The organism is Pseudenemella bisphenolivorans, from assembly GCF_051133435.1.
GTDB lineage: Bacteria > Actinomycetota > Actinomycetes > Propionibacteriales > Propionibacteriaceae > JAAYAO01.
This window is the reverse complement of record NZ_JBPGNY010000004.1, coordinates 55,403-111,042: the sequence shown is the minus strand read 5'-3', so window position 1 is coordinate 111,042 and position 55,640 is coordinate 55,403. Positions and strand designations below refer to the sequence as shown.

General features: G+C 67.1%; 58 protein-coding genes and 1 tRNA gene (2 of these 59 running past the window's edge). 36 read left to right on the top strand and 23 right to left on the bottom strand.

Annotated elements, in window-relative coordinates; translation table 11 throughout:
• From ACR4XW_RS10625 to ACR4XW_RS10615, 3 genes are all read right to left on the bottom strand, one after another.
• Nucleotides 1-135, bottom strand: partial view of a multifunctional oxoglutarate decarboxylase/oxoglutarate dehydrogenase thiamine pyrophosphate-binding subunit/dihydrolipoyllysine-residue succinyltransferase subunit gene (locus ACR4XW_RS10625; RefSeq protein ID WP_434760533.1) — the start only. 3,675 nt of this gene lie to the left of the window's left edge; only the first 135 of its 3,810 coding nucleotides appear in the window; it begins with the start codon at nt 133-135; its stop codon lies beyond the left edge, outside the window.
• A gap of 72 nt (nt 136-207) precedes the next feature.
• On the bottom strand, nt 208-1,524 hold the full coding sequence (locus tag ACR4XW_RS10620) for a glycosyltransferase 87 family protein (RefSeq protein ID WP_434760532.1): 1,317 nt from the start codon (nt 1,522-1,524) through the stop codon (nt 208-210).
• Between the two features lie 48 nt (nt 1,525-1,572).
• A tRNA-Arg gene (locus ACR4XW_RS10615) sits at nt 1,573-1,647 on the bottom strand.
• A 98-nt stretch (nt 1,648-1,745) separates the two neighbouring features.
• Between ACR4XW_RS10615 and lysA the strand changes: the two genes are divergently transcribed.
• The 21 genes from lysA to ACR4XW_RS10510 all read left to right on the top strand — a co-directional run bounded on the left by lysA (nt 1,746) and on the right by ACR4XW_RS10510 (nt 20,480).
• Nucleotides 1,746-3,146 (top strand): diaminopimelate decarboxylase, encoded by a 1,401-nt coding sequence (gene lysA / locus ACR4XW_RS10610; protein ID WP_434760531.1) that lies wholly within the window; start codon nt 1,746-1,748, stop codon nt 3,144-3,146.
• Nucleotides 3,147-3,156: 10 nt separating this feature from the next.
• Entirely contained in the window at nt 3,157-4,473 is a 1,317-nt protein-coding gene (locus ACR4XW_RS10605) for a homoserine dehydrogenase (RefSeq protein WP_434760530.1), read from the top strand.
• Nucleotides 4,466-5,353, top strand: coding sequence for a homoserine kinase (gene thrB, locus ACR4XW_RS10600; RefSeq protein WP_434760529.1), 888 nt, complete (start codon nt 4,466-4,468; stop codon nt 5,351-5,353). Before ACR4XW_RS10605 ends, thrB begins: the two co-directional genes overlap by 8 nt.
• Nucleotides 5,354-5,655: 302 nt before the next feature.
• Nucleotides 5,656-7,542 (top strand): transcription termination factor Rho, encoded by a 1,887-nt coding sequence (rho, locus tag ACR4XW_RS10595; RefSeq protein ID WP_434760840.1) that lies wholly within the window; start codon nt 5,656-5,658, stop codon nt 7,540-7,542.
• A gap of 256 nt (nt 7,543-7,798) precedes the next feature.
• Entirely contained in the window at nt 7,799-8,008 is a 210-nt protein-coding gene (rpmE, locus tag ACR4XW_RS10590; RefSeq protein WP_434760528.1) for a 50S ribosomal protein L31, read from the top strand.
• A complete protein-coding gene (prfA, locus tag ACR4XW_RS10585) occupies nt 8,005-9,090 on the top strand; it encodes a peptide chain release factor 1 (RefSeq protein ID WP_434760527.1) in 1,086 nt (361 codons plus the stop codon). The genes rpmE and prfA overlap by 4 nt, the downstream gene beginning before the upstream one ends.
• A 69-nt stretch (nt 9,091-9,159) precedes the next feature.
• Nucleotides 9,160-10,050, top strand: coding sequence for a peptide chain release factor N(5)-glutamine methyltransferase (gene prmC / locus ACR4XW_RS10580; RefSeq protein ID WP_434760526.1), 891 nt, complete (start codon nt 9,160-9,162; stop codon nt 10,048-10,050).
• Entirely contained in the window at nt 10,031-10,696 is a 666-nt protein-coding gene (locus ACR4XW_RS10575; RefSeq protein ID WP_434760525.1) for an L-threonylcarbamoyladenylate synthase, read from the top strand. The genes prmC and ACR4XW_RS10575 overlap by 20 nt, the downstream gene beginning before the upstream one ends.
• 4 nt (nt 10,697-10,700) lie before the next feature.
• Nucleotides 10,701-11,819, top strand: coding sequence for a glycosyltransferase family 4 protein (locus tag ACR4XW_RS10570; protein WP_434760524.1), 1,119 nt, complete (start codon nt 10,701-10,703; stop codon nt 11,817-11,819).
• Between the two features lie 112 nt (nt 11,820-11,931).
• Complete coding sequence (locus tag ACR4XW_RS10565; protein ID WP_434760523.1) at nt 11,932-12,405, top strand: hypothetical protein; 474 nt, start codon at nt 11,932-11,934, stop codon at nt 12,403-12,405.
• Nucleotides 12,402-12,662, top strand: coding sequence for an AtpZ/AtpI family protein (locus tag ACR4XW_RS10560; protein WP_434760522.1), 261 nt, complete (start codon nt 12,402-12,404; stop codon nt 12,660-12,662). The genes ACR4XW_RS10565 and ACR4XW_RS10560 overlap by 4 nt, the downstream gene beginning before the upstream one ends.
• A 2-nt stretch (nt 12,663-12,664) precedes the next feature.
• Complete coding sequence (gene atpB / locus ACR4XW_RS10555; RefSeq protein ID WP_434760839.1) at nt 12,665-13,477, top strand: F0F1 ATP synthase subunit A; 813 nt, start codon at nt 12,665-12,667, stop codon at nt 13,475-13,477.
• Nucleotides 13,478-13,547: 70 nt separating this feature from the next.
• The gene (gene atpE / locus ACR4XW_RS10550; protein ID WP_434760838.1) at nt 13,548-13,760 is read left to right on the top strand and encodes an ATP synthase F0 subunit C; all 213 of its coding nucleotides are present in this window, start codon (nt 13,548-13,550) and stop codon (nt 13,758-13,760) included.
• A 13-nt stretch (nt 13,761-13,773) separates the two neighbouring features.
• Nucleotides 13,774-14,313, top strand: coding sequence for a F0F1 ATP synthase subunit B (locus ACR4XW_RS10545; RefSeq protein ID WP_434760521.1), 540 nt, complete (start codon nt 13,774-13,776; stop codon nt 14,311-14,313).
• Nucleotides 14,310-15,110, top strand: coding sequence for a F0F1 ATP synthase subunit delta (locus tag ACR4XW_RS10540; protein WP_434760520.1), 801 nt, complete (start codon nt 14,310-14,312; stop codon nt 15,108-15,110). The genes ACR4XW_RS10545 and ACR4XW_RS10540 overlap by 4 nt, the downstream gene beginning before the upstream one ends.
• Before the next feature lie 47 nt (nt 15,111-15,157).
• On the top strand, nt 15,158-16,795 hold the full coding sequence (gene atpA / locus ACR4XW_RS10535; protein ID WP_434760519.1) for a F0F1 ATP synthase subunit alpha: 1,638 nt from the start codon (nt 15,158-15,160) through the stop codon (nt 16,793-16,795).
• Nucleotides 16,796-16,799: 4 nt separating this feature from the next.
• Nucleotides 16,800-17,729, top strand: coding sequence for a F0F1 ATP synthase subunit gamma (locus ACR4XW_RS10530; RefSeq protein WP_434760518.1), 930 nt, complete (start codon nt 16,800-16,802; stop codon nt 17,727-17,729).
• A gap of 2 nt (nt 17,730-17,731) precedes the next feature.
• The gene (gene atpD, locus ACR4XW_RS10525) at nt 17,732-19,186 is read left to right on the top strand and encodes a F0F1 ATP synthase subunit beta (RefSeq protein WP_434760517.1); all 1,455 of its coding nucleotides are present in this window, start codon (nt 17,732-17,734) and stop codon (nt 19,184-19,186) included.
• Between the two features lie 4 nt (nt 19,187-19,190).
• Nucleotides 19,191-19,595 (top strand): F0F1 ATP synthase subunit epsilon, encoded by a 405-nt coding sequence (locus ACR4XW_RS10520; protein WP_434760516.1) that lies wholly within the window; start codon nt 19,191-19,193, stop codon nt 19,593-19,595.
• 43 nt (nt 19,596-19,638) lie between these two features.
• Nucleotides 19,639-20,082 (top strand): DUF2550 domain-containing protein, encoded by a 444-nt coding sequence (locus tag ACR4XW_RS10515; protein WP_434760515.1) that lies wholly within the window; start codon nt 19,639-19,641, stop codon nt 20,080-20,082.
• Nucleotides 20,079-20,480, top strand: a complete 402-nt coding sequence (locus tag ACR4XW_RS10510; protein ID WP_434760514.1) for a hypothetical protein — start codon at nt 20,079-20,081, stop codon at nt 20,478-20,480. Before ACR4XW_RS10515 ends, ACR4XW_RS10510 begins: the two co-directional genes overlap by 4 nt.
• 64 nt (nt 20,481-20,544) lie before the next feature.
• Here ACR4XW_RS10510 and ACR4XW_RS10505 read toward each other — a convergent pair whose 3' ends face one another.
• The gene (locus ACR4XW_RS10505; protein ID WP_434760513.1) at nt 20,545-21,195 is read right to left on the bottom strand and encodes a cob(I)yrinic acid a,c-diamide adenosyltransferase; all 651 of its coding nucleotides are present in this window, start codon (nt 21,193-21,195) and stop codon (nt 20,545-20,547) included.
• A gap of 26 nt (nt 21,196-21,221) precedes the next feature.
• On the opposite strand from ACR4XW_RS10505, the gene ACR4XW_RS10500 reads away from it, so the two are divergent.
• A complete protein-coding gene (locus ACR4XW_RS10500; protein ID WP_434760512.1) occupies nt 21,222-21,947 on the top strand; it encodes a peptidylprolyl isomerase in 726 nt (241 codons plus the stop codon).
• On the opposite strand, the gene ACR4XW_RS10495 is transcribed toward ACR4XW_RS10500, so the two are convergent.
• Nucleotides 21,925-22,926, bottom strand: coding sequence for a hypothetical protein (locus ACR4XW_RS10495; protein ID WP_434760511.1), 1,002 nt, complete (start codon nt 22,924-22,926; stop codon nt 21,925-21,927). The two genes, ACR4XW_RS10500 and ACR4XW_RS10495, sit on opposite strands and share 23 nt — an antisense overlap.
• Before the next feature lie 9 nt (nt 22,927-22,935).
• On the bottom strand, nt 22,936-23,901 hold the full coding sequence (gene lgt, locus ACR4XW_RS10490; RefSeq protein WP_434760510.1) for a prolipoprotein diacylglyceryl transferase: 966 nt from the start codon (nt 23,899-23,901) through the stop codon (nt 22,936-22,938).
• 80 nt (nt 23,902-23,981) lie between these two features.
• On the opposite strand from lgt, the gene ACR4XW_RS10485 reads away from it, so the two are divergent.
• Nucleotides 23,982-24,338: a hypothetical protein gene (locus ACR4XW_RS10485; protein WP_434760509.1), complete on the top strand. Its 357-nt coding sequence runs from the start codon at nt 23,982-23,984 to the stop codon at nt 24,336-24,338.
• A 2-nt stretch (nt 24,339-24,340) separates the two neighbouring features.
• Here ACR4XW_RS10485 and ACR4XW_RS10480 read toward each other — a convergent pair whose 3' ends face one another.
• From ACR4XW_RS10480 to mce, 7 genes are all read right to left on the bottom strand, one after another.
• Nucleotides 24,341-24,484: a hypothetical protein gene (locus tag ACR4XW_RS10480; protein ID WP_434760508.1), complete on the bottom strand. Its 144-nt coding sequence runs from the start codon at nt 24,482-24,484 to the stop codon at nt 24,341-24,343.
• On the bottom strand, nt 24,481-25,314 hold the full coding sequence (locus ACR4XW_RS10475; RefSeq protein WP_434760507.1) for an alpha/beta fold hydrolase: 834 nt from the start codon (nt 25,312-25,314) through the stop codon (nt 24,481-24,483). The genes ACR4XW_RS10480 and ACR4XW_RS10475 overlap by 4 nt, the downstream gene beginning before the upstream one ends.
• Nucleotides 25,311-25,583: an Rv1322 family protein gene (locus tag ACR4XW_RS10470; RefSeq protein WP_434760506.1), complete on the bottom strand. Its 273-nt coding sequence runs from the start codon at nt 25,581-25,583 to the stop codon at nt 25,311-25,313. The genes ACR4XW_RS10475 and ACR4XW_RS10470 overlap by 4 nt, the downstream gene beginning before the upstream one ends.
• Nucleotides 25,584-25,618: 35 nt before the next feature.
• On the bottom strand, nt 25,619-26,812 hold the full coding sequence (locus ACR4XW_RS10465; protein ID WP_434760505.1) for a 3-hydroxyacyl-CoA dehydrogenase: 1,194 nt from the start codon (nt 26,810-26,812) through the stop codon (nt 25,619-25,621).
• Nucleotides 26,813-26,875: 63 nt separating this feature from the next.
• Nucleotides 26,876-27,610, bottom strand: a complete 735-nt coding sequence (nucS, locus tag ACR4XW_RS10460; protein ID WP_434760504.1) for an endonuclease NucS — start codon at nt 27,608-27,610, stop codon at nt 26,876-26,878.
• A 24-nt stretch (nt 27,611-27,634) separates the two neighbouring features.
• Nucleotides 27,635-28,930 (bottom strand): coiled-coil domain-containing protein, encoded by a 1,296-nt coding sequence (locus tag ACR4XW_RS10455; RefSeq protein WP_434760503.1) that lies wholly within the window; start codon nt 28,928-28,930, stop codon nt 27,635-27,637.
• Nucleotides 28,931-28,999: 69 nt separating this feature from the next.
• The gene (gene mce, locus ACR4XW_RS10450; protein ID WP_434760502.1) at nt 29,000-29,443 is read right to left on the bottom strand and encodes a methylmalonyl-CoA epimerase; all 444 of its coding nucleotides are present in this window, start codon (nt 29,441-29,443) and stop codon (nt 29,000-29,002) included.
• A gap of 182 nt (nt 29,444-29,625) precedes the next feature.
• Here mce and ACR4XW_RS10445 point away from each other — a divergent pair, with 182 nt between their 5' ends.
• From ACR4XW_RS10445 to ACR4XW_RS10435, 3 genes are read left to right on the top strand one after another with little or no spacing between them, the layout of a single operon-like run.
• Entirely contained in the window at nt 29,626-29,787 is a 162-nt protein-coding gene (locus ACR4XW_RS10445) for a hypothetical protein (RefSeq protein ID WP_434760501.1), read from the top strand.
• Between the two features lie 15 nt (nt 29,788-29,802).
• Nucleotides 29,803-30,324 carry a PH domain-containing protein gene (locus ACR4XW_RS10440; RefSeq protein ID WP_434760500.1) on the top strand — a complete coding sequence of 174 codons (522 nt, stop codon included), beginning with the start codon at nt 29,803-29,805 and terminating at the stop codon, nt 30,322-30,324.
• Nucleotides 30,321-30,818 carry a MarR family winged helix-turn-helix transcriptional regulator gene (locus tag ACR4XW_RS10435; RefSeq protein WP_434760499.1) on the top strand — a complete coding sequence of 166 codons (498 nt, stop codon included), beginning with the start codon at nt 30,321-30,323 and terminating at the stop codon, nt 30,816-30,818. Before ACR4XW_RS10440 ends, ACR4XW_RS10435 begins: the two co-directional genes overlap by 4 nt.
• A gap of 4 nt (nt 30,819-30,822) precedes the next feature.
• Here ACR4XW_RS10435 and pgm read toward each other — a convergent pair whose 3' ends face one another.
• The gene (pgm, locus tag ACR4XW_RS10430; RefSeq protein ID WP_434760498.1) at nt 30,823-32,454 is read right to left on the bottom strand and encodes a phosphoglucomutase (alpha-D-glucose-1,6-bisphosphate-dependent); all 1,632 of its coding nucleotides are present in this window, start codon (nt 32,452-32,454) and stop codon (nt 30,823-30,825) included.
• 137 nt (nt 32,455-32,591) lie between these two features.
• On the opposite strand from pgm, the gene ACR4XW_RS10425 reads away from it, so the two are divergent.
• Entirely contained in the window at nt 32,592-33,503 is a 912-nt protein-coding gene (locus tag ACR4XW_RS10425) for a tetratricopeptide repeat protein (RefSeq protein WP_434760497.1), read from the top strand.
• Between the two features lie 19 nt (nt 33,504-33,522).
• On the opposite strand, the gene ACR4XW_RS10420 is transcribed toward ACR4XW_RS10425, so the two are convergent.
• From ACR4XW_RS10420 to ACR4XW_RS10405, 4 genes are read right to left on the bottom strand one after another with little or no spacing between them, the layout of a single operon-like run.
• Entirely contained in the window at nt 33,523-34,320 is a 798-nt protein-coding gene (locus ACR4XW_RS10420; RefSeq protein ID WP_434760496.1) for a MerR family transcriptional regulator, read from the bottom strand.
• Between the two features lie 39 nt (nt 34,321-34,359).
• Complete coding sequence (glgB, locus tag ACR4XW_RS10415; RefSeq protein ID WP_434760495.1) at nt 34,360-36,258, bottom strand: 1,4-alpha-glucan branching protein GlgB; 1,899 nt, start codon at nt 36,256-36,258, stop codon at nt 34,360-34,362.
• 13 nt (nt 36,259-36,271) lie between these two features.
• Nucleotides 36,272-37,519: a phosphotransferase gene (locus tag ACR4XW_RS10410; RefSeq protein ID WP_434760494.1), complete on the bottom strand. Its 1,248-nt coding sequence runs from the start codon at nt 37,517-37,519 to the stop codon at nt 36,272-36,274.
• Between the two features lie 2 nt (nt 37,520-37,521).
• Entirely contained in the window at nt 37,522-39,525 is a 2,004-nt protein-coding gene (locus ACR4XW_RS10405; protein WP_434760837.1) for an alpha-1,4-glucan--maltose-1-phosphate maltosyltransferase, read from the bottom strand.
• A 155-nt stretch (nt 39,526-39,680) separates the two neighbouring features.
• Between ACR4XW_RS10405 and glgP the strand changes: the two genes are divergently transcribed.
• Nucleotides 39,681-42,239 carry an alpha-glucan family phosphorylase gene (gene glgP, locus ACR4XW_RS10400; protein WP_434760493.1) on the top strand — a complete coding sequence of 853 codons (2,559 nt, stop codon included), beginning with the start codon at nt 39,681-39,683 and terminating at the stop codon, nt 42,237-42,239.
• 28 nt (nt 42,240-42,267) lie between these two features.
• Here the strand turns inward: glgP and ACR4XW_RS10395 are convergent, their stop codons facing one another.
• Entirely contained in the window at nt 42,268-42,777 is a 510-nt protein-coding gene (locus ACR4XW_RS10395) for a GNAT family N-acetyltransferase (protein WP_434760492.1), read from the bottom strand.
• A 289-nt stretch (nt 42,778-43,066) separates the two neighbouring features.
• Here ACR4XW_RS10395 and ACR4XW_RS10390 point away from each other — a divergent pair, with 289 nt between their 5' ends.
• Nucleotides 43,067-44,560: an HNH endonuclease signature motif containing protein gene (locus tag ACR4XW_RS10390; protein WP_434760491.1), complete on the top strand. Its 1,494-nt coding sequence runs from the start codon at nt 43,067-43,069 to the stop codon at nt 44,558-44,560.
• Nucleotides 44,561-44,913: 353 nt separating this feature from the next.
• Here the strand turns inward: ACR4XW_RS10390 and ACR4XW_RS10385 are convergent, their stop codons facing one another.
• Both ACR4XW_RS10385 and glgX read right to left on the bottom strand, forming a co-directional pair.
• On the bottom strand, nt 44,914-46,431 hold the full coding sequence (locus ACR4XW_RS10385) for an amidohydrolase (RefSeq protein ID WP_434760490.1): 1,518 nt from the start codon (nt 46,429-46,431) through the stop codon (nt 44,914-44,916).
• On the bottom strand, nt 46,431-48,599 hold the full coding sequence (gene glgX, locus ACR4XW_RS10380; protein WP_434760489.1) for a glycogen debranching protein GlgX: 2,169 nt from the start codon (nt 48,597-48,599) through the stop codon (nt 46,431-46,433). The genes ACR4XW_RS10385 and glgX overlap by 1 nt, the downstream gene beginning before the upstream one ends.
• 99 nt (nt 48,600-48,698) lie before the next feature.
• On the opposite strand from glgX, the gene ACR4XW_RS10375 reads away from it, so the two are divergent.
• Entirely contained in the window at nt 48,699-49,499 is an 801-nt protein-coding gene (locus tag ACR4XW_RS10375) for an enoyl-CoA hydratase/isomerase family protein (protein ID WP_434760488.1), read from the top strand.
• Nucleotides 49,500-49,501: 2 nt separating this feature from the next.
• On the opposite strand, the gene ACR4XW_RS10370 is transcribed toward ACR4XW_RS10375, so the two are convergent.
• The gene (locus tag ACR4XW_RS10370) at nt 49,502-50,440 is read right to left on the bottom strand and encodes a hypothetical protein (RefSeq protein WP_434760487.1); all 939 of its coding nucleotides are present in this window, start codon (nt 50,438-50,440) and stop codon (nt 49,502-49,504) included.
• 235 nt (nt 50,441-50,675) lie between these two features.
• Here ACR4XW_RS10370 and ACR4XW_RS10365 point away from each other — a divergent pair, with 235 nt between their 5' ends.
• The 3 genes from ACR4XW_RS10365 to ACR4XW_RS10355 are packed head-to-tail and all read left to right on the top strand — an operon-like array spanning nt 50,676 to nt 53,554.
• Nucleotides 50,676-51,443, top strand: coding sequence for an electron transfer flavoprotein subunit beta/FixA family protein (locus ACR4XW_RS10365; protein WP_434760486.1), 768 nt, complete (start codon nt 50,676-50,678; stop codon nt 51,441-51,443).
• 15 nt (nt 51,444-51,458) lie between these two features.
• The gene (locus ACR4XW_RS10360) at nt 51,459-52,403 is read left to right on the top strand and encodes an electron transfer flavoprotein subunit alpha/FixB family protein (protein ID WP_434760485.1); all 945 of its coding nucleotides are present in this window, start codon (nt 51,459-51,461) and stop codon (nt 52,401-52,403) included.
• Nucleotides 52,400-53,554 (top strand): cysteine desulfurase family protein, encoded by a 1,155-nt coding sequence (locus ACR4XW_RS10355; protein WP_434760836.1) that lies wholly within the window; start codon nt 52,400-52,402, stop codon nt 53,552-53,554. The genes ACR4XW_RS10360 and ACR4XW_RS10355 overlap by 4 nt, the downstream gene beginning before the upstream one ends.
• A 3-nt stretch (nt 53,555-53,557) precedes the next feature.
• Here the strand turns inward: ACR4XW_RS10355 and ACR4XW_RS10350 are convergent, their stop codons facing one another.
• A complete protein-coding gene (locus tag ACR4XW_RS10350; RefSeq protein ID WP_434760484.1) occupies nt 53,558-54,427 on the bottom strand; it encodes a helix-turn-helix domain-containing protein in 870 nt (289 codons plus the stop codon).
• A gap of 75 nt (nt 54,428-54,502) precedes the next feature.
• Between ACR4XW_RS10350 and ACR4XW_RS10345 the strand changes: the two genes are divergently transcribed.
• From ACR4XW_RS10345 to mnmA, 3 genes are all read left to right on the top strand, one after another.
• A complete protein-coding gene (locus ACR4XW_RS10345) occupies nt 54,503-54,631 on the top strand; it encodes a hypothetical protein (RefSeq protein ID WP_434760483.1) in 129 nt (42 codons plus the stop codon).
• On the top strand, nt 54,628-55,077 hold the full coding sequence (locus tag ACR4XW_RS10340; RefSeq protein WP_434760482.1) for a TIGR03086 family metal-binding protein: 450 nt from the start codon (nt 54,628-54,630) through the stop codon (nt 55,075-55,077). The genes ACR4XW_RS10345 and ACR4XW_RS10340 overlap by 4 nt, the downstream gene beginning before the upstream one ends.
• Nucleotides 55,078-55,203: 126 nt before the next feature.
• Nucleotides 55,204-55,640 carry the start of a tRNA 2-thiouridine(34) synthase MnmA gene (gene mnmA, locus ACR4XW_RS10335; RefSeq protein WP_434760481.1) on the top strand. 670 nt of this gene lie beyond the right edge of the window, so only the first 437 of its 1,107 coding nucleotides appear in the window; its start codon is at nt 55,204-55,206; the stop codon falls past the right edge of the window.

Below are 55,640 nucleotides of genomic sequence, written 5' to 3'. Positions count from 1 at the left end.
GCGTCCGGCGAAGAACTTCTGCCAGGTCGGGTCCACCGAGGTCGGATCTTGGGAATACTTCTCGAACATCTCCTCGATCAGCCAGTCATTGGCGCCGAAGTCGCTGTCCGAGGATCCATCGTGGGCGGGGGCCACAATCGCCTTCTTCCGTGCTTGTTTGGGTTGGATGCAGTTGTATGGATGCAGTCGAACCTGCCGGTGGCAAGACTAGCCCACCGCGACAGGTGGTCTGCTTGTCGTACCGCCTTGGCGAACAGTCTTCCATGCTTGGACGCAGACCCACCCGGTGGCGGCCAGAATCGCGGCGTTTCGTATCGCGAGCAGAATCACCACGATCACCGTCGCGGCGCCCGGCGCACCGTTCAGGATCAAGGCGTCGTACAGGAAGGGATAGATCGCCTGGGTGAGGGCGCTGAGCAGCACCACTCCGATGCCGGCGATCAGCCGGGAACGGTGCTCACGGGTCAACCCGCGGCGCCGGTTCGGCACCCCCAGCACCAACACCGCCGCGGGCCCGGCGAGCCACAGCATGTACTGGGGGCTGAACGTCTTGTTGGTGACGATCATCACCGCGGTCACCGCGAGCATCACCCAGGCGGCGGCGGTGATGTCGAAGCCGGCCGACCGCCAGGCGCGGATCGTCAGGGCGATGATGAAAAGCCCACCGAGCACGGTGGAGATCGTGGCAACGGTCAGCATCGGGTCGGTCAGCGGGCCGAAAACCTCGAAGGCCTGGTACTTCGACATCTCGATGCGGTACTGATCCGGGCGCAGCAACCGGTCGATCATGGCCGGCACCACCCAGACCGATTCGACCTGCAGGCCCCGGTCGGATTGCCAGGTCAACGGCGAAATCAGCCGCTGCCAGCCGCCGACCATGAAGGAATACAGCGCCAACCCGAAGCCGCAGGTGGCGAAGCCGATCAGCGAGGCGACGCGTTTGGTGCGGTCGGCGAACAGCCCGGCCAGCAACAGGGCGGGCCACAGCTTGGTGGCGGCTCCCAGGCCGATCAGGGCGCCGGAGGCGGTCGGCCGCTTGTGGTACCAGAGCAGCGCGAACCCGGCCAGCACCGCCGGAATCATGTCGAACCGCAGCAGGCTGAGCGGGCCCAGGGCCGGGACGGTGAGGATCCAGACCCAGGTGGCCCACCGGTTGTCGCCGCGGCGGCGCATCAGGGTGCCGAACAGCCAGCCGTCCAGAATCAGCATCGCGGAGATGAAGAAGGCCACATAGAAGTACTGACTGGCCCCACCCAGCAGCCAGGGGATGCCGAGCAGGCCGACCACCGGGGTGGGGTACTCGATCAGGGTGTTGTCCAGACCGACCTGGCCCATCATGTTGAGCTTGCGCCAGTAGTAGTTGACGTCACCCATCACGTGCTGGAACAGGAAGGCCCAGATCGCGAGGGTGAGCAGGCGGCTGACCGCCCAGATGATGATCAGCGGTCGCTCGGTCAGGGTCAGCGCAGTGGTTTTGCCGGTTGCGGACGAAGAGACGTCGGCGGGTGCCGGCTGTTCGCTCACAGACTGCCTTCGTGTCGATGGTGTGCTGCGCTGGTCCGGAAATTCGGATGGCGCCCCCGCGAGGATTCGAACCTCGGCTCCCGCCTCCGGAGGGCGGTGCTCTATCCCCTGAGCTACGGGGGCTCAAACTCGTGCCTGCGCACGAACCGGCGTATACCGTAGCACGCTCAGCGGGTGGAAATGGCCACTCGCTGTCGGTGCCTCGTGGCAGGCTTCCTCCCATGACGCATATGCACGTGGCCGGATCTTTGCACGCCGAGGCCGCCGGCCCCGCACCGCAGTGGCTGGTGCCGCCGCAGGACGTGAACGCACTGCTGCCGCGGCTGTGGAGCCGCACCACCTCGCGCGCCGAGGACGGCCAATTGGTCATCGGCGGCCTGCCGGTGACCGAGATCGTCGAGCGCACCGGCACCCCGGTGTACCTGCTGGACGAGGACGACCTGCGCAGTCGCTGTCGCGAGTACGCCGAGGCCTTCGCCGGCTGGGGCATCTACTACGCGTCCAAGGCCTTCACCTGCCGGGGCATGGCCCGGATCCTGGCCGAGGAGGGGCTCGGCATGGACGTGGCGTCCCTGGGTGAACTCGAGGTCGCCCTGGCCGGGGGAGTGCCGGCGAGTGAGTTGATGCTGCACGGCAACAACAAGTCCGAGCTCGAACTGCGTCGCGCGGTCGAGAGCGGGGTGGGCCGGATCGTGGTCGACTCCACCGACGAGATCAACCGGCTGTCGAGGATCGCCGGTGAACTCGGGATCACCGCCAAGGTGATGGTGCGGGTCACCACCGGCGTCGAGGCCCACACCCACGAGTACATCGCCACCGCCCACGACGACCAGAAGTTCGGCTTCTCGCTGACCCAGGGCCGGGCCCGGGCGGCGCTGGACCGGGTCGAGGTCGACCGGCATCTGGAACTGGTCGGCATCCACTCCCACATCGGCTCGCAGATCTTCGACGTGTCGGGTTTCGAGGTGGCCTGCCGCAAGGTCTTCGCCCTGCATGCCGAGGTGGCCGACTCCTACGGCCGGGAACTGCCCGAGGTGAACCTCGGCGGTGGTTTCGGGATCGCCTACACCTCGGCCGATCAACCCCTGACGGCCGCCGAGCTGGCGACCCGGCTGCGCGAGATCGTCGAGTTCGAGTGCAAGGCCCGCGATCTGCAGGTGCCCAGGCTCTCGATCGAGCCCGGCCGCTCCATCGTCGGGCCGGCGGGGGTGGCGATCTACCGGGTCGGCACGGTCAAGCAGGTGGATGTCGGTGGCGGGCATTCTCGGGCCTATGTGGCCGTGGACGGTGGCATGAGCGACAACATCCGTCCGTCCCTGTACGCCGCGGAGTACTCGGCCACGGTCGCCAACCGCCGCTCCGATTCCGATGCCCGGCTGTCCCGGGTGGTCGGGGTGCATTGCGAGTCGGGCGACATCCTGGTGCGCGACGAGTTCCTGCCCTCCGATGTGGCGATCGGCGATCTGATCGCGGTGCCGGGTTCGGGGGCCTACTCGCGGTCGATGGCGAGCAACTACAACCACGTTCCCCGCCCGCCGGTGGTGGCGGTGCGTGACGGTGAACTGCGCACCCTGATTCGCCGCGAGACGCTCGACGACATCTTCGCGCTCGATGTCGGATAAGGTCCGACCTGTGAGCAGTGCGTTGACCGAGGAATCCCGCAAGCCCCTTCGGGTGGCGTTGCTGGGCTGTGGCAATGTCGGCACCGAGGTGGCCGGCCAGCTGATCGCCCACGCCGACGACATCGCCAACCGGGTGGGTGCCCCCGTTGAACTCGCCGGTATCGCGGTACGCCGGCAGATCGACCGTCCGGGCCTGGACCCCGACCTGTTCACCACCGACGCGGCCGCCCTGGTGGCCCGCGACGACATCGACATCGTGGTGGAGGTGATCGGCGGCATCGAACCGGCCCGGTCACTGATCCTGTCGGCCATCGAGCACGGCCACATGGTGGTCACCGCGAACAAGGCGCTGCTGGCCGAGGACGGGCCGAAACTCTTCGCCGCGGCCGAGGCCGCCGGGGTCGACCTGTACTACGAGGCGGCGGTGGCGGGCGCGATCCCGATCATCCGGCCGCTGCGCGAATCGTTGGTCGGCGACGAGATCACCCAGGTGATGGGCATCGTCAACGGCACCACCAACTTCATTCTGGACAAGATGCACACCGAGGGTGCCGGTTTCGACGAGACCCTCGCCGAGGCTCAGCAACTCGGTTACGCCGAGGCCGACCCGACCGCCGATGTGGAGGGCTACGACGCCGCGGCCAAGGGCGCGATCCTGGCCGGGCTGGCCTTTCACACCCGGGTGAGTTCCGACCAGGTGCACCGGGAGGGCATCACCCGGATCAGCCGAGCCGATGTGGCCAGCGCCAAGGCGATGGACTCGGTGATCAAGCTGCTGGCGATCTGCGATCTGGTGCACGGTGAGGACGGCACCGAGCAGGTGTCGGTGCGGGTGTACCCCGCGATGATCCCGAACTCCCACCCCCTGGCCAGCGTCGGCGGCGCCTTCAATGCCGTCTTCGTCCGCTCCAAGGCCGCCGGGGAACTGATGTTCTACGGCCCCGGTGCCGGTGGCGCCCCCACCGCCAGCGCGGTGCTGGGTGACCTGGTGACCGTGGCCCGGCACCGGGTGAGCGGTTCGCTCGGCCCGGGCGAATCGAGCTACGCCGCCCGTCCGGTGGTGCCGATCAGCGAAGCCGTCACCCGCTACCACGTCAGCCTCGATGTGCACGATCAGCCGGGTGTGCTGGCGGCGGTCGCCGGGGCTTTCGCGGCCAACAACGTCTCCCTGCAGGGAGTCCGCCAGGAGGGTCTGGACGATTCGGCCCGGCTGGTGGTCGTCACCCACGCCGCCCGCGAGGAGAATCTGGCCGCCACCGTGGCCGACCTTCGCGAACTGGACGGGGTGCGTGGGGTGAACAGCGTGATGCGGGTCGAGGGTGACTGACCCGCGCCGCGTCCGGGTTGCGGTATCGGCCTCCAGTGCCAATCTGGGGCCGGGCTATGACTCCTTCGGTCTGGGGCTGGACTGGGTCGACCACGTCGACCTGATCGCGGCCGACCGGTTCGGCGCCGAGGTCACCGGTGAGGGAGCCGACGAGGTACCCACCGATGAACGGCACCTGATCATCGACACCGCACGGATCGCCGCCCGCAGCCTGGGCACCGAACTCCCCGGCCTGATGGTGCGCACCCACAACACGATCCCGCACGGCCGTGGCCTCGGGTCATCCTCGGCCGCGGTGCTGGGCGGGATTCTCGGTGCCTGGGGTTTGCTGCGGGGGAGCGAACCACTGGATCGGCAATGGGCCTTTCGGGTCGGCACCGAGATCGAGGGTCATCCCGACAACATCGCTGCCGCGCTGTTCGGTGGCTTCACCCTGGCCTGGAGCGAGGACGGCACCCCGCACGTGGTGCAGGGTCGCGTCCATGCCGATCTGCTCGCCCGGGTCTGGGTGCCGGCCTTCGAGGTGCCCACCACCAAGGCCCGGCAGGTGCTGCCGGCGACCGTGCCCCATGCCGAGGCCGCTGCGAACAGTGGCCGGGCGGGATTGTTGGTGCATGCCATTGCCGGGGAACCCGTCCTGCTGCACACCGCCACCCGTGATTGGTTGCACCAGAACTACCGCGCACCCCTGATGCCGCAGGCAGCCGAACTGCTCGACCAGTTGCGGGCCGAGGGTCTGGCGGCGGTCGTCTCCGGCGCCGGGCCGACCCTGCTCGCCCTGGGGCTGCCGGAGCAGCTTGGTGAAGCGTCCCCCTGTGAGGGCTGGCAGGTGCACGATCTGCGGATCGGCACCGGATCGCACATCATCGAGGTCGGCTAGCATCCGACGCGACCGCACCCGGTTTTCGCCCGTCGGCCCGGGAAGTGATACGGTCTTACCTGGCTGGCCGGAATGGTTTCAGCTTCCAGCGCCTCACAAGTCGGGCGCGGTTCTTCGCCACAGGAAATCCCTTTTTCCGTGACTTGATCCCAGTGCAAAGTGCTTCGTCGTGTGCGAAGCACCCACAGCATGGCGGTGTCGCCGAGCACTGGGCACCCCATTGAGAGGACCACACGTTGACAGACAGCACCGAGGCAGCGGCCACCGCGACACCCCGTCGCAAGGGCAGCGGCCTGGAGGCCATGGTGCTTCCCGAGCTGAAGAAGATCGCCGGCGGGCTGGGTATCAAAGGCGCAGGATCGATGCGCAAGGGCGACCTGATCGCCGCGATCCGCAGCGCTCAGAGCTCGGCCTCGGGTGGCCGGGTCGACAGCGCCCCGCCGTCCGGCGATGCCGGTGATCGCAAGGAAGCCCCCCACACCAACGGGGCCGAACCACGCGCCCGCCGCCGCGCCACCCGTGATGCCGGCGAACCCGATGCGGCCCAGCCGACGCTGACCGAAGCTCCCGAGCGCGGTGACGACGATTCCCGCCAGCGGGATCGACGCGACCGCAACCAGGACCGCAACCGCGAGGGTGGTCAGCAGCGCGAACAGCGAGACTCCGGCGACAGCGGTCAGCGCGATCAGAAGCGTGACGATGACCAGAAGCGCGATGGCGGTGACCAGCGCGACCAGCGTCGCGAGGGTGATCAGAAGCGTGACCAGAATCGGGACGGCGGTGACCGCGACCAGGGTCGTGACGGTGACCAGAAGCGTGACGGCCGCGACCAGAACCGCGACGGGGGCCGCGACCAGAACCGCGACGGGGGCCGCGACCAGAACCGCGACGGTGGCCAGCAGCGCCGGGACAACCAGCGCAACCAGCAGCACGACCGTGATGACGACGATCAGGGCGGAGGCGGCCGCCGGGGCCGTCGTCGGCGCAACCGCGACCGCAGCAACCGCCGCCGTGGCGGTGGCGGGCAGATCGATCGCTTCGAAGAACCCACCATCAGCGAGGACGACGTCCTGGTGCCGGTGGTCGGGGTGCTCGACGTGCTCGACAGCTACGCCTTCGTGCGTACCTCGGGTTACTTGCCGGGCAGCGAGGATGCCTATGTCTCGTTGTCGATGGTGAAGAAGTTCGGCCTGCGTCGCGGTGACGCGGTGACCGGCGCGATTCGCCAGCCGCGCGAGGGGGAGCGCAAGGAGAAGTTCAACCCGCTGGTGCGGATCGACACCATCAACGGTGCCGAACCGGCCGCGATGGCGAACCGTCCGGACTTCAACAAGCTCACCCCGCTGTACGCCCAGGAACGACTCAAGCTGGAGACCACGCCCCAGGAGCTCACCGGTCGGATCATCGACCTGGTGTCCCCGGTCGGCAAGGGTCAGCGTGGCCTGATCGTGTCCCCGCCGAAGGCCGGTAAGACCATCGTGATGCAGACGATCGCGAACGCGATCTCGCAGAACAACCCCGAGGTGCACCTGATGGTGGTGCTCGTCGACGAACGTCCCGAAGAGGTCACCGACTTCCAGCGCACTGTCAAGGGTGAGGTCATCGCCTCCACCTTCGACCGACCGGCGTCCGACCACACCACGGTCGCCGAACTCGCCATCGAGCGGGCCAAGCGCCTGGTCGAACTCGGTCAGGATGTGGTGGTGCTGCTCGACGGCATCACCCGACTGGGCCGCGCCTACAACCTGGCGGCCCCGGCCTCGGGCCGGATCCTGTCCGGTGGTGTCGATTCGGCCGCCCTGTACCCGCCGAAGAAGTTCTTCGGTGCGGCCCGCAATATCGAGGACGGTGGCTCGCTCACCATCCTGGCGACCGCGCTGATCGAGACCGGTTCGAAGATGGACGAGGTGATCTTCGAGGAGTTCAAGGGCACCGGCAACATGGAACTGCGCCTGCGCCGCGAGTTCGCCGACAAGCGGATCTTCCCCGCGATCGACGTCGACGCCTCCGGCACCCGCCGCGAGGAACTGTTGCTCGGCCCGCAGGAACTGCAGATCATCTGGAAGTTGCGCCGGGTGCTGTCCGGTCTGGAAGGCCAGCAGGCCCTCGAGATGCTGCTCAACCGGATGCGCAAGACCACCTCGAACAACGAATTCCTGGTGGTTATCTCCCGCACCACCCCGAGCTGATCCGGCACACCACCGGGCGTGGATACAAACGCACCCGAAATCGCCCTAATGGCACTACCGGCGCCATGAGAGCGGCCCAGGGGTGCGTTTGTATCCATGCCGCAGCCCGCACCCGCCGAGTTTGGCGAGCGGGGCAGGGCTGAGGCACAATAGTTCGTCGCTGCCGGTTCACGCCCACCACGAATCGACGGTTACCCGACCGAGCACCAGGCCCGGCGGGTGGCGACCCGGTAGAAATCACACTCCAGGAGTCAACATGAAGAGCGGGATCCACCCCGAATACGTCGAGACCCAGGTGACCTGCACCTGCGGCAACACGTTCACCACCCGTAGCACCGAGCCCAGCGGCCAGTTGCGTGCCGACGTCTGCTCGCAGTGCCACCCGTTCTACACCGGTAAGCAGAAGATCCTCGACACCGGTGGTCGCGTCGCCCGCTTCGAGAAGCGGTACGGCAAGAAGAAGTGACCTCGGCGGGGTCTTTCGACACCTCCGCGCTCGAAGCCGAGTACGCCGAGCTGGAGAGCGCTCTGGCCGACCCCGAGTTGCACGCCGATCCATCCCGTTCCAAGCGGGTGGGTCGGCGTTACTCGGAATTGACCCCGATCATCAAGACGATCGGTGAATACCGGGGCCTGACCGGCGACCTCGCCGCGGCCCGGGAACTGGCCGATGACGACCCCTCCTTCGCCGACGAGGCCGCCGAACTCGACACCCGCCTGGCCGAGGTCTCCGAACGGCTCGCCCGACTGCTGGTACCGCGCGACCCCAACGACGCCGGGGATGCCCTGCTGGAGGTCAAGTCGGGGGAGGGCGGTGAGGAATCGGCGCTCTTCGCCGCCGACCTGGTGCGGATGTACACGCGCTTCGCCGAAGCCCGGGGTTGGACCCTGGAAGTGCTCGACGAACAATCCACCGACCTGGGCGGCTACAAGTCGATCACCTTCGCGGTGAAGGCCCGCAGCGCCGGTGAGCCCGACCTGATGCCCTTCGGCTCGTTGAAGTTCGAGGGTGGGGTGCACCGGGTACAGCGGGTACCGGTCACCGAATCCCAGGGCCGGATTCACACCTCGGCGGCCGGCGTGCTGGTGATGCCCGATGTGGAGGCGGCCGAGGTCGAGGTCGATGACAACGACCTGCGGATCGACGTCTACCGGGCCAGCGGCCCGGGTGGCCAGGGGGTGAACACCACCGACTCGGCGGTGCGGATCACCCACCTGCCCACCGGCATCGTGGTTTCCTGCCAGAACGAACGCTCCCAGTTGCAGAACCGGGAATCGGCGATGCGCATGTTGCGGGCCCGGCTGGTGGCCGCGGCCGAGGAGGAGGCCGCCGCGGCGGCGACCGAAGCCCGGCGTTCCCAGGTGCGTACCGTCGACCGCTCGGAGCGGATCCGCACCTACAACTTCCCCGAGAACCGGATCGCCGACCACCGCATCGGCTACAAGGCCCACAACCTCGACGCCGTCCTGGACGGTGATCTGGGTCCGCTGGTGACCGCCCTGCAGGAAGCCGATTTGGCCGAGCGACTGCCCGGCGCCAACAGCTGAGTTTCCGTGTCCGCAACCGAGCGCCCCAGCCACCAAGCGCTGCCGAGTCACCCCGCGCCCGGGGAAGTCGTGCCCAATCAACTCGTACGGCGTCTGACCCAGGAACTGTCCGGCGTGGTCGCCAGTCCCGCGGCCGAGGCCCGCACCCTGGTGGCCGCGGTCACCGGGCTGACGCCGGCCCAACTCTTGACCGCGCCGGCGCTCACCCCCGAACACATCGACCGGCTCGACGAGCTTGTGGCACGGCGACGTTCCGGGATCCCGCTGCAACACCTCACCGGACGCGCACCCTTCCGCTACCTCGAACTCCAGATCGGCCCGGGTGCGTTCATTCCACGCCCCGAAACCGAGGTGATGGTGGAGTGGTGCCTGGCCCGGGTTCGCGAGCTCCCGTCGCGCCAGGAGCCGATCGTCGTGGTCGACCTGTGCACCGGTTCGGGGGCGATCGCCGCGGCCCTGGCCGACGAACTGACCGGAGACCGTGCCGACCCGCCGCTGCCGGTCGAGATCCACGCGGTCGAACTGTCACCCGAGGCCCTGGCCTGGGCCGAGCGGAATCTCGCCGGCACCGGGGTACACCTGCACGCCGGTGATCTGCGCGATGCCCTGCCCGAGTTGGACGGCCGCTGCGATCTGGTGGTCTGCAATCCGCCCTACATTCCGCTGGAAGCCTGGGAGTCGGTGCCGGCCGAGGTGCGCGATCACGACCCCGACCTGGCGCTGTTCTCCGGCGCGGACGGACTGGATGCCTGGCGGGTGCTGGCCGACACCGCCCACCGATTGCTCAGCACCGGGGGACACCTGGCCGGCGAGCATGCCGATCTGCAGGGCGAGGCGGTGCCGCGACTGCTGCTCGACCACGGCGGCTGGACCGCGGTGCGCGACCACCTCGACCTCACCGGGCGAGCCCGATTTACCACTGCGACGAAGCTGGGCGAAGATGAGTCACGTGAGATATGACTGCACCGACCCGCGGGAGTTGTCGGCCGAAGCCGAGGACGCGGTGCGCCGGGCCGTCTCGGCCGGTGAATGCATCGTCTTCACCACCGACACCGTCTACGGCATCGGCGCCGATGCTTTCTCACCGACCGCGGTGCAGGGCCTGCTGGACGCCAAGGAGCGCGGCCGCGATATGCCACCCCCGGTGCTGATCGCCGCCCCCGAAGTGCTGCCGGCTCTGGTGACCGACCTGCCGGACGGTGCCCAGCAGTTGGTCGATAAACACTGGCCCGGCCCGCTGACTGTGATCGGGCGCCAGCAGCCCAGCCTGAGGCTGGACCTGGGTGATGCGGTCGGCACCATCGCGGTGCGCGTACCCGATGACGATCTGGCCCGCGCGGTACTGCGAATCACCGGCCCGTTGGCGGTGAGCAGCGCCAACCGCACCGGACGGGAACCGGCCACCACCTGTGATCAGGCCGAGGAGCAGTTGGGGGATCGGGTCTCGGTCTACCTCGACGGCGGCACCGCCGCCGGGGGAGTGCCGTCCACCATCGTCGACTTCACCCGCTACCCCGACGGCGAGGTACTGCGCCCCGGCGCCCTGACCGTCGACGAACTCCGCGAAACCCTGCCCGGACTGCGCGCACCGGCGGCGGACGGCTGATCCGATGCGCGAATACCTCCTGGTGCTGATCGTCGCCACCTCGCTGACCTACCTGGCCAGCGGTTTCACCCGTCGGCTGGCGCTGCGCTCGGGGGCCATCGCCCAGGTGCGCGACCGCGACGTGCACGTGGTGCCGATTCCGTACTTCGGAGGTATCGCGATGCTCGCCGGGGTCGCCGCGGCGATCGGGGTGGCAATGCAACTGCCCTTCCTGGGCCGCTCCGAGTTGGTGCGCCACGATGTCGGCTGGGTGCTGCTGGCCGCTGCGGTGATCTGCCTGGTCGGCGTCTTCGACGACATCTTCGAACTCGGCGCACTGACCAAGATGGCCGGTCAGGTACTGGCCGCGGCCCTGGTCGCCCAGGGCGGGGTGCGGATGCTGTGGATTCCGCTGCACGACCGGATCATCGCCCTCGACACCGCCGCCTCGATCGCGATCACCGTGTTCTTCATCGTGCTGTGCACCAATGCGGTGAACTTCATCGACGGCCTGGACGGCCTGGCCGCCGGCGTGGTGGGCATCGGCGCCTTCGCCTTCTTCACCTACTGCTACGTGCTCACCATCGAGCAGGACCTGATGCGTGCCACCACCTCGAGCCTGATCACGGTGGCCATCGCCGGGGTCTGTCTGGGCTTCCTGCCGCACAACTTCTTTCCGGCCCGGATGTTCATGGGCGATTCCGGCTCGATGCTGCTCGGCTTTCTGCTGGCGACCAGCACCATCAGCCTGACCGGACAGATCGACCCGTCCTCGCTGACCACCAACGCCGGTGACCTGATCCCGGCCTACCTGCCCCTGGCGCTGCCCCTGGCCGTGTTGGCACTGCCCCTGCTCGACCTGACCCTGGCCTGGATCCGGCGGGCCAATGCCGGACGCTGGTGGTTCGTGCCCGACAAACAACACCTGCACCATCGGCTGCTCGACCGGGGACACAGCCACCCGCGGGCGGTGACGATCATGTACCTCTGGTCGGCCCTGATCTCCTTCGGCACGATCATTTTCGGGCTGACCGGAAGCTGGATCGTGGTCGTGGTGGCCATCGTCCTCGGGGTGGCCGTGGCCATGGTGACCCGGCGCCGTCCGGCCCCGGCGCACACCGGCAACTCCCAGATCGCGGGGTGACCGACGACACCCCGCCGCGGGGTCTCTTGATTTCGACACACCGGAAGGGCTTGTGCTACGTTTCACAAGCACTTCGCCCACGCCTCGCGAGGACTCGCAGGACAGGAATTCGATGACGATCGCCATGGCTCCCCAGCGCGCAGCCAAGCCTGCCGGTGTCGGCGTTTCGACCCATCTTTCCCGCGCCCTGCTGGTGGCCGGATTGATCGGAGCCCATGCGGCCGCAATCACCCTGATCGGCATCATGCTGGTGGCCCGTGGCCCGCAGGCTGCAGCCTCCTCGGCGGTCGCCGCCGCGGTGGTGGTCGCCTTCTTCACGATCGGCCATGCGGTGGTGATCCGGTTCGTCGAAAGCACCGGGATTTCGGTTCTGGTGGCGGCCCTGGCCAGCTACGCCACCCGGGTATCGGTACTCGGAGTACTGCTGGCCTGGTACGGCAGCAACACCCATCTGGTGGCGCTGGATCCGACCGCAGTGAGCATCGGTATCATCGTGACTTGCGTCGGCTGGCTGGCCGCGGAAATCTTCCGCTTCACCCGGCTGCGCATCCCGGTCTACGACGTGTCCACCGGAGGCGACCGATGAGCAAACGACAGCTCGGCACTGCTAAGGTCCGATCGGCTGATGACAAGACCCCCGCGGGCACCGAGGACGGTTACCGGATCATCGCGTATCTGGCCGCCGGCCTGTTGTTCTACGGCGGTATCGGCTGGCTGCTCGACAGGTGGCTGCACACCTCGTTCCTGCTGCCGGTGGGCATCATCGTCGGCGTGGTCCTGGCCATGTACTCGATCATCAAGCGTTACGGGAACCCCGAATCGAAGACGGAGGAGGAGCAGTGAGTCTGACACTGCCGTTGATCCCCTTGGAAGGCGGGGGCTACACCCCTCCCGGTACCCAGGACTTCATCTGGCCCGGCCTGATCCCAGGCCTGGACTGGGCGAACAAGCCGTTCTTCCAAGCCGTCATCGGGGCCCTGCTGGTGATCGTCCTGTGGGTGATCGCCAGCCGCAAACTGAAGGTCGTGCCGTCGAAGGGTCAGTTCTTCGCCGAGTACCTCTACGACTTCGTGCGCAACGGCATCGCCCGTGACATCCTCGGCCCGGACTACCGCAAGTACCTGCCGTACCTGCTCGGCCTGTTCTCCTTCATCCTGGTGAACAACTGGTTCGGTCAGTTCTTCTTCTTCATGTACCCGGCCTTCTCCAATGTCGGCTACGCCTATGGTCTGGCCATCCTGACCCTGGTGATCTACATCGGTGCCGGTATTCGCCGCCACGGCCTGGGTAAATACCTCAAGCAGAGCCTGATTCCCGAGGGTGTGCCGCTCTACCTGTACCCGCTGATCATTCCGCTGGAGTTCCTGTCGAACTTCATCACCCGTCCGATCACGCTGAGTCTGCGTTTGTTCGCCAACCTCTTCGCCGGCCACCTGGTGGTCATGGTGTTCGTGGTCGGTGGCTGGTTCCTGATGACCTACCCCTCGCAGTCGGCCGGAACCGACGTGGTGCCGTTCTTCAACGTCGCCGGCGTGATCTCGGTGCTGTTCAGCTTCGCGATCCTCTTCCTGGAGCTGTTCATCGGCGCCCTGCAGGCCTACATCTTCACCGTTTTGACCGCTCAGTACGTCTCGTCCTCGCTGGCCGAGGCGCACTGACCCACAGATCTCTTTCCTCAAGACCCGTGAGGAAAGAACGTCCCGAAAGGAACACAAAGTAATGGAGCTCATGGAAATCTCCGGCTCGATCAACATGATCGGCTACGCGCTGGCGACCCTCGGCCCCGCCATCGGTGTGGCATGGATCTTCGCCTCCGTGATCAACGGAACCGCCCGTCAGCCCGAGGCCCGTGGCGCGATGATGAGCACCGCCTTCATCGGCTTTGCCGTGGTTGAGGCCCTCGCCATTATCGGTATCGCCCTCGCCTTCGTGCTGAACTGACGGGAGCGCCCCCGTGGCAATCCTTGAAACTTTTCTAGGGCCCCTGGCCCCACATCACCTCTCCGAGGTCATCGTCGGCATCGTGCTGATGCTGCTGATCTTCGTGGTGATGTGGAAGGTCGTCGTGCCCATGTTCGAGAAGATGTACGCCGAGCGCACCGCTGCCATCACCGGCGGTATGGAGAAAGCCGAGGCCGCCCAGGCCGAGGCCCAGGCCGCGCTCGAGGAGTACACCGCCCAGTTGGCCGACGCACGCGCCGAAGCCGCCCGAATCCGGGAGGACGCCAAGAACCAGGGCGCCCAGATTCTGGCCGAGATGCGTGAAGAGGCCCAGGCTGAATCGCAGCGGATCATCGCCCAGGCGCAGGCGGCCATGGAGGCCGAACGCGCCCAGGTGACCTCGCAGCTGCGCAGTGAGGTGGGCGGCTTGGCCACCACCTTGGCCGGACGCATTGTCGGCGAATCGTTGGAAGACGATGAGCGCACCCGCCGCACGGTGGACCGCTTCATCGCCGACCTGGAATCGCAACCAGTGGGAGGCGGGCAGGCATGAGCCCCGACGTCACCTCAGAAGCACGCATCAGCACCCTTGACCGGGTGCTGGACGACCGGTCGTCCACCCCTGGCCTGGCTGCGGACCTGTTCGCGGTCGTTGATGCCATGGACGAGCAGGTCGGGTTGCGGCGGGCGCTGACCGATCCCAGCCTGACCCCCGATGAGCGCAAGCAACTCGCGCACAGCCTCTTCGGGGGCAAGGTCGGGGAGCAGGCGGTCGCGGTGCTCGCCGAGGGCAGTGCCCTGCGGTGGCATTCGGGCCGTTCCCTCGCCGCTGCGGTGGAACGACAGGCCGTCCGTGCCGAGCTGGCCGCCGCTCAGAATGCCGGCCAACTGGACTCGACCGAAGAGGAACTGTTCCGTTTCGGTCGCACCGTGGCCGGTGATCCGAAGCTGCGTGCCGCGATTCACAACGACCGGATGCCGATCGAGGCCCGCCAGGGTCTGATCTCCTCACTGGTGTCGGGCAAGGTGTCGGCGGTTGCCGAGACCCTGCTGCGGCGCGCGGTGCTGGGACGCGATCGCAACTTCGACCACACCCTCGAGGGCTACCTGAACCTGGCTGCCGAACAACGGCAGCGCGGGGTGGCCACCGTGACCGTGGCACGGCCGTTGACCGATGAACAAGCGGCCCGACTGCGGGCGGCGCTGAGCCGCCAGGTCGGACGCGACATGACCTTGCACCAGATCGTCGACGAGTCGGTTCTCGGCGGCATCCGGGTGGAGGTCGGCGACGAGGTCATCGAAGGCACGATGGCCTCGCGACTGGAGGAAGCGCGCCGTTTGTTCCGGTGACGCGACGACAATGACATTTGCTGAAATCGAGAGCTAGGGACGCGAAGATGGCGGAACTCACTATTCGTCCGGACGAAATCCGGGACGCACTGGACAAGTTCGTCCAGGATTACACTCCAGAGACCTCCCAGCGGGAGGAAGTCGGCCAGGTCGTCACCTCCGGTGACGGTATCGCCCGGGTCGAGGGCTTGCCCTCGGCGATGGCCAACGAACTTCTGAAGTTCGCCGACGGAACTCTCGGTATTGCCCAGAACCTCGACACCCGCGAGATCGGTGTCGTGGTGCTGGGGTCCAGCGAGGGCATCGAGGAAGGTTCGACCGTCACCCGCACCGGCACCGTGTTGTCGGTTCCGGTCGGCGACGGCTTCCTCGGCCGCGTGGTCGACGCGATGGGCAACCCGATCGACGGCCTGGGTGAGATCCAGGGTGTCGACGGCCGCCGTGAGTTGGAGATCCAGGCCGCAGGCGTGATGGACCGTCAGGAGGTCCGCGAGCCGATGCAGACCGGTCTGAAGGCCATCGACGCGATGACCCCGATCGGCCGTGGCCAGCGTCAGCTGATCATCGGTGACCGCAAGACCGGTAAGACCGCCATCGCCCTCGACACGATCATCAACCAGAAGGCCAACTGGGCTTCGGGTGATCCGAGCAAGCAGGTGCGCTGCATCTACGTCGCGGTCGGCCAGAAGGGCTCGACCATCGCCGAGGTGCGCGGTGTGCTGGAGGAAGCCGGCGCGCTGGAGTACACCACCATCGTGCACGCCCCGGCCTCCGATCCGGCCGGCTTCAAGTACATCGCCCCGTACTCCGGCTCGGCCCTGGGCCAGCACTGGATGTACCAGGGCAAGCACGTCCTGATCGTCTTCGACGACCTGACCAAGCAGGCCGAGGCCTACCGTGCGATGTCGCTGCTGCTGCGTCGCCCGCCGGGCCGTGAGGCGTACCCCGGTGACGTCTTCTACTTGCACTCCCGTCTGTTGGAGCGTTGTGCCAAGCTCTCCGACGAGCTGGGTGGCGGCTCGATGACCGGCCTGCCGATCATCGAAACCAAGGCCAACGACGTGTCGGCCTACATTCCGACCAACGTCATCTCGATCACCGACGGCCAGATCTTCCTGCAGTCCGACCTGTTCAACGCGAACCAGCGTCCCGCCATCGACGTCGGCATCTCGGTGTCGCGAGTCGGTGGTGCCGCACAGGTCAAGGCGATGAAGTCGGTCTCCGGCTCGCTGAAGATCGACCTGGCCCAGTTCCGCGACATGGAGGCCTTCGCGATGTTCGCCTCCGACCTGGACGCGACCACCAAGCGCCAGCTCGACCGCGGCCAGCGGCTCACCGAGCTGCTGCGTCAGGGCCAGTACCACCCGTACCCGGTGGAGGAGCAGGTCGTCAGCATCTGGGCCGGCACCAACGGTCACTTCGACAATGTCCCGGTCGAGGACGTGCTGCGCTTCGAGCAGGAACTGCTGGAACACCTGCGGCACAACTCCCAAGTGCTCACCACGATCCGTGAAACCGGCAAGTTCGACGACGACACCGCCGCCGCGCTGGCCACCGAGATCGACAACGTCAAGCTCGGCTTCAAGACCTCCGAGGGCCACTCCTTGGTCGGTCACGAGGAGCACGACGCGATGGATGCCGAAGACGTGACGCAGGAGCAGATCGTCAAGCAGAAGCGGCGGTGAGCCGATGACTGCCAGTCTTCGTGAGCTACGGCAGCGAGTTAAGTCCGTATCGACCACGAAAAAGATCACCCGGGCGATGGAACTCATCGCCGCGGCCCGGATCGCGAAGGCCCAGCAACGGGCCAACGCGGCCGCGCCGTACTCGCGGGAGCTGACCAAGGCCGTCTCGGCCGTGGCGTCGGTGCGCGATGTCGAGCACCCGCTGGCGGTGGAGCCGGAGAACCCGACCCACGCCGCGATGCTGTTGATCACCTCCGACCGGGGTATGGCCGGCGCCTACTCCGCGTCGGTGATCAAGGCTGGCGAGGAACTCACCGAGCTGCTGCGCGCCGACGGTAAGTCGATCAAGACCTACCTGTCCGGACGCAAGGGTCAGGCCTTCTACGAGTTCCGGGAACGCGAGACAGAAAAGATCTGGAGCGGCTTCTCCGATTCGCCGACCTACGAACAGGCCCAGGAGATCGCCGACACCCTGATCGAGGCCTTCGAGACCCCGGTCGAAGAAGGCGGGGTGGACGAGATCCACATCGTCTACACCCGGTTCGTGTCGATGCTGGTACAGCGTCCCGAAGTCATCCGGCTGCTGCCGCTGGAGTTCGTCGAGGCCGATGAGGCCGAGGAAGATCCGTCCTGGAGTTCCGAGGGCGAGGCGCTGCCGATCTACGACTTCGAACCCGATCCGCAGACGGTGCTGGACGAGTTGCTGCCGCTGTACGTGCGCAGCCGGATCCACTACTGCCTGTTGCAGTCGGCGGCATCGGAGCTGGCCAGCCGCCAGCGCGCGATGAAGTCGGCAACCGACAACGCGACCCAGTTGATCGGTGACCTGACCCGACAGGCCAACCAGGCCCGTCAGGCCGAGATCACCCAGGAAATTACCGAAATCGTCGGTGGCGCAAGCGCGCTCGCCGAGGGAACCGCCGAGAGCGAGTGAGAATGACTGCGATTGCTGAACAGAGCGAACAGACCAAGCCCGGTGGCGTGGGTCGGGTGGCCCGCGTGATCGGTCCGGTCGTCGACGTCGAGTTCGCGCCCGACGAGATGCCCGACATCATGAACGCGCTGACCGTCGACATCGACATGGGCGACGGCAACGTGCGCTCCATGACCCTCGAGGTCGCCCTGCACGTCGGTGACAACACCGTGCGCGCCATCGCCCTGAAGCCGACCGACGGCATGCGTCGCGGCCAGGACGTGCGCGACACCGGTGCCCCGATCACCGTGCCGGTCGGCGATGTCACCAAGAACCACGTCTGGAACGTGACCGGTGAGGTGCTCAACGTCGACCCCTCGTCGATCGAGATCACCGAGCGCTGGCCGATCCACCGCGAGCCGCCGGCCTTCGACCAGTTGGAGTCGAAGACCGAGATGCTGGAGACCGGCATCAAGGTGCTCGACCTGCTGACCCCGTACGTGAAGGGCGGCAAGATCGGCCTGTTCGGTGGTGCCGGTGTGGGCAAGACCGTGTTGATCCAGGAGATGATCTACCGGATCGCGCACAACCACTCGGGTACCTCGGTGTTCGCCGGTGTGGGCGAGCGCACCCGTGAGGGCAACGACCTGATCTTCGAGATGGAAGAAGCCGGCGTGTTGAAGGACACCGCGCTGGTCTTCGGTCAGATGGACGAGCCGCCGGGCACCCGGTTGCGCGTGGCGCTGTCGGCGCTGACCATGGCGGAGTACTTCCGCGATGTGCAGAACCAGGACGTGCTGCTGTTCATCGACAACATCTTCCGCTTCACCCAGGCCGGTTCGGAGGTGTCCACCCTGCTGGGCCGGATGCCGTCCGCGGTGGGTTACCAGCCCAACCTGGCCGACGAGATGGGTCAGCTCCAGGAACGAATCACCTCGACCCGGGGTCACTCCATTACCTCGATGCAGGCGATTTACGTGCCCGCCGACGACTACACCGACCCGGCGCCGGCCACCACCTTCGCCCACCTGGATGCGACCACCGAGCTCTCCCGTGAGATCGCCTCGCGTGGTCTGTACCCCGCGGTGGACCCGCTGACCTCGACCTCGCGCATTCTCGACCCGCAGTACGTGGGTCAGGAGCACTACGACACCGCGGTGCGGGTCAAGCAGATCCTGCAGCGCAACAAGGAACTCCAGGACATCATCGCGATTCTGGGTGTCGACGAGCTCGGCGAGGAAGACAAGATCATCGTCAACCGGGCCCGCCGGATTCAGCAGTTCCTGTCGCAGAACACCTACACCGCCGAGAAGTTCACCAACGTGCCCGGCTCGACCGTCGAGGTCAAGGACACGATCGAGGGCTTCCGGATGATCTGCGACGGCGAGGTCGACCACATCGCCGAGCAGGCGTTCTTCAACGTCGGTGGCATGGAAGACGTGATGAAGCGCTGGTCCGAGATGGAGAAGGGCAACTGAGGCCATGACGAATTCCCCCTTGCACGTCGAGGTCGTCTCGGCCGAGAAGGTGGTCTGGTCGGGGGAGTCGATCAACATCATCGCCCGTACGGTCGAGGGTGACATCGGCATCCTGCCCGGACACTCACCGCTGTTGGCGGTGCTGGTGCCCTGCGGTGTGGAGATCCTGAACCCGGACGGCCGCCGCGAGATCATCGCCGTTGACGGCGGGTTCATCTCGGTGGCCCACGGACGGGTGTCGATTCTCAGTCAGTACGCACGGCTCGGCCAGGAGATCAGCCTGGCCGAGGCCGAGCGCGAACTGGCCGAGGCCACCCGACACCTGGAGAACGATCAGGACGACGAGGAGACCCGGCGTCGTTACAACCGTGCCAGTGCTCAGGTGAAGGCAGCGCAAAAGATTGCCTGAGAGCCGTTCGTCGAGCTACTCGCACGCCGAGTAGTCTGCGTTCATGGAGTGGTTCGGCGTTGTTCTGATCGGCGTGTTCGTCGCGCTGATCGTGATTGCAACGCCCTTGGTATGGCTGTTCGCCCGCCGTCGGTGGCTCTCCCGTTCGGGAGGACTGTTCGACTGTGCGGTGCGCAGCGTTGATGCGGCGGCGAGCCCCGATTGGGTGCTCGCCGCCGCGCGCTATTCGGGCGAGGATCTGGAGATCTTCCGGATCTTCTCGCTGTCCTTTCGGCCCAAGTGGCAATTCCGACGCCGGTTGATCGAGATCGTCGGTCAGCGCGAACCGGATGCGACCGAGGCGGTGGTACTTTTCGAAGGGCAACACATCGCCCGTCTGCAGATCGAAGGACAGGAATGGGACATCGCCCTGGACCCCCAATCCCTCACCGGCCTGATGAGTTGGCTGGAGGCGGCCCCGCCGGGCCCCGCCCATCAACAGGCTTGAGCCGGGTTGCGGTCGGCCTGCTGACCGGTGTGCTGGGCCTGATCATCGGCGTGATGATGACTGCGGTGGTGTTGGTGGTACTGGCGATGAACTACGGTAAACACGACGACGCGACGGTGCTGCAACGGGTGTGTTCCGACGACAACAAGGTCTGCCTGGAGCGAACCATCCGAGAGCCCTTCATGGGTGTGGGGCTGGAGTCCCATCGGATCAATATTTACCTGATGCAGGATGACGGCACCCCGATACCTCGCTACAGCTACTGGGAGGACCCCTTCCACAGCAAGGACCATGTGGACATCGACATGTCACAGGTGGAGACCCGCATCGTGCTGAGCGATGACAAGATGAAAACCACGCTGACCCTGGGCGCGGAGCGGTACGGCAACGTCGGCTGATACTGGGTGGCGCAGCGGATCGCGTCCGATGACACGGAGAACTGTGGCCGCCGGCCGGGCCGGTTCAGCCCTCGCCGGTGATCCGCTTGCGTTGACGCAGGCCCTTGGGGTCGGTGGGACGGCGTTCGCCACCGGGTACCCACAGGATGTCGCCCTCGGCGCCGTTGATCACCCGCACCAGAATGAACAGCAGGTCGGACAACCGGTTCAGATACTTCACAGCCAGCAGGTTCACTCCACCGGGACGGTCGTCCGCGGCCGGGTCGGTGCCGTAGGTGTGTACCGCGATCCAGGCCGAACGCTCCGCCCGCCGCACCACCGTGCGGGCCAGATGCAACTGAGCCGCAGCCGGGGTGCCCCCGGGCAGGATGAACGAGCGCAGGTTCGGCAACGGCTCTCCGAAGTGGTCGCACCAGGCCTCGAGCCGGTCGATGCATTCCTGTTCGATCCGCAGCGGCGGGTACTGGTACTCCTGCTGCAGCGGATGGGACAGGTCGGCACCGAGGTCGAACAGCTCGTTCTGGATGAACCGCAAGACCTCGTCCACTTCCTTGGGCAACCCGACGGCCAGCGCGATACCGAGCACCGCATTGGCCTCGTCGACATCGCCGTAGGCCGCGACGCGGGGATCATGCTTGTCGGCCTGCGACATGTCGGACAGATGGGTTCGGCCGGCATCGCCGGTTCGGGTGTAGATCTTCGTCAGGTTCACCATGGAATACAGCGTAGGCTGGCCCGGTGATGTCGATGATGCGTACCCTGCCCTTCTTCGCAGCGGCCACCCTGGCATTGACCGCCTGTGCCGTGGCTCCCGAGACCCAGAAGCCCGAGACTCCTGCCCCGGAGGCCTCCGAGCCCGCCGGTGAGACCGAGCCGAGCACGGAACAGACCGGTCAGGCCGGGGAGACGGTGGATTGTGAGTATCCGCCGGACGGTGAGCCGGCCAAGCCGGTGGATGCCCCCGAGACCACCGGAGTGCCGGCCAGTGGCGAAGCCACCTTCACCATCGAGACCAACGAGGGCAACGTGGTGATCACGATGGACCGGGCCAAGGCCCCGTGCACGGTGAACTCCTTCGAGTCCCTGGCCACCCAGGGCTATTTCGACGGCACCACCTGTCACCGGCTGGTCGACTCGGGCATCTTCGTGCTGCAGTGCGGTGACCCGACCGGCACCGGAACCGGTGGCCCCGGTTACAGCTTCGCCGACGAAACCGACCCCTCGGACACCTTCCCGGCCGGTACCGTCGCGATGGCCAACGCCGGGCCCAATACGAACGGCTCGCAGTTCTTCCTGGTCTACGAGGACACCGAACTGCCCCCGAACTACACCGTCTTCGGCACCATGGACCAAGACTCGATCGGTGTGGTGAATCGGATCGCGGCCGAGGGTCAGGACGGCACCTCGCCCGGTGGTGGTGGCAAGCCGAACAACCCGGCCGAGATCAAGAAGGTTTCGGCCGGCTGATGCCACTGCTGCGGGCGGAACACAGCACCGCCAGCAGCACCGGGAATTCCAGGTAGGCGTGGTAGCTGGCCAACAGGCTGTACACCGTGCGTCCCTCGAACCAGTCGAAGACGAAGACCACGCCGAGTACTGCGGCCAACCCGAGCCCGAGCAGCCACAGGCGTGGCCCGCGCAGGGCCGGGACGGCCCGCTCCGCCCGGGCGGTGACCGCACCGGTGAGCAGCGGCATCAGCACCAACCAGGTGACGTAGTGCATCGACTGCATCAGGGCGAAGACGGTCAGGAAGCGGCTGCCGACGATCACCGAGGCATCCGGCGGGGCGTGCAGGGCAACCACCCGGGCGCCGTCGCCGATGAAGCCCGCCACCAGCCCGGGATCGGTGGTCAGCACCCCGTCCAGAGCACCGAACAGGATCAGCGCCGGTAGCACCGCCACCCACAACACCTGCACCGCCCGCAGCCCGTGACGGACGGTGGGGGAGAGTCGTCGCGACCACTCCCACAGGAACAGCACCGGCAACACATTGTGCAGGTGGGTCAGCACCACGAAATGCCAGGCGGGGAATGCCGCGGAGACGACCGCTGCTGCGGCGATCAGCCCGAGCACCAGCCACCGTCGCCGTCCGGCCAACCCCCACCAGGCCCCGGCGCCGAGCACCAGGTAGCCCAGGCCGATCTCGACCAAGGCCGGATGCGGCACCAACCCGGCCCGGGTCAGCATGATGCCGGCGATCAGCAGTCCGATCAGGCCCCAGACCGCGGGGGTGAACAATCCGGCGAAGCGTCCGGCCAGGTAGCGGTACTCCAGCACGTGGTGCAGCAGACCGCAGCAGATCAGGCCCAACACCACGGTGGCCAGGGGAGCGGTGGTGGCGATGGCGAAGATCACCACCACGCTCAGTGCCGATCCCGCCACCAGCAGCCCGCCGGGTGGTTGCACCCGGCTATCCGGGGTGCTGGTGGGGTTCAGCAGGGCCATGGACGCAGGCTAGTCCTCCGCAGGTTTAGCGCCCCTGTCGGACGGTGTCTCTTCGGCCGTCCCGTCCTGCTCGGTCGTTCCGGCGTCTTCGGTCTTCTCGACCTGCTCGCGCTTCTCGACGTCGGCGGCCGGCACGTTCCCGTCGGTGGCCCGGGGTACCTCGACGGCGTCCTCGCGTCCGGGACGGAACTTGAGGAACAGGGCGAACAGCACCAGCCCGAGCAGCGCGAGCACCAGGGCGGTGACCTGGTTGGTGCGCAGCGGGCCCACCATGTACGAGGGATCGGTGCGGATGCCCTCGATCAGGAAGCGTCCGGTGCCGTAGATCAGCAGGTAGAGGGTGAAGAGCTTGCCCTTGCCCAGGGCGAACTTGCGGTCGAGCAGCAGCAGGATGACCGCGCCGGTGAGGTTCCAGCTCAACTCGTACAGGAAGGTCGGCTGGAAGGTTTCGACATCCTTCATGCCCGCCGGACGGTGCTGGCGGTCGATCTCCAGGCCGAGGGGGCCGTTGTCGGGGCCTCCGAAGAGTTCCTGGTTGAACCAGTTGCCGAGCCGTCCGGTGGCCTGGGCGATCAGCATGCCGGGGGCCAGCGCGTCGGCGAAGGCCGCGAGCCGGGCACCGGTCATCCGGGCGCCGATGGCCGCACCGAGGGCGCCGAACATGATCGCGCCGAAGATGGCCAGGCCACCCTCCCAGATCGCCCAGGGATTACCGCGGGCGCCCTCACCGAAGTAGTCGCCCCAGTGGGTGAGCACGTGGTAGATCCGTGAGCCGATGATGCCCAGCGGCACCGCCCACATGACGATCGTCTCGACCGTTTGTGGTCGGCCGCCACGGGCCTGCCAACGACGGCTGGTCAGCCAATAGGCGATGACGATGCCGGCCATGATGCACAGCGCATAGAAGTGGATCTTGACCGGACCGAGTTGGAAGCCGTTGATGCTCGGGCTCGGAATCGAAAGAAGAAGATCCATGTACCGTTCCTGCGTGGGGGAGGACTCCGTGGTCCGGGTCCTCGGCGAGCGTACCCGAAGCCTGCGGCCTAGGATGGGGCGTGCTCGCGTTCTGGCTCACCTGCCTGCTGGAGGCGCCCTGGTGGTTGTGGTGCCTGTTCGGTGAGCGCTCCGCTCGGCCCGAGCGGCCGAGAAGGCGCAGGCGCACCGTGCTGCTCGCCCTCGGGCTGACCCTGGTGCTGAACCTGTTGACCCACCCGGTGGTGTGGCGGGTGACCAACGCCGATCCGACCTGGCGCACCTGGGCGTGGGCCGAACTGGCGGCGGTGCTGGTCGAGGTCTTGGTGGCCGCGCTCGTGCTGAGCAAGTCCGGGGTGCGGGAGCCGTGGGTGACGGCCCTGCTCTACGCGGTCGGCGCCAATGCCGGCTCGGCGCTGGTCGGCCTGGTCTTCTTCTGAGCTCAGCGGCCGCGAATCTTGCGCAACACGATGATCAGCACGATCACCACCACCACTGCCAGCAGCAGAATCACCGCCAAGGGCCCGAACCGGGAGGGATCGGTGATCGGGTCGGGGGCGACGTCGAGCAGCGGCAACCAGGTCATGTGTTTCCTCCGAAAATGAACTGGCTGAGGATGGAGGTGACCAGTTCGGGTTTTTGGGAGTGTACCCAGTGCCCGGCTCCCTTCACCCGTACCTGCCGGGTGGCCGGAAACAGCTCGCGCATCAGTGCTTCGTGCTCGGGTTGGACATAGGGCGAATCGGCACCGTTCAACCACAACACCGGTTCGGGGTAGGGCGGGCCGTGATAGTCCGGCCAGCCGCCGATCTCGGGCAGGGCCTCGCGCAGCAGTTCCAGGTTCGGCTCCCAGGACCAACCATCGGTGCGGCGCAGGTTCTGCAGCAGGAAGGCCCGCACCATGGCGCTCGACTCCCGGGCCGCCAGTTGCTCCTCGGCATCGCGGCGGCTGCGCAGCGAACTCAGATCGATCGACAACAGATCGTCGATGTACTTGGTGAAGTTGCTGACCCCGGCCGAGTTGCCCGGTGGGATGTCCACCACCACCAACTTGCGGATCAGATCGGGGTGGCGCAGGGCGGCCAGCATGGAAATCTTGCCGCCCATCGAATGCCCGACCAGAATCGACGGCCCCTCGCGCCGGATGAACCCGGCCACCTGGTCGGCGAGTTGCACATAGTCGAAGGTGTCGGTCCACGGCGACTGGCCGTGGTTGGGCAGGTCGAGCTGAATGCTGATCGCGCCGCGGGCGGCCAACGCCTTGCCGATCTGATCCCAGTTCCGGCCCCGGCCGAACAACCCGTGCGCGAAGACCACCCGGGGGGTGTCCTGATCGGTCTGCTCGGGCAGGTGCCGGTGGCTGTTGAGCAGGCGCCCGGCGGTCAGGTCCTGTTCCCGTGGTTCGGGCAGGCTCATCGGATCCGCTCCCAGCATCCGGTGTGGTGGTGCCGGCGGTGTTCCACCGCCGAGGTGTGCCCCAGGGGTGGTTCGGCCCGCCAGGCCACCACATGGGCGGTTCCGGAACGAATCAGGCCCTGGCAGCCGGGGCAGCGGTAGTCCTTGGTGGCCCGGTCGGCCGGAACGTCACGCACCACCCAGTCGCCGTCCCGTCGCTCCACCCCGCGCGCCCACCCGGTCGACAGCGGACGGTGTGGGCGCGCGTGTTTGCTGGGACGTTTGGCCATATCGCCAGCCTAGTCGCGCCGCTCAGGGACGCAGCTCAGCCCCGCAGCGCCGTCAGCGCGGCGGCCGGATCGTCGGCGGCGGCCAACTCCTCCAACAGCCGGGCCGGACGGTGTGCGGGCTCGCCGGTCTCGGCGTGAATCGCCCGCTGGGCCTCCAGCAGGGCGACCGGACCGATCTCGGCGATCACATCGAACGGCTTCGGCATCCGGCAGCCCAGGGCCATCCCGGTGTCGATGTCGTTCGGGGTGGCGTAACGTCGGCCGACCATGTTCAACACGTCGTTCAGGTACGGCGCGACCAGAGCCATCGGGAGCTCGGCCTCCCGGGTCGGCACGTCGATCTCGGCCCAGGTGACCGGCCCCTCGTCGGAGCCCTCCTGGTGATTGTGGAAGCCGCGGCCGGTTTTGCGGCCGAGCATGCCGGCGGCGACCAGTTGGGTCAGCACCGCGGCGGGGGCGTGCAGCCGGTCGCCGGTTTCGGAGTGCATCCGCACCAGGGCCGAATGGGCGACGTCCAGGCCGACCATGTCGAGCAGGGTGAACGGCCCCATCGGGTATCCGGCCTGCTCGACCATCACCGCGTCCATCACATCGCGGTCGGCGAAGCCGTCCTGGTAGAGCCGCGCCGCGTGGTTCAGATAGCCCAGCAGCAGGTAGTTCACGATGAAGCCGGCCCGGTCGGCACACACGATCGGCGACTTGCCCACCGCGCGCAGCAACTCGACGGCACGTTCGATGGTCGCCGCACCGGTGCGCGGGGCCCGGATCACCTCGACCAGCTTCTGCACCGGAGCGGGGTTGAAGAAGTGAATGCCGATCACCTGCTCGGGGCGGCTGGTGGCGGCGGCGATCGCGGTGATCGACAGCGAGGAGGTGTTGGTGGCGAGCACCGCATCGGCGGGGGCGTGCTGATCGACCACCGAGAAGATCGAGGCCTTGAGGTCGGGGTTCTCGTTGACCGCCTCGATCACCAGGTCGGCCTCACGCACCCCGTCGGGGGTGGAGGTGGTCCAGGTGATCCGCTCGAGCAGGGCGTCGCGATCCTCGGCGCTGAGCTTGTCCTTGGCCACGGCGCGATCCACCGACGTCGAGAGAATGCCCCGGCCGCGCTCCAGCGCCTCGTCGTTGTACTCGATGCCCACCACCGGATGTCCCGCTTTCGCGAACACCTCGGCGATGCCTGCGCCCATGGCGCCCAGTCCGATTACCGCAACCACTGCTTCAGTCATTGCTCGAGTGTTTCACGGTTACGACACGCGGTCGTACACGGGGGAGAAACTGGTCATGGGCCCTCAGAAGAGGCGGTCCTCGGCGTTGTCCATGCCGCGCAGGGCGTCGTAGTCGAGGGTGAGGCAGGTGATGCCGCGGTCTTCGGCCAGCGTGCGGGCCTGGGGTTTGATCTGCTGGGCGGCGAACACCCCGCGTACCGGACGCAACAGCGGGTCGCGGTTCAGCATCTCCAGGTACCGGGTGAGTTGTTCCACCCCGTCGATGCCGCCGCGTCGCTTGATCTCCACCGCCACAGTCATCCCGTCGTCGTCGCGGCACAACAGGTCGACCGGGCCGATCGGGGTTTGATACTCGCGGCGCACCAGCCGCCAACCGGTGCCCAGCGTGGTGACATTCTCGGCGAGCAGTTCCTGCAGGTGTGCCTCCACCCCGTCCTTCTGCAACCCGGGGTCGACCCCCAGGTCATGGGTGTAGTCGCCGAAGACCTCCGCGATCGCGATCTGCAGGGTGTCGCCGTCCTTGCCGACGACCTCCCACACCTCGGTGAGGGCGGCGTCCTGTTCGGCACCCACCACCGCTGCCAGGTCTTCGGGGGCCGGACGGGTGGTCAGCCGGCAGGGCGGGCTCATCCAGTTCAACGGCTTGTAGGAACCGCCGTCGGAGTGCACCAGCACCGAGCCGTCCGCCTTCACCATGATGACCCTGGTGGCCATCGGCAGGTGGGCGGTGAGGCGTCCGGAGTAGTCGACCTGACAGCGGGCAATCACGATGCGCACGCCGGGCACTGTACCCGGCATGCGGGCACCGTCGTGGTAGTCGGCTCAGGCGTGCTCGGAATCGCGGCTGAGCACTGCGGTCGGCTCGTCGTCGGTGTCGAGTTCGGCCTGCTCCACGGATTCAGGCTGCTCCTCGGATTCGGGCTGCTCCTCGACCGACTCAGCCGGTTCGACCCCAGCATCCTGTTCGGCCGGTTCACCCGCGTCCTCCACCTCCGAGAGCTCCGGTGTCTCGGGCATCGCCAGTACCGAATCCGGCAGCGGCTCGGGTTCGGGCAGATCTCGCATCAACCCGTCCATATCGACCTCGGCCAAGCCACCGGAGGCAAGCTCGGTGGCCATCGCGGCCGCGGCCTCCAACTGGGCTGCCAGGGCCTGACGTCGCTGCAGCAGCACATCGGTCTGCTCCCGCAGCGCCAACTGGTGCCGTCGCCACTCGGCCTGGGCCTGGGCACGCCGCGACTTCAGCACCGCTTCCAGCTTGTTGAGGTGTTCCTGGGCCTCGCGCACCGCGGTGACCCGGATCCGTTCGGCCTCGGCCAAGGCATCGGCACGCACCTCGGCGGCGGTCTCGGTTTCGGTGCGCAACCGGGCCAGGGCATCCTCGTGGCCGGCCCTGGCCTCGGCGAGCATGCCGTTGATCCGCTGACCGGCCTCGCTCTGTTCGGTGGCGATCCGGCTGAGCACTTCGTCGCGCTGCTCGGCGGCCTCGGCGGTCAACCGTGCGGCTTCGGCGGTGGCGCGTTGCACCAGGGCATCGGCCTCGGCCTTGGCGGTGGCCACCATCGACTCGGCCCGGGTCTTGGCATCGGCGGTCACCGATTCGGCTTCCTTGCGGGCCGCTTCCAACAGCAGATCACCCTCGGACTTGGCGGCGTTGAGCTGCTCCTGGCTGCGGGAGTTGACCCGGTCGCGCACCTCACGCAGTTCCATGGTGGCGGCCAGGCGGGTGTCCTCGGCGTCGCGTTCGGCGATCTGGCGAATCTGCTCGGCGGCCAGGTTGGCGTCGTTCATCGTCGCCTCGGCCTTGCGATGCCCCTCGGCGATCAGTTCCTCCGCACGGGCCCGGGCGCTGCTCAGCATCACCCCGGCATGTCCGGCGGCCTCCTCGGTGTCCAAGGACAGGTCGGACGATTGCTGCGTCGGCTCCTGTTCGGCCAGTTCCGCGACGGCCGCTTCCAGTTGGTGCACCTGGCGGGTGCGCTGCAGTAACTGTGATTCCAGGGACCGCAGGTAATCATCGACCGCGTGGCGGTCGTATCCGCGCAGCACCACCGGAAAACTGCCGGCAGCACTGACCGTCTCGGTGATCAGGTCCAGTCCATGCTCATCGGCGGCCATCGCTCGTACTCCTCCGATTGGGGAAAGTCGGTCATGCGTGGCCAACCCTAGTTGACCGGTGGGAACCGGTCAGTGCTCGGCGCGTTCCACGATCTCCAACAGCACACCGCGGGCGTCCTTGGGGTGCACGAAGTTGATCCGCGAGTTCGCCGTGCCGCGCCGCGGCTCGGGGTAGAGCAGGCGCATGCCGCGTTCGCGCAGCACCTCGCACGCCCGATCGATGTTCTCCACCCGGTAGGCCATCTGCTGCATGCCGGGGCCGTTGCGATCGAGGAACTTCGCGATCGTCGATTCCTCGTTCAACGGGGCCAGCAACTGCAGTTCGGCAGCGGTCTCGGTGTTGTCGCCGGTGGCGATCATCGCCTCCTCGACCCCTTGTTCCTCGTTGACCTCGCGGTGCACCACGCGCCAGCCCATCACCTCGGTGTGGAACTTGATGGCTTCGTCCAGATCGGGGACGGCAAGGCCGACGTGGTCGACGCACACAAACAGCGATTCGTTGGCATCAGTCATGACTTCAGCCTAGAACTCCCCACCCGGGCGGGATCGGGCGGGGTGGGGCACGAACTGCGCCTCGAAAAGGCACGCGGCGGCGTGGCGTGGCGCGGTTCGCCCGCCCGGGCGTGTATGAAAGTGATTGAGTCCTGGGTTCGTCATCGAACCCGCCTTCCCCCGGACCGTTTTGGAGACCACGAATGAGCACCTGGATCAAGCGAGTACTGATCGTGCTGGTGGTGGCTTTCGCGCTCTTTTACCTCTTCACCCGGCCCGAGGATGCCGCTGCGGCGGTACGTGGTTTCTTCAACGGGTTCGCTGCGATCGGACGGTTCTTCACCGCGCTCGCCGAGGGCTGGTGACCGGCGGAGCTGGGCATGGACGCGAGCAGTTGGCTGCATCCCCGGGTGGAACGCCACCTGATCGAGGACGAGGGTGAGGTCATCGTCGACGAGGTGCGACGGCATCCGGTGGCGCTGATCAAACCGGTGCTGATCGTGCTCGGTGGCACCGTGCTGTTCGCCCTGATGCCCCTGGTGGGCGCCTTCTGGTGGATCTTCGCGATCATCGGGATCGTCGTGGTGATCATCGGTCTGGTGAAGGTGCAGGAGGTGCACATGGACCGTTTCGTGATCACCAACATGCGGGTCTTCCGGGTGCGCGGCATCTTCGACCGGCACCTGGCCACCATGCCGATGAGCCGAATCCTGGACATTGCGGTGGCCAAACCGCTGCTGGGCCGGATCTTCGGCTACGGCCACTTCATCTTCGAATCGGCCGCCCAGGACCAGGGTCTGCGTGAGATCCGGTATGTCGGACGCCCCGACGAGCGCGACCTGACGATTCAGCGGGTGCTGGCCCGGGCCGGCCTGCGCGGTGCCGGAGCGCGGCACCGATGAGCACCAAGCCGCTGCCCTTCGACCCGATCGACCGGGCGGCCCAGACCTGGGCCCAGCGTTACCCGGAGGCGGAACGGATGCGCGCGGTCACCTCCCTGATGCGGGTGCACCAGCTCGTGATCACCCAACTGGACGAGTTGCTGCGTCCGCTGCGGCTCACTTTCGCCCGCTACGAGGTGCTGGTACTGCTGCAGTTCTCCAAGCGCGGATCGTTGCCGCTGAGCATCGTGGGGGAGCGGCTGCAGGTGCACGCCACCTCGGTCAGTTCCCTGGTGCAGCGTCTGGTGGCCGCCGGGCTGATCACCCGGGAACCCCACCCCGCCGACGGCCGGGCGGCGATCGCGGTGATCACCGAGCAGGGACGCGAGATCGCCGAACAAGCCACCCAACTGATCTGCGAGGCCAAGTTCTTTCTCGACGCGCTCAGCCCGGAGCAGGCCGATCAGCTCTCCACCCTGCTGATCGCCCCGCGTCAGGCGGCCGGCGACTTCTGAGCCCTCAGCCCTCCAGAACCTGGTTGACGAGTTCTTGGGCCTCGGCCTGTACCTGAGCCAGATGCTCCTCGCTGGTCATCGATTCGGCGTAGATCTTGTACTTGTCCTCGGTGCCCGAGGGACGCGCGGCGAACCAGGCCGATTCGGTGGTCACCTTCAGTCCGCCGATCGCGGCATTGTTGCCCGGGGCCTCGGTGAGTACCGCGGTGATCGGTTCCCCGGCCAGGGTCTCGGCCTGCACGTCCTCGGAACTCAGTGCCGACAGTCGGGCCTTCTGCTCCCGGTTCGCGTCGGCATCGCGGCGGGCGTAGAAGGGGGCACCGTGGCGGTCGACGAGTTCGGCGTACAACTGGCTGGGGCTCTTGCCGGTGACCGCGAGGATCTCGGCGGCCAGCAGGTCCAGAATGATGCCGTCCTTGTCGGTGGTCCAGGTCTCCCCGTCGCGGGTCAGGAAGGAGGCCCCGGCCGATTCCTCGCCACCGAACCCGATCGACCCGTCACCCAGGCCGGGCACGAACCACTTGAAGCCCACCGGCACCTCTACCAGCCTGCGGCCGAGCTCGTCGGCGACCCGGTCGATCATCGACGAGGACACCAGGGTCTTGCCGATGCCGGCATCGGCCGGCCAACCCGGACGATGGGCGAACAGATACCCGATCGCGACCGCGAGATAGGCATTGGGGTTCATCAGCCCGGCGTCGGGGGTGACGATGCCGTGTCGGTCGGCATCGGCGTCGTTACCGGTGGAGATGTCGAAGGCGTCGCGGTTGGTGATCAACGAGGCCATCGCATCGGGGGAGGAGCAGTCCATCCGGATCTTGCCGTCGGTGTCCAGGGTCATGAACCGCCAGGTCGGGTCGACCTGCGGGTTCACCACGGTCAGATCCAGCCCCGAACGCTCCGCCAGGTACTCCCAGTACTGCACCGAGGCCCCGCCCATCGGGTCGGCGCCGATCCGCACCCCGGCCCGGTAGATCGCGTTCAGGTCGATCACATTGATCAGGTCTTCGCAGTACGGCGTGCGGTAATCGAAGCGGGTGATCTCGCTGTCGATCCGCTCATAGGGGGTGCGCTTGATCCCGGACGGGTCGCGCATCAACTCGTTGGCCCGGGCGGCGATCACCTTGGTCGCATCGCTGTCGGCCGGGCCTCCGTGCGGCGGGTTGTACTTGAACCCACCATCGCGGGGCGGATTGTGCGAGGGCGTCACCACGATGCCGTCGGCCCTCGGCCCGGAGTTCTTCGAGTTGTGCACCACGATCGCCCGGGACACCGCCGGGGTGGGGGTGTACTCGTCGGCGCGCTCGGCCCGTACATCCACCCCGTTGGCATGCAGTACTTCCAGGGCGGTCTGCCAGGCCGGCAACGACAGGGCGTGGGTGTCCTTGCCGATGAACAGCGGTCCGCTCACCCCTTCACCGGCGCGGTACTCCACGATCGCCTGCGTGGTGGCGGCGATGTGCAGGTCGTTGAAGGCACCATCCAGGCTCGAGCCGCGATGGCCGGAGGTTCCGAAAACCACCTGCTGATCGGGGTTGTCCGGATCGGGGGCGATGTCGTAATAGGCGCCGAGCACGGCGTCCACATCGATCAGATCTTCGGGGAGTGCTGGCTGACCAGCGCGTTCGTGGGCCATGTCCTCATCATGCCGAACCGGGGTCGCGGGCCTGTCGCCGGGTCGGCGGTTTCGGTACCCCGCCGTGGTGCCGATGTTCCGGTTGGGTGTTGCCCGGTACGCTCGGGGAGTTCAGAGTCGAGAAGGAGCTTCGTGAAATGACCTCGTCCGATTTCAGCCGTCCCGGAGCGGTCGACCTTTCCGCGCTGATGGCGCAGGCGCCGGCGTCGGGCCACGGCGCGCCCGCCGGTGGCGGCTATGTGGTCGATGTGACGGTGCAGACCTTCGAAGACGTGATGCGCAAGTCGCTGCAGCATCCGGTGCTGGTCGAACTGTGGTCACCGCGGGCCAATGCCGAGGCCTTCAGTGCCGACCTGGCCGCCCTGGCCGCCGAGGGGCAGGGCCGCTGGCTGCTGGCCCGGGCCAATGTGGACGAACAACCGCAGATCGCCCAGGCCCTGCAGGTGCAGGGAGTGCCCACCCTGGCCGCGGTGATCGGTGGTCAGATGGTGCCGCTGTCCCAGGGCCCCACCCCGCGCGCCCAGTTGGTCGAGTTGATCGAGCAGGTGATGCAGGCTGCGGTCGCCAACGGCATCGTCGGACGGGCCGAGCCGGTCTCGGCCGCTCAGCCCCAGGACGAGGAACAGCCCCAGGCCGCCGATCCGCGGTTCGCCGCCGCCGACGAGGCACTCGAGCGCGGTGACTTCGCCGCTGCCCGGGAGGAGTTCGACAAACTCGTCAAGGCCAACCCCAACGACGCCGAGGCGGTCGCGGGTGCGGCCCAGGCCGGTTTGTTGGCCCGGGCCGCCACCCTGGATGCGGCCGATGTCACCCAGCGGCTGAGCAGCGATCCGTCCGATCTGGCCGCCAACCTGGACGCCGCCGATCTGGACTTCGCCCGCGGCGATGCCGATGCGGCCTTCGAGCGATTGCTCGAGCTGATCCGCAATCGCCGCGACGACGACCGCGAAGCCGCCCGGGTGCGGCTGCTCGAACTGTTCGCCACTCTCGGCAATACCGATCCGCGGGTGATCAAGGCCCGCCGGGCCCTGACCTCGGCCCTGTTCTAGGCCGGGCTGCTCCGGCAGGTCAGGACCTGCCGGCTCCGTCCTCGCCGCGCCGGTCGGCGTTGGCGTGGATGGCATCGCGCAGGTACTGGGCCATGCCCGGCCGGATCGCGTCGTAGTACCGGGTGAACCGCTGGTCGCCGACGTAGGTGTCGGCCAGGTTGCGATGCATCGGGTAGTCGCAGTCGTAGAACCGCTCGATGCTCGCCCGGTGCTGCTCGGCGGCAGCCATCGCCCGCTCGTGATCGGGGGCCAGGCCGGCGTCCATCGCGGCGACGACGGCAGCCTCGACGGCGTCGGATTCGTCCTTCACGGCCTGCCAGTCGGCGCGGGTGAAATGTGCGGTGCGTTCTTGGCCCTGCTGCCATTGGGGCGTGTGGCCCCAACGCTGTTCGGCCTCGGCGGCGTAGGAATCGTCGAAGGCGTTGCCGAAGAGTTCGCGCATCTCGGCGTCGGTCAGTTTCTGGTGGGTCATCTCTTTCTCCAGTGCTCGGTCGATGGCCGCGACGAGCTCGCGCAGCTCGTCCAGCCGGGACATGACCGATGCGCGCTGACGACGCAGATGATCGACCGTGTCCTCACCGCCGTCCAGCAGGGTGGCGATCTCGTCCAACGGCATCTCGAGCCGTCGGTACACCACGATCTGCTGGAGCCGGGTGAGGTCGTCGGCGGTGTACAGCCGGTAGCCGGCCGTCGAACGTTCACTGGGGGTGAGCAATCCGATGGCGTCGTAGTGGTGCAAGGTGCGCACCGTCACCCCGAAGGTGTCGGCCACCTTGCCCACGGTCCAGGCCGTTGTCATCGTTGTCCTCTCGGTCATGACTCCACTGTGTGGCCTCACGTCGCGAGAGGGTCAAGCTCAGGCGTCCATCGCCAGCCACACCGCGCCCAGCGGCGGCACCACGATCTGGGCGCTGGCCGGCAGGTCGTTGTGCGGTACGGCCACGGCCTCGACCTGACCGAGGTTGCCGAACATGCCGGTGCCGTCGTAGATCGTGGCATCGGTGTTCAGGATCTCGCGCCAGACACCTTCGCGCGGCAGCCCGATCCGGTGTGCGTCCAGGGGCACGGGGGAGAAGTTGATCACCACGGCCACCTGATTGCCCGCCTCATCACTGCGCAGGTAGCTGTAGGTGTTGCGCCCGGCATCGTTGGCATCAATCCAGCGGAAGCCCTCGGGGCTGGTGTCGAGTTCCCACATCGCCGGGTGCGCCTGGTAAATCCCGTTGAGATCGCGGAAGAGTCGCTGCAGGCCGCCGTGCATCTCCAGATCCGAGACCCACCATTCGGGGCCGGCGGACTCGTTGAACTCGGGGCGTTGGCCGAACTCGCAGCCCATGAAGATCAGCTTCTTGCCCGGGTGTGACCACATGTAGGAGTAGTAGGCGCGCAGGGTGGCGAACTTCTGCCAGTCGTCGCCGGGAATCTTGTTCACCATCGAGCCCTTGCCGTGCACGACCTCGTCGTGGCTGATCGGCAGGATGAAGTTCTCGGAATAGGCGTAGACCATCGAGAAGGTCACTTCGTGGTGGTGGTACTGGCGGTGCACCGGCTCGTGGGCGAGGTACGAGAGGGTGTCGTTCATCCAGCCCATGTTCCACTTGAAGCCGAAGCCCAGACCGTTCTCGTGCACCGGCTTGGTGACACCGGGCCAGGAGGTGGACTCCTCGGCGACCATGATCACGCCGGGCTCGCGCTCGTACAGGTGCTTGTTGACGTAGCGCAGGAAGTCCATCGCCTCGAGGTTCTCGCGGCCGCCATACTGGTTCGGCACCCACTGACCCTCTTCGCGGGAGTAATCCAGGTACAACATCGAGGCCACCGCGTCGACGCGCAGCCCGTCGACGTGGAACTCGCTGACCCAGTACAGGGCGTTCGAGATCAGGAAGCTTTTCACCTCGTTGCGCCCGTAGTTGAAGATGTAGGTGCCCCAGTCCTGATGCTCGCCCTGGCGGGGGTCGGCGTGCTCGTACAGGGCGGTGCCGTCGAAACGTCCCAGCGCCCATTCGTCCTTGGGGAAGTGCCCGGGCACCCAGTCCATGTAGACGCCGATCCCGGCCTGGTGCAGCCGGTCGATCAGATAGCGCAGGTCATCGGGCTTGCCGAGCCGGGAGGTGGGGGCGAAGTAGTTGGTGACCTGATAACCCCACGACGGCAGGAAGGGGTGTTCGGCCAGCGGCATGAACTCGACATGGGTGTAGCCCTGCCAGGTGACGTACTCGACCAGTTCGTCGGCCAGTTCCCGGTAGCTCTTGCCCGGACGCCAGGACGGCAGGTGCACCTCATAGATGCTCATCGGTTCCTTGTGCGGCTGGGAGGCCGCGCGCTTGGCCAGCCACTCCTCGTCGTTCCACTCGTACTGGCTGGTGTAGACGATGGAGGCGTTGCCCGGGGCCGGCTCGGCGAAGTTGGCCATCGGGTCGACCCGGTCGATCCAGCGATCGTCGGCCCCGAGGACCTTGTATTTGTACAGCGCCCCGTCGCCGAGTCCGGGTACGAAGATCGCCCACACCCCGGAGCCGGGCACCAGATGCATCTCGTGCCAGCCGCCGTCCCAGCCGTTGAAGTCACCGGCCAACTGGACCCGCTTGGCATTGGGCGCCCAGACCGCGAAACGCGTGCCGGTGACCTCGCCGCCGTCGCCGTTGGGGATGGTCACCACGTGGGCGCCGAGCCGCTTCCACAGTTCGGTGTCGCCACCGGTGTGGAAACCTTCCAGGTCCCAACCGGTCAGGCCTCCAGAGGGATCGTGTGCCATCGGGGGTTCTCCTTCACATCTGCAGCGAGTCGTTCAGCGTGCCCAGGGCGAGGGGCAGCCAGGTGGGGCGATTGCGGGTTTCGTAGATGACGTCGTAGACGGCCTTGTCGAGCTCATAGGCGCGCAGCGCTGCGCGCTCACTGGCAGTGGGGGACGAGTCCCCGGTGCGGTAGCCACTCACAAATGCCTCCCGGCAGGCCAAGGTCCACGCCGACCCGGCTGGTGAGGGTGCAGCACGAGTCTGTCCGACCCGGCCGGCATAGCAAAATGACCGTAGCATTCCGGCCAGATCGCGCTGCGGCGAGTCGGGAGCCCGGCGCTCCCGGGCCGATTTCAGTGGCTCCCCGGCGAAATCGATGATCCGCCAGGCGTTCGGTGCGACGCGCAGACACTGGCCCAGATGGAAGTCCCCGTGCACGCGTTGCACGGTCAGGGTGTGGTCGGCCAGTGCTTCGAAGACCTGCCGGAGGTCGGGGACGAACGGTGCCAGCTCGGGAACCTCGTCCACCGCGGCATCGAGGCGGCGGATCATCGCGGCGGTGATCGTGGCGCCGGGCATGATCGCGGTCTTCGCCCGTTCGGCCAGGGTGCGGTGGACCCGGCGCAGGGTCACCCCGAGGGTGTGGGCTTCGTCGGTGAAGTCGGCTTGCTGCTCGGCCCGGGAGGTGGCGAGTTCCCAGCCGTCCTCGGCGGTGGGGAACTGCTCGAACACCGTCAGCAGGTCGACCGGCCCGATCCGTGGGTCACCCGGATCGATGCCGACGGTGGTGTAGTTGCGGGCCACCATCGCTTGCCCATCGAGCAGATCGGCCATCTCCGATTCCACCGATCGGCCGCGCTCCAGCGTCCGGAAGATCTTGACGATCAACGCATCACCGATCAGCAGGGAGGTGTTGGACTGCTCCCCGGTCAGCACCCGCACCGGGAGGTCGGCCCAACCGGGCACCTCCTCGTCCAGCCGGGACGTGCCGCGCAGGTCGGCGGCGACCGCGGTCCACAGGTCCTGCCAGCCGGTCTCCGACGGTTCCCGGGGGCCTTCGGCGGTGTGTTCGGCCAGCACGTGGTAATGCTCGGTGGATCCGTCCGGGTATTCGACCAGCACCGCCCAACTGCGCAGGGGTTCGTAGGAATCGACCCAGGTGGTCAACAACCGGACATCGACAACCCGACCGTCGCGGCCCTTGCCGGCGAACCAGCGGGCCTGCTCGAGCAGCCCCGGCAGCCAGTCGAGCAGGCCGTCGTCGGCCGAGCGGCGTGCCACGGTCAGTCGGCCGGGCGCAGCCGCACGATGTGGGCCGGACGCAGCGGGGTCAACCTGACCCAGGCGCGGGCACCCCAGGTGTACTCCGCTCCGTCCAACTCGTCGACGACATGCAGCGTGGCATCAGACGGCAGGCCCATCGCCCCGAGGTCGAAGTAGACGTCCGATTCGACGGTGTTGTGCGGATCCATGCTGCAGATCACAATCACCGTGTCGTCGCCGTCGTGACGTGAGTAGGCGATCACCGCGTGATGCGGGGCATGGTGGAAGACCGTCTGCCGCAACTGCTGCAGTGCCGGGTGCTCGCGGCGGATCCGGTTCAGGGTGGTCAGGAACTCGATCAGATTCGGTTCGGTTCCGAAATCACGCGGCCGGATCTCGTACTTCTCCGAATCGAGGTATTCCTCGCTGCCCTCGCGCACCGGAACGTTCTCGAACAACTCGTAACCGGAGTACAGGCCCCAGTTCGGGGTGAGCGTCGAGGCCAGAACGGCGCGGATCGCGAAGGCCGGCGGACCACCGTTGACCAGGTAGGCATTGAGGATGTCGGGAGTATTCGGCCAGAAGTTCGGGCGCATGTAATACGCCTTCTCCTTCGACAACTCCTTGACGTACTCCTCCAACTCCCACTTCTCGTTGCGCCAGGTGAAGTAGGTGTAGCTCTGATGGAAGCCGACCATCCCGAGGGTCTTCATCATCGCCGGACGGGTGAAGGCCTCGGCCAGGAACAGCACATCGGGGTCGGTGCGGCGGATCTCGGCCAGCAACCGGGCCCAGAAGGCGACCGGTTTGGTGTGCGGGTTGTCGACCCGGAAGATCCGTACGCCGCGCGACATCCACAGCTTGACCACCCGCAGCACCTCGGCGTAGATGCCCTCGGGGTCGCGGTCGAAGTTGATCGGGTAGATGTCCTGGTACTTCTTCGGCGGGTTCTCGGCATAGGCGATCGTGCCGTCGGCGCGTTCGGTGAACCACTCACGGTGGTTGACCGCCCAGGGGTGGTCGGGGGAGGCCTGCAGGGCCAGGTCCAGGGCCACCTCCAGGCCGAGTTCGGTGGCCTTGGCGACGAAGCGCTCAAAAGCTGCGACATCGCCCAGATCGGGGTGGATCGCGTCATGACCGCCCTCGGGGGCGCCGATCGCCCAGGGCGAACCGACATCATCGGGGCCCGGGGCCAGGGTGTTGTTGCGGCCCTTGCGGAAGGCCGTGCCGACCGGGTGGATCGGCGGCAGGTAGACCACATCGAAGCCCATCGCGGCGGCGTGTTCGAGCCGTTCGTGGGAGCCGTCGAAGGTGCCCGATTCCCAGACCTCGCGTTCGGCATTCCAGGTGGCCCCCTGGGAGCGGGGGAAGAACTCGTACCAGGCCGAGAACAGGGCGCGCTTGCGATCGACGAAGATCGGGAACTCCCGGGTCGGGGTGACCAGACGGCGGGGTCCGTAGCCGCGCATCAGGGCGTCCAGCTTCTCGTCGGCGGCGGCCGCGGCCAGCATCGCCTCGGGGGCGGACGGGGTCAGTGCCTCGCTGTAGCGGCGCAGGTCGTCGGCACCGGCGGGGTCACCGGCGGCCTCGGCCTCGACGATGCCCTCGGCCAGCAGCAGACGCCCCTCGGTGCACATCAGCTCGACGTCCTGACCGGCCGCGAACTTGATTTCGGCGTCGTGGCGCCAGGTCGCCCACGGGTTGTCCCAGGCCTCGATCCGGAAGGTCCAGGCGCCCTCGGCCGGCAGGCGGACATGGGCTTCCCAGCCGTCGAGGCCAATGGGTTCGACCAACTCCATCGGGGTGGTGATGGTCTGCCCGTCCGGGCCGGTCAGTACCACGGTGGCACCGAGTTGGTCGTGGCCCTCACGGAAGATGGTTGCGGTGATCGGAATCAGTTCGTCCACCACGGCCTTGGCGGGGTAGGCACCCCCGGCGAGCACGGGACTGACCTCGATCACCGGGATGCGGCCGATCGGATCCCCGACAGCAGCAGCGGCGGTCACACTCGTCGAACTCTGCATCTCAGTCACGAGGTCACAGTAGCGTCGCCGGTGTCGGCATCCGAGGGCGGTTCGACGCCCGTCCGACAGGCGGGTCGCGATGTCGTCCGACAACTGATGGGAATCGCTTGTTCCCGGTGCGCTGTGGGGGATCGTGAACCGATAGCGTGTGCTTCGTGCGTGCTATTCGACGATTCATCGTGCATCCGGTTCTGCCCGACGCCCTGCGTCCGCTGCTGGATCTGTCCCTGAACCTGCGTTGGGCCTGGCATGAGCCCACCCAGGAGCTCTTTCGTGCCATCGACCCGGACCTGTGGGAAGAGGTGGGTCATGATCCGCAGGACCTGCTCTCCCAGGTGGCGTCCGACCGTCTTCGGAGCCTGGCAGGCGACCGCAAGTTCGTCCGCCGGCTCGAACTGCTTCATTCCGATCTCACCGACTACCTGACCAGCGATCACTGGTACCAGCGCTGGGCCGCCGAGCATGATCATGCGCCCTCGGCGATCGCCTACTTCTCGGCCGAGTTCGGGGTTTCGGAGGTGTTGCCGCAGTACTCCGGTGGCTTGGGGATTCTGGCCGGTGACCACCTGAAGGCAGCCAGTGATCTCGGGGTGCCGATTCTGGGTGTCGGACTGTTGTACCGGCACGGCTACTTCCGCCAGTCGTTGAATGCGTCCGGCTGGCAGCAGGAGCGTTACCCGCTGCTCGACCCCAACGACATGCCGCTCACTCCGCTGACCGAGGACGGTCAGCCGGTTTACATCACCGTCCCGCTGCGGGGCCGCACGCTGACCGCGGCGATCTGGGTGGCCCAGATCGGCCGGGTGCCGTTGTTGATGCTCGACTCCGATGTCGAGGCCAATGGTGAGTACGAGCGGGGGATCACCGACAAGCTCTACGGCGGTGGCGCCGACCACCGGCTCGCCCAGGAAGTGCTGCTCGGAATAGGTGGGGTGCGCGCGGTGCGCGAGTACTGCCGGATCACCGGGCACCCGGCGCCGGAGGTCTACCACGCCAACGAAGGCCATGCCGGTTTCCTGGGCCTGGAACGGATCCGGGAGTACATGGCCGACGCGTCGATGGACTTCGACACCGCCCTGGAACACACCCGGGCCGCGACCGTCTTCACCACCCACACCCCGGTGCCGGCCGGTATCGACCGTTTCCCGCGCGACATGGTCGCCGACCAGTTCCGCACCTTCGAGCCGCTGCCGCTCGACCGGGTGATGGCCCTGGGTTCGGAGGACTACGAAGGCGGGGACGCGGGCCGCTACAACATGGCGGTGATGGGCCTGCGGTTGGGCCAGCGCGCCAACGGTGTGTCGCAGTTGCACGGTGAGGTCTCCCGCGACATGTTCCAGGGCCTGTGGCGGGATTTCGATTCCAGCGAGGTGCCGATTGGTGCGATCACCAACGGGGTGCACCACCGCACCTGGATCCATCCGGAGCTGCTCGAACTGCTCGAGTCGCCGCTGGAGGATTCCGAGACCGTGATCGACGGTTACGACTGGTCGGCCCTGGATCGGGTCGACGACAACACCATCTGGACGCTGAAGAACCGGATGCGCGGTGATTTGGTGGCGATGACGCGGGAACGACTGCTGCAGAGTCATCGTCAGCGCGGGCTGAGCGGTTCGGTCGACTGGATCTCCAATGCGCTGGATCCGCAGGTGTTGACCTTCGGGTTCGCCCGGCGCGGCGCGTCCTACAAGCGGCTCACCCTGATGCTGCGCGACACCGATCGGTTGAAGCGGTTGCTGCTCGACCCCGAACGTCCGATTCAGATCGTGATTGCCGGTAAGTCGCACCCGGCCGATGACACCGGCAAGTCGTTGATCCAGACCATGGTGCAGTTCGCCGATGATCCGCAGGTGCGTGGCCGGATCGTGTTCCTGCCCGACTACGACATCTCCCTGGCCCGGCCGCTCTACCCGGGCTGCGATGTGTGGATCAACAACCCGCTGCGTCCCTACGAGGCCTGCGGAACCTCGGGCATGAAGGCCGCGATGAACGGTGCGGCCAACCTGTCGATTCGCGACGGCTGGTGGGACGAGCTGTACCACCCCGACTGGGGGTGGGAGATTCCGTCGGCCGAGGGCATCCTCGACCCCGATCAGCGCGACGAGTACGAGGCCAACTCGCTCTACGAGATCATCGAGAACGAGATCGTGCCGCGGTTCTACACCCGCGACGCGCACGGGCTGCCGAGTCGGTGGATTCAGATGGTGCGCGACACCATTTCGGGGTTGGCGCCCAAGGTGCTCGCGTCGCGGATGGTGCGCGATTACGTCACCGAGCTCTACTCGCCGGCGGCCGCTTCGGCGGCCCGTGCCGAGGTCGAGGGCTTCGCCGAATCACTGGCCGCCTGGAAGCGACAGGTGCGTGGTGCCTGGTCGCAGGTGCGGGTCGAACATGTCGAGAACCTCACTGCGGGGGCGGTCGACACCGATGCCGATCTGGACGTGGCGGCGACCGTGCGGTTGGGTGACCTGCGTCCCGAGGACGTGGAGGTGCAGGTGGTGTCCGGCACCGTCGATTCGGACGATCAACTGCACGACGTGCGCATTCACGTGGCCGATCAGTACACCGATATCGGTGATGGCCTACTGCGCTATGAGGTGAAGTTCCCGGTGCACCAGACCGGCTCGGTCGGGTACACGCTGCGCGTGGTGCCCAAGCACGAGGGGCTGGTCAGTGTGGCCGAGATGGGCCTGGCGGTGCTGCCGGCGGGCTGATCTGTCTTTGTGGCGTGGTCGCCACCGATCATCGGGTTTCCGGGGTCGGTGGCGATTGCGTTTCTCGGCTGAAGCGGTGCTCCATTTCGACCTCCACGCGGCCGTCGGGAAGGTGCTCGGTGATGCCGTTGGGGACGAAGCCGAGGCGTTCGTACCGGCGACGGGCCCGTTCGTTGGTCGTCGTCACGCGAAGGTGGACGCCGGCTTCGCCGTTGTCGCGCGCCCAATCGAGCATCGTGCGCATGAGTCGGGTTGCCGTGTCGCCGCCGCGGTATTCGGGAGCGACCCACATCGAAACGAGTTCGGGCAGATCCTTGTCGTCGGGTTGAAAGGCCCGAACCATGCCGATCGGACGGGGGCCGTCGAAGGCGAACCAGTTCGGTTCGTGGCACAGGTCGATCCATCGCTGCTCGGGGTAGGTGCGTGAACCCTCGTAGGTGCTCCCGAAGGCCTCGGGGGAGTCGAGCAGGGCAGCGAGACGAACCTCGCGGTAGAGCTGCCACTCCTCGGGTTGCAACGAGCGGATCGTGATGGGCATGGGGGACAGGTTAGGAGGATGCGGATCGCGGGTGCCACGGATTTGTTGCGGGGTGCTCGCGACTAACGCCGGAGTACCGCATCCCCACAGAAGTCTTCGCCTGTCCAAGGTGCATGCCGTCTCACATCGCTGTGCGCTTTGGCGTCGTTACCGGGCTCAGCACATGCTGGCCCTGCCCCCTTCCCTACCAGCGGCACCCCTGATGTTGTGACCTTTTCGTGACCTCAAATGATTCGTCGGATCGTCTGTATGTTCGAAACTGTCAGTGCCTGTCCGTAGTGTTCTGTTCATGACCATCACCCCCGGTTACGCCACCGCCGCCGATGCTGCTGCGGCGTTGGATGATGCCCACCAGCAAGTCGTCGCGGGCGAAATCCGGGTCGGGCTCGCGATCGCAGCCCTGTGCGACCTCCATCAGATTGATGATCAGGCGTGGTTCGAGGGCATGGAACGGTGGGTCGACGGCGGTGCGGATGGGACTCCGAAGGTCGGGGAGTTCGTCGCCGGTGAGATCGCGGGCTTGTTGGGGTGCAGTGTCGGCTCGGCGTTGGGCCGGATTCGCACGGTGATGAACTTGCGCCACCGTCACCCGACCCTGTGGGCCGGGTTCGTGGCGGGCCGGATGCGGTACTGGGAAGTCGAAAGAGTGTCCGATCAGGCCGTCGCGGCCGACCTCGATGCCGCCGGGTGTGCGCGGTTGGATCGGATGTGTGCGGTGGCGTTGCGGATGCAGCCGTGGGGCAGGGTGTGGCCGAAGATCCCGAAGTGGATCATCAAGGCCGATCCGGCCAAGGCGCGGGAACGCGCCGAGGCTGCTGCAGCGCAGCGGTTCATCCAGGTCGGTGGGGTGGAGGACGGACAGTCCTGGCTGCGTGGCCAGGTCGATGCCGCGGACGGGATCGCGTTCGACCAGGCTCTCGATCAACTCGCCGACCTGGTCGATGGGGAGAACCAGAACCATCGCCGGGCCGCCGCCCTCGGGATACTCGCCCGGATGGTGTTCGGCCAAGACGCCCTCCCCACCGACGACGCCGAGGCCAGCGGTGATGTTGAGGCAAGTCCTGTTCTGCCTGAGCTGGCTGGCACCAATTCGACTGACACCCCAGGCGATGTTGAGCAAGAAGACACCGCCTCGGACCCCGATGAGGTGTTGCCCGCTGACTCCCTGCCCGAGGTGGGTGCGGCGGCGTTCATCACCCCGGTCACCCGCACCGCCGAAATCGTCGTGCGGATCGACGCCGAAGACCTCATCGACCCCACCACCGGAGTCGCGTCGATCGACCGATGGGGCCACACCCTCCTCCCACAGCTACAAGACGTGCTGGCCGGGTGCCGAGTCACGGTCCGCCCGGTGGTGGCGGGTGCCGACCTCGCCCCGGTCGATGAATACCGGGTACCGACCGCGATGCGGTTGGCGGTCCAGGCCCGTAACCCGGTCGACGTGTTCCCCTACGGAACCCGACCCTCCGCCTCGTGCGAAGTCGACCACACCAACGCCTTCGACCACGTCAACAAGCACGGCCGAGGCCAGACCCGACCCGGAAACCTCGGCCCGTTATCGAAGTACACGCACCGCCTCAAAACCCACGGCGGCTGGCACCTCACCCAACCCGCACCCGGCATTTTCGACTGGACCTCACCACTCGGGTATCAGTACCGGGTCACCTCCGACGGCACCACCAAAACCGGCAAACCACCCGGCCGCACCGGGGTCAGGCCCAGACGGCCACCTGCCCGGACCCCAGCCGGTAACAGGGAGGCGGCCGGGGATGAATCCGAATAGCCGGCCGGTCCAGCTCGTTTCCTGTTCTTCTGGACTTCTGCACGTGCCGACGGCGTGCTCAGTGAACGTCGCCGTGGTGCACATGTCGATCGAAGTGCTTGCCTGCTGGGACGACACCTGAGCCCTGGCCCCTTGACCAGACTCGGTGGAGCAACGACGCCCACCGGGCCATCGGCATGCCTGAAAGGGCACTGGAAACACCCCCCGGGAAGGATGCCCCGAGGAGCGGCCCGGCGCCGACCCCCAAGGAGTTCGCCTCGGAGAGCAAGTGCCCCGGAGAGAGGGGACTCCGTGATGCGGGAAAGAACCCAGGGGAGCGGGGACTCCGGGAAGGGTTGGCCTGAAAGAGCGCCTCAGCGGCTGTAGCGAATCTCGCCGCCCACCACGGTCATCTCCACCTCGATGTCGGACAACCTACTCGCGGCCGTGTCCTTGAACTCCCGATCGAGCACCACGAAGTCCGCGAGCATCCCCGGCGCCAGCCGTCCCAGCACATCATCCTGTCCGGCGACCCGGTGCGGCCCCACGGTGTGACACCACAGCGCAACTTTCGGGTCGAGCTTCTCCTCGGGTTGCCAGCCACCGGGCGGACTCCCATCGGCGCGACGGCGGGTCACCGCGGCGTCCAGAGTCAGAAACGGATCGGGGGTCTCGACCGGTGCATCCGACCCGAAGGCCAACAGGGTCCCGAGCCGCCACATCGTCGCAAAGGGATAGGACGCCAACGGCCGGTCGCCGAACAACTCGTCGACCAGATCCATGTCACTAATCGCGTGCGTCGGCTGCACCGACGCAATCACCTCAAGGGCCGCGAAGCGCGCCACATCGTCCGGACGCAGGTGCTGCGCATGCTCCACCCGGTGCCGCAAACCCGCCGGCCTGCGCTCAGCAGCGGCCGCATAGGCATCCAACAACCGCTGATTGGCCCGGTCACCGATCGCATGCGCCGCGACACCGAGCCCATGGCGCTGGCCGGTCTCGATCACCTCGGCCAGATCGGCATCGTCGATACTCGACAACCCGGTGTGATCGGTGCCGTTGAACGGCGCGCAGACATGGCAGGTCAGCGATCCCAGCGCCCCATCGGTGAACACCTTGATGTGCCCCTCGCGAAACCACGGATCACCGGCCCCGGTGCGCCGGCCCTCCACGATCGCCACGTCCAGCGCATCGTGGCGGGTGGCCTGAACCACCCGCAGCCCCAATCGTCCGGCCCGGCGCAGCTCGAGAAAGGCCGCTCGGGCCGACTCGTCGTCCATGTCGTGCACCCCGGTGACGCCCATCGACAACAGCCTCTCGATGGCACCGGACATCGCCTCGGCCAACAGGCGATCCTCCGGACCCAGAATCCGGGCGGCCTCCCAACCCTCGGCCTCGCGCAGAATGCCGGGAGTCTCGGGATCGTCCGACATCCCCACCCGGCGCAGCAAGGCACTGTTCACCCAGGTCGTGTGCAGGTCCTGACTCTCCAACAGCACCGGACGATCGGGCAGAATCGCATCCAGATCGGCCCGGGTCGGCAACACCGCCGGCTCCCACTTCTGCCACTCCCAACCCGCGCCGCGCAGCGGCTCACCGGGGCCCAGCCCCTCGGCATGTCGCAGCAGCCGGCTCAACACCTCGGGCAGATCGGCCGCCCCACGCAGATCCACCCGGGTCAACGACCGGGCGTACTGAGCGGTGTGGATGTGCGCATCGACCAGGCCGGGAATGATCGCCGCGCCGGGCAGGTCGATCACCCGATCCGCCCGCAGCCCCTGCTGTTGCAACGCACCGGTGACGTCCTCGGCCGTACCGACCGCCACGATCACCTCACCGCGGGTCGCCAGCTCCCCTGCAGAGTGGCGCCACCGGTACACCGGGGCCGACATCACGCCTCGTCGGCACCCGCGTGGGCGATCCGATCGGAGGAATGATCGGCCGGGGCATCGGCCCATTCCGGCGTACGCCACGGGGGCAACCCGGCCTGCAGCACGATCACCGTGCGCCCCGGAATCACCACCTCGGCGCCGGGTGACCAGTCCACCCCCTGCAACTCATCCGGCCCACCGGTGTGCGCGACCAACGTGTAGTCGCATGCCCACGGATCAGGCGGCAACTGCACGGTCTGCTCGTAGTCACCGGCGTGGAACCAGATCAGGAAGGCCTCATCACGATTCGAGGCATACATCCCGATCGTCTTCAGCGCGCCGTCGTGCCAAGCCCCGTCGTGCATCTCCCCATGGCTGTTGAACCAGGCCAGCGACTTGCGACCAGTCTCGGTGCCGTCGGGCAGGGTGATCACATTGCCGCTGTGCCAGCGCTCCGGACGCAATACCGGGTGATCGGCACGCAGCTTGGTCAACTGCGCGGTGAGGTCGGTCAGATCCGACCACTCGTCCATGGTGTCCCAGTTCACCCAGGAGATCGGGCCGTCCTGGCAGTAGGCATTGTTGTTGCCGTCCTGGGTGCGGCCCATCTCGTCACCGGCCAGAATCATCGGCACCCCGTGACTCAGAATCAGGGTCGCCATCATGTTCTTCACCTGACGCCGCCTCAGCGCGTTGATCGCCGGGTCGGTGGTCTCACCCTCATACCCGCAGTTCCAGGAGCGGTTGTCGTCCGAGCCGTCGCGGTTGTCCTCACCATTGGCATGGTTGTGCTTCACGTCGTAGGACACCAGGTCGCGCAGGGTGAAGCCGTCGTGAGCGGTGATGAAGTTGATCGACGACTCGATCTGCCGCTCGGAGTGGTGGAAGACATCGCCCGACCCGGACAACCGGGTCGCCAGCTCGCTGACACCGCCCACCGCACCGCGCCAGTAGTCACGCATGAAACCGCGATAGCGGTCGTTCCACTCCGACCAGTCCTTGCCGAAGGCACCCACCTGGTAGCCGTACGGGCCCATGTCCCAGGGTTCGGCGATCAGCTTGATGTCGTTGAACACCGGGTCTTCCGACAGCATCTGCTTGAAGGCATGGTTCTGGTCGACATGGTGCCGCTCGTCGCGGATCAGCGTGGTGGCCAGGTCGAAGCGGAACCCGTCCACGCCCATCTCGGTCACCCAGTACCGCAACGAATCCATGATCATGTTCAGCACGCCGGGCTCGGACGAGTCCACCGAGTTGCCGCAGCCGGTCACGTCGTAGTCATTGCGCAGGTCATCGGTGAGCCGGTAGTAGCCGGCGTGATCGATGCCACGCCACGACAGCGTCGGGCCCTCATGACCACCCTCGGCGGTGTGGTTGTAGACCACATCGAGAATCACCTCGATATCCGCCTCGTGCAGTGCCGAGACCATCTCCTTGAACTCGGTCACCTGCTGGCCGAGCGTGCCCACCGAGCCGTAGGCCGAGTGCGGGGCGAAGTAGCCCAGCGTGTTGTAGCCCCAGAAGTTGCTCAGGCCCCGACCCACCACGAACGGCTCGGAGGCGAAATGCTGCAGTGGCAGAAACTCCACCGCGGTCACCCCGATCCGCTGCAGGTGCTCGATCACCGCCGGATACGCCATGCCGGCATAGGTACCGCGCAGATGCTCCGGCACCGCCGGGTGCAGACGGGTGAAGGCCTTCAGGTGGGTTTCGTAGATCACCGACTCGACCAGCGGACGGCGCCGCGCGATCGGGGTCGGGGGAGGGCTGGGGGCCACCACCACACTGAGTGGGACGGCTTCGAAGGAGTCCTCGGGATCGGGCAGGTAATCCGACTCGGCAGTGTGGTCCAGGATCGGACCGGAGTAGTCCACCCCGCCGGTGATCGCCCGGGCGTAAGGGTCGGTCAGCAACTTCGCGGGGTTGAACCGGGCTCCCGATTCGGGATCCCAGTCGCCGTGAACCCGGTAGCCGTAGCGCTGCTCCGGGCCGACCCCGGGGCAGAAGACGCTCCACACGCCGTCGTCGCTGCGGTGCATGTCGCGGTTGTGCTGGGTGCGATCGGCATCGACCAAAGCCAACTCCACCCGGGTTGCGCGGGGGGCCCACAAGGCGAAGTGGGTGCCCTCATCGCGTACTTGGGCTCCGAGGATGCTGGAGTCCACAGGCGCGGGTAGGCCAGGGGTCATGGTTCGCTTTCTGTCGGTGGTCAAGACTGTAGTGCCTCGCGGGCAGCACCCCATTGTGCCGCACCGTGCCGCCGAATCCTCGTCGGTACGATGTCCGGCATGTCAGCTAACACAGAGCAGTTCGGCGAGCACGTCATCGTCGAGGTCGCCGACGGGGTCGGCACGCTGCGGCTCGCCCGTCCCAAGGTCAACGCCCTCAACATCGAGATGCAGGAATCCCTCGGGAGGGCCGCAGAGTATCTGAATCGGGCCGAGGACGTCTCCGCGGTGGTGATCACCGGCGGTGATCGGGTGTTTGCGGCCGGGGCTGACATCAAGGAAATGGTCGAGTACGACACCGCCGGCATGATGCAGGTGGCCGAACGCACCGGGCCCGCCTTCGACGCGCTGGCCGGCATCGGTAAGCCCGTGGTGGCTGCGATCAACGGTTATGCCCTGGGCGGTGGGCTCGAAGTGGCCCTGTGCGCCGATTGGCGGATCGCCGGCACGCAAGCCAAACTCGGCTTTCCCGAAGTGCTCCTCGGGGTGGTTCCCGGCTTGGGGGGTACCCAGCGGCTGCCCCGCCTGGTGGGAGTCAGCAAGGCCAAGGAACTGATCTTCACCGGACGTCACGTCGACGCCGAGGAGGCCCTCCGGATCGGCCTGGTCGACCAGGTCGTCGCCGATGAGGACGTTCAGCAGACCGCCCTGGACTGGGCCAAGCAGTTCACCGGTTCGGCCTCGCTGGCCCTGCGCGCGGCCAAGGAGACGATCGATTCCGGTCTGGACGGGAGTCTGGCCGACGGTCTGGCGTTGGAACGCACCATCTTCGCCGAACTCTTCGACACCGACGACCGCACCATCGGGATGACCAGCTTCATGAACGAGGGCCCCGGAAAGGCCACCTTCACCGGACGCTGATCTCAGTCCTTCCAGGCGAATACCGGCTTCTGCTCGTCGGAGATGTCCAGGGTGGCTCGTCCGCCGACATAGCGTGCGGCATTCTTCGGCTCGCCGTCCTGCTGCCACCGGGCGACGACGGTGAAGTCGAATCGGGCGGTCGGCACCAGCACATTGTCGGCGTCCACCCGGGGTTCGAAGTCCTCCATCGGATCACCCTCGGCGGCCGTCCAGGTCACCGATGCCGGCGCTGCTTTACCACTGGGCTTGACGCTGAAGGGGCACCCCTTCGGTGCCAACTCCTTGGCCGACAGACACCCGGACAGGAACTCGCGGGTGCGCTGCTCGAAGGCTCGTATCCCTGCCTCGGTGAGCCGGGGACGCAGCTTGGTGCTGACCGACTCGAAGGGGGCGGGACGGTCCACCACCGCGGAGGCGTCCTCACCCCAGTCGATCAGTTCCCGCCCGGTCTGCACCGGGTACACCCCGGGAAACACCGGCGTCTGCGCGGCGGTGACCTCGACCCCGTACACGAACTTCGACAGGTTCTCCCCGGCCACCGGGGCCAGCCGCAGCAGACCCCAGGTGTGCTCCAACCGCGGACCCCGGTCGGTGTCGACCAGGGTGACCTCGAAGGTCACCGGTCGCTCACCCAGGCGATACTCGGCCCGCACCACCGAACCGTCCACCTCGGTCACCTTGATCTCGGTGATCGGAGCATGCTCCCGGGCACTTTTCAGCACCTCATCGTTCATCAGGGACTGATCGGGAGGCAGCGTCGCACCCATCGCCACCGCGGTATCGGCATCGCCGTCGGCCAGGGCCTGCAAATACGTGCGCACCACGTCGCCCGGCCCCAGGTCGGAACGGCTGCGGTCCACCCAGGACGTCAGGCCGAATCCGCCGGCCACCCCCAGGGTGATCGCCAACACCACCACGACGATGACGATCGGCAATCTCACCCGGGAACGCGGGCCCGTCGAGTCCTCACCGGCGGGCGCGCCAGCGGACTCCGGGTGCTCCATGATCCTCCTGCCGGTGCCGGACGAAACCTCGTCGGTAACTGTAGAACCTCAACGGGTAACGCGCGTCCCAGTCGCTGCACGTCCCGGCAGGCGACCGGCACAAACTTGCTAGGCTTACCCACTGACCCAAGGGCCTACGACGAAGTGGAGAGAGATGAAAATCCTCGCATTGGTGAAGCATGTCCCAGATGCGACCGGCGATCGAGATTTCGCCGATGACGGAACTGTAGATCGTGAGGGCGCCGACGGTTTGCTGTCCGAACTGGACGAGTACGCGGTGGAGCAGTCGCTGCAGATCCGCGAGAACTCCGACGACGATGTCGAGATCGTTGCCCTGACCGTGGGTCCCGATGATGCCGCCGACGCCATCAAGAAGGCCCTGCAGATGGGGGCTGACGCCGGCATCCACATTCTCGACGACGCCATTCACGGCTCCGACGCGCTGGCCACCAGCAAGATCCTGGCCGCCGCGGTACAGAAGGCCGGCGCCGACCTGGTGGTCTGCGGCATGGCCTCGACCGACGGCAACATGGGCGTGATTCCGGCCATGCTCTCGGAGCGTCTCGGCTGGCCCGCCGCCACCTTCGGCCACACCGTGAGCCTGGAGGGCCAGACGGTCACCATCAAGCGCGACGGCGACACCGCCGCCCAGACCGTGCAGGCCAACCTGCCGGCCGTGGTCAGCGTGACCGACCAGTCGGGTGAGGCCCGCTACCCGTCCATGAAGGGCGTGATCGCGGCCAAGAAGAAGCCCGTCGACGAGTGGTCTCTGGAAGATCTGGGCGTTGACGGCGCGGGAATCGGCTTGGAGGCCGCGGCCACCAAGGTCACCGAAACCACCCCGCGTCCGCCGAAGCAGGCCGGCACCATCGTCACCGACGAGGACGGCTCCGGCGCGACCGCTCTGGTCGAGTTCCTGTCCACCAACAAGTTCATCTGAGAGAGGAGCCCGGAGATGTCCCAGGTTCTCGTTGTCGTTGATGTGAACGACGGTCACGTCACCAAGCCGTCGCTGGAGCTGCTCACTCTGGCCCGCCGGATCGGCGAGCCGGCTGCGGTGGTCTTCGGCCCGGCCGCCGAGGTGGCCGAAACCCTCGGCAAGTACGGCGCCGCCCGGGTGCTGGAAGCCAATGATCCGGCCCTCGACGAGTTCGTCGTCAGCCCCAAGGTCGACGTCCTCGCCCAGTTGGTCGAGGCCGAGTCGCCGGCCGCAGTGCTGTTGCCGACCGGAATGGACAACAAGGAGATCGCCGGCCGCCTCGCGGTGCGCCTCGACTCCGGTCTGATCACCGAAGCGACCAACATCGAAGAGGGCGCCAACACCGTCCAGTCGGTGTTCGCCGGTAACTGGACGGTGCAGGCCCAAGTGACCCGCGGCGTGCCCGTGATCACCACCAAGCCGAACACCATCGCCCCCGAGGAAGCCCCGGCCGCCGGTGCGGTCGAGCAGGTTGCGGTGTCCATCGCCGACAGCAGCAAGGGCGCCAAGATCGTCGCCTCGGAGGAGAAGCAGGCCTCGGGTCGTCCCGAACTGGCCGAAGCCGCGATCGTGGTGTCGGGTGGTCGTGGCACCGGTGGCAACTTCGAGTCGGTCGAGGCCCTCGCCGATGCCCTCGGTGCGGCCGTCGGTGCCTCGCGCGCCGCGGTCGACTCCGGTTGGTACCCGCACGCCTACCAGGTCGGCCAGACCGGTAAGACCGTGTCGCCGCAGCTCTACGTGGCCAACGGTATTTCGGGTGCGATCCAGCACCGCGCCGGAATGCAGACCTCGAAGTCGATCGTCGTGGTGAACAAGGATCCCGAGGCGCCGATCTTCGAGCTCGCCGACCTCGGCGTGGTGGGCGACCTGCACACCGTGCTGCCGGCCGTCACCGAACAGGTGAAGGCGAAGAAGGGCTGATTCTGCCCTCGGACGACAAGCCCCGCAGCTACCTCGACCACGCTGCCACCAGCCCGCTCCGGCCGGCTGCGCTGGCGGCAATGGTCGAGGTAGCTGCCGTTGTGGGCAATCCTTCTTCCCAACACGCCTCGGGACGCGCCGCGCGCCGGCTGGTCGAGGACTCCCGGGAACAGATCGCCGAACTGATCGGGGCCGAGCCGATCGAGGTGATCTTCACCAGCGGTGGTACCGAGGCGAACAATCTGGCCGTGCACGGGTCCTGGTTGGCCCGACGGGCCCAACAACGGCCCGCGGTGATGCTCGGCACCACCGAACACCCGGCCGTGCGTGATCAGGCCACGGTGATCGAAGCCGAAGGAGGTCGGGTCGACTGGGTCGAGGTCGACCCGACCGGGCATTCGGTACTCCCCGAGGTGGCCGAGGACACCGCAGTGCTGTCGGTGATGTGGGTGAACAACGAAACCGGCGCCATCCAGCCGATCCCCGAACTCGCCCGGGCCGCCCATGCGTCCGGAGCCCTGTTCCACACCGATGCGGTGCAGGCCATGTCCTGGCTGCCGGTGGACTTTCATGGCTCCGGTATCGACCTGCTGTCGATGTCGGCACACAAGATCGGTGGCCCGGTCGGCATCGGTGCCCTGGTCGCCACCCGGGCGGCATCACCGTCGCCGGTACTGGTGGGCGGGGGACAGGAGCGTGGAATTCGATCCGGCACCCTGGCCCCGATGCTGATGGCCGGCTTCGCCGCCGCCCTGGCCGAGGCCGCCGCCGAACGCGAGGCCGCGGCCGCCCGATTGGCCTCGTTCGGCGACCTGATCCGCCAGGGGGTGTCCACCATCGACGGCACCCGGGTGAACAGTGTCGAGCCGGTATCGCCGGCGATCGTCAACGTCACCTTCGACGGCTGCCTGGCCGACGACCTGTTGTTGTTGCTCGATGCCGAGGGCATCGACTGCTCGGTCGGTTCGGCCTGTGCCGCCGGCGTCAGCCGGGCGTCCTATGTGCTGTTGGCGATGGGACGGGACGAAGCCGCCGCCCGGGGTTCGCTGAGGTTCTCGCTCGGCCACACCACCACCGAGGCCGACATCGACCGGCTGCTCGCCGCCCTACCCGGTGCGGTCGCACGCGCCCGGGCCGCAAGCGGCGGATAGGGCTCACTCGGGTCGGTAGTGCTGCACCGAACGGGCGTACTCGTTCGGCGTCATCCCGACCGTGGCCTTGAAATCCCGGGTCAGGTGGGCCTGATCGGCATAGCCCAGCCCGGCGGCCAACTCACCCCACGAGGGCGGACGCCCGGCCCGGGCCGCATCAGCGGCATCGATCAACCGGTAACGCCGGATCATCCACAGCGGGCTCACCCCGGCATGTTCCCGGAACAGCCGCTGCAGGGTACGCACCCCGACGCCGGTGCTCGCGGCCAGCTGAGCGGTACTGCGGATCGTCCGATCGGTTTCGATCAGGGTGCCGATCTCGGCGACCTCCCGTCCGGTGGTCACGCGGCGCGGATCGGCCCGATCGACCACACCCTCCAGCATCGCAGCGAGTTCGGCGACCTGACCCACCGGCTCACCGTCGTGGGCCACCACCTGTTCGACCAGGGCGGCGTCGTCGAGATCGACCACCTCACCCAGGGCGACGATCCGGTCGGTCAACGTTTCGGCATCCTGTCGCAGGAAGGCCCCGAAAGCTCCCGGACGCAGGGTGGCCGCCACATTCCAGCCGCGATCGGTCAGATGCCGGTGATCGACCCCGGTACACACCCCGACCGCCGTCGCCTCGACCCGATCGGGAAACACCCGTCGCGTCCGGCGGGGGCCGACGCTGAGGTTCGCGGCCGGATGGGACAACACCGGTTGCACGAACTCCTCACCGGGGCCGAACTCGAACTCGACCACCCAGAACCACCGCACCAGATCGGCCAACACACCCTCGGCGGGAAACCGGCGCAGGCGCACATGTTGCGCCATCCGGCCCGGATCCAAAATGCCCCGGCTGTCGGAGCCGAAGGTGGCTGCGTCGCTCACAGCGAGCAGCCTAGCCGCCGGGATTGACGCGATTGTTCAAGAAATGCGCAGCCGCGCTCGGCGAGGGTGAGAACCATGACGATCGAGAACACCCGCACCATGTTGCGACCTGTTTTGGCCGACCTCGCCACCCTGACCGACCGGATCACCGAAGAACAACGGACCCACCGACCCCGTGTACCGAATACGACGTCGCCGCGTTGACCGACCATGTCGTCGGCTGGCTGGAGAGCTTCGCCGCCGGTTATGCCTCCGAAACCGGTGAATGCCCGGAGCTCGGGTCGGGCGAAGTGCCGCGAGCTGAAGCGGGTGACCGGATCACCGCCGCAGCCGACCGGCTCGATGCCGCCCTGGCCCACGGTGCCGCCGAGCGACCCCTCAGCATCGGCGGCGGGGCCATGCCCGGCGACATGGCGTTGTCGATGATCCTGGCCGAGTACATCGTGCACGGCTGGGACCTGGCCCGGGCCACCGGACAACCCTGGCACCCCGACCCGGGCGCCGTGACCGCCTCGTACGAGTTCCTGCAGGGCATGGTGACCCCCGAATACCGCGGCCCCGACGGCATGTTCGGTGACGAGGTCGCGGTATCGGAGACCGCCGATGAGCTCACGAAGTTGATCGGGTTCACCGGGCGCAACCCGAACTGATGTCCACAAACTCACCCCGCGGGCCCCGGATCGGCCGGTTCGCGTCACCTGACCGGCTGTGGGGTGCGTTTTCATCCACGTGGTGCCGCCAACAATGCCCCGTACACTGGTTCGCCGGAGGTGTACATGAAGGTCTTGGCCGCCATGTCGGGCGGGGTTGACTCCGCGGTTGCCGCGGCACGGATGGTGGACGCCGGACACGAGGTGACCGGGGTGCATCTGGCGTTGTCGCGCAACCCCCAGTCGTACCGCTCGGGGGCCCGTGGGTGCTGCTCGCTGGAGGACTCCACCGATGCCCGCCGCGCCGCCGACAGCCTCGACATCCCCTTCTACATCTGGGATCTGTCCGATCGCTTCGCCACCGACGTGGTCGACGATTTCGTCGCCGAGTACGCCGCCGGCCGCACCCCCAACCCGTGCCTGCGCTGCAACGAGAAGATCAAGTTCGCGGCAGTCCTCGACCGCGGCCTGGCCCTGGGCTTCGACGCGGTCGCGACCGGGCATTACGCCCGACTGCTGCCCGGGCCGAACGGGCTGGAACTGCGCCGGGCGATCGACCCGGG

Bases quoted from the DNA above. Each gene is read 5' to 3' on its own strand.
- ACR4XW_RS10445 (WP_434760501.1), top strand. From the start codon at position 29,626: ATGAGCACCTGGATCAAGCGAGTACTGATCGTGCTGGTGGTGGCTTTC.
- ACR4XW_RS10475 (WP_434760507.1), bottom strand. From the start codon at position 25,314: ATGAGCCTGCCCGAACCACGGGAACAGGACCTGACCGCCGGGCGCCTG.
- ACR4XW_RS10360 (WP_434760485.1), top strand. From the start codon at position 51,459: ATGTCCCAGGTTCTCGTTGTCGTTGATGTGAACGACGGTCACGTCACC.
- ACR4XW_RS10570 (WP_434760524.1), top strand. From the start codon at position 10,701: ATGCGCGAATACCTCCTGGTGCTGATCGTCGCCACCTCGCTGACCTAC.
- ACR4XW_RS10540 (WP_434760520.1), top strand. From the start codon at position 14,310: ATGAGCCCCGACGTCACCTCAGAAGCACGCATCAGCACCCTTGACCGG.
- ACR4XW_RS10440 (WP_434760500.1), top strand. From the start codon at position 29,803: ATGGACGCGAGCAGTTGGCTGCATCCCCGGGTGGAACGCCACCTGATC.
- pgm (WP_434760498.1), bottom strand. From the start codon at position 32,454: ATGGCCCACGAACGCGCTGGTCAGCCAGCACTCCCCGAAGATCTGATC.
- ACR4XW_RS10435 (WP_434760499.1), top strand. From the start codon at position 30,321: ATGAGCACCAAGCCGCTGCCCTTCGACCCGATCGACCGGGCGGCCCAG.
- rpmE (WP_434760528.1), top strand. From the start codon at position 7,799: ATGAAGAGCGGGATCCACCCCGAATACGTCGAGACCCAGGTGACCTGC.
- atpA (WP_434760519.1), top strand. From the start codon at position 15,158: ATGGCGGAACTCACTATTCGTCCGGACGAAATCCGGGACGCACTGGAC.
- ACR4XW_RS10500 (WP_434760512.1), top strand. From the start codon at position 21,222: ATGTCGATGATGCGTACCCTGCCCTTCTTCGCAGCGGCCACCCTGGCA.
- glgB (WP_434760495.1), bottom strand. From the start codon at position 36,258: ATGGCACACGATCCCTCTGGAGGCCTGACCGGTTGGGACCTGGAAGGT.
- ACR4XW_RS10515 (WP_434760515.1), top strand. From the start codon at position 19,639: ATGGAGTGGTTCGGCGTTGTTCTGATCGGCGTGTTCGTCGCGCTGATC.
- ACR4XW_RS10470 (WP_434760506.1), bottom strand. From the start codon at position 25,583: ATGGCCAAACGTCCCAGCAAACACGCGCGCCCACACCGTCCGCTGTCG.
- ACR4XW_RS10455 (WP_434760503.1), bottom strand. From the start codon at position 28,930: ATGGCCGCCGATGAGCATGGACTGGACCTGATCACCGAGACGGTCAGT.
- ACR4XW_RS10425 (WP_434760497.1), top strand. From the start codon at position 32,592: ATGACCTCGTCCGATTTCAGCCGTCCCGGAGCGGTCGACCTTTCCGCG.
- ACR4XW_RS10530 (WP_434760518.1), top strand. From the start codon at position 16,800: ATGACTGCCAGTCTTCGTGAGCTACGGCAGCGAGTTAAGTCCGTATCG.
- ACR4XW_RS10385 (WP_434760490.1), bottom strand. From the start codon at position 46,431: ATGTCGGCCCCGGTGTACCGGTGGCGCCACTCTGCAGGGGAGCTGGCG.
- ACR4XW_RS10495 (WP_434760511.1), bottom strand. From the start codon at position 22,926: ATGGCCCTGCTGAACCCCACCAGCACCCCGGATAGCCGGGTGCAACCA.
- rho (WP_434760840.1), top strand. From the start codon at position 5,656: ATGGTGCTTCCCGAGCTGAAGAAGATCGCCGGCGGGCTGGGTATCAAA.
- ACR4XW_RS10565 (WP_434760523.1), top strand. From the start codon at position 11,932: ATGACGATCGCCATGGCTCCCCAGCGCGCAGCCAAGCCTGCCGGTGTC.
- ACR4XW_RS10395 (WP_434760492.1), bottom strand. From the start codon at position 42,777: ATGCCCATCACGATCCGCTCGTTGCAACCCGAGGAGTGGCAGCTCTAC.
- ACR4XW_RS10520 (WP_434760516.1), top strand. From the start codon at position 19,191: ATGACGAATTCCCCCTTGCACGTCGAGGTCGTCTCGGCCGAGAAGGTG.
- ACR4XW_RS10465 (WP_434760505.1), bottom strand. From the start codon at position 26,812: ATGACTGAAGCAGTGGTTGCGGTAATCGGACTGGGCGCCATGGGCGCA.
- ACR4XW_RS10480 (WP_434760508.1), bottom strand. From the start codon at position 24,484: ATGACCTGGTTGCCGCTGCTCGACGTCGCCCCCGACCCGATCACCGAT.
- lgt (WP_434760510.1), bottom strand. From the start codon at position 23,901: ATGGATCTTCTTCTTTCGATTCCGAGCCCGAGCATCAACGGCTTCCAA.
- ACR4XW_RS10375 (WP_434760488.1), top strand. From the start codon at position 48,699: ATGTCAGCTAACACAGAGCAGTTCGGCGAGCACGTCATCGTCGAGGTC.
- ACR4XW_RS10420 (WP_434760496.1), bottom strand. From the start codon at position 34,320: ATGACCGAGAGGACAACGATGACAACGGCCTGGACCGTGGGCAAGGTG.
- ACR4XW_RS10405 (WP_434760837.1), bottom strand. From the start codon at position 39,525: ATGCAGAGTTCGACGAGTGTGACCGCCGCTGCTGCTGTCGGGGATCCG.
- ACR4XW_RS10575 (WP_434760525.1), top strand. From the start codon at position 10,031: ATGAGTCACGTGAGATATGACTGCACCGACCCGCGGGAGTTGTCGGCC.
- atpE (WP_434760838.1), top strand. From the start codon at position 13,548: ATGGAAATCTCCGGCTCGATCAACATGATCGGCTACGCGCTGGCGACC.
- ACR4XW_RS10560 (WP_434760522.1), top strand. From the start codon at position 12,402: ATGAGCAAACGACAGCTCGGCACTGCTAAGGTCCGATCGGCTGATGAC.
- ACR4XW_RS10505 (WP_434760513.1), bottom strand. From the start codon at position 21,195: ATGGTGAACCTGACGAAGATCTACACCCGAACCGGCGATGCCGGCCGA.
- nucS (WP_434760504.1), bottom strand. From the start codon at position 27,610: ATGCCGGGTACAGTGCCCGGCGTGCGCATCGTGATTGCCCGCTGTCAG.
- ACR4XW_RS10345 (WP_434760483.1), top strand. From the start codon at position 54,503: ATGACGATCGAGAACACCCGCACCATGTTGCGACCTGTTTTGGCCGAC.
- lysA (WP_434760531.1), top strand. From the start codon at position 1,746: ATGACGCATATGCACGTGGCCGGATCTTTGCACGCCGAGGCCGCCGGC.
- atpD (WP_434760517.1), top strand. From the start codon at position 17,732: ATGACTGCGATTGCTGAACAGAGCGAACAGACCAAGCCCGGTGGCGTG.
- glgX (WP_434760489.1), bottom strand. From the start codon at position 48,599: ATGACCCCTGGCCTACCCGCGCCTGTGGACTCCAGCATCCTCGGAGCC.
- mce (WP_434760502.1), bottom strand. From the start codon at position 29,443: ATGACTGATGCCAACGAATCGCTGTTTGTGTGCGTCGACCACGTCGGC.
- ACR4XW_RS10390 (WP_434760491.1), top strand. From the start codon at position 43,067: ATGACCATCACCCCCGGTTACGCCACCGCCGCCGATGCTGCTGCGGCG.